Raw genomic sequence first — 57,671 nt, forward strand, 5'->3', positions numbered from 1 at the left:
GGGTGGCTGCGGGAAGTTCTCCGGCGACTATCCAGAGTTCCTGCTGGCGTTGCTTGGTTTGGCGTTGCTCAAACATGCAGGGTTGTTCTCATCACCCAGGAGGAGAGGTTTTTCAACAGGCTGTTAGGATGAGATGGTTTTGCAACTCGCTGAGCCCGGAGCGGTCGTTTGCGCCCCGGTGGTCGGTGAAGACGCCCTCGACGCCCGCTTTGTGCATCAGGCGCATCTGGTTGATATTGCGCCGAAGATTGCCCACCGGCAGCACCTCGCCGCTGCCCCAGGGATTCGGATACAGCCAGGCCCAGAGATGCGAGGTGATGCGGCTCCATGCCTGAAGATCGTGATAGGTCTCCTGCAGGCCCGCATCGGGATGATTCCAGTCGGCAAAGAAACAGTCTTCGATGGGCGCGAAGGCGATGATCAAGTTCTCCGGAAGTCGGCCACCAGTAGGCAACACCGGCGGCTTCTGCGTCTGGCTGCGGCGATAAGCCAGCGTTTTGACAAACTTCCCGGGATGCTGCTTCTGCAAGAGGCCGCAGAGTTCGATCAGGTAGTCGTAGATCGGTCCGCCGGGGCTTTGATACTTCGCCTCCAGCGCCTTGCACTCTGGGCAGTAGCAAAAGGCGTCTGGATTGTCAGCGGCGTCCACGGTGAGGATGTCGTTGCCGGGAGCGATGGTGAGGTGCTTGAGGATGTTTCGCGTGAGTTCCTGGCGCAGTGCGGGATTGCTGAAGCACAATTGCATGGCGGGCGTGCGCTTGCCGTTGGCGTGCATGGAGAAGAACTCGGGATTCGTCGCGAAGTAATCCATCCGCTCCATCCAGGGAAACGACCGCGAGTAAACCGTGTCCGGCGTGGGCGGGATGTAGGCGAAGGCACTGTGCACAAACTTGTCGTTGCGCAGATAAGGCGCAAAGCCGGTCTCCGACCGGATCCCCCATTTCTCCGACGCCATGTTAAGCCCACGCTGATAGCTGAAGTGATGATCGCCCAGCAGCCCGAACTCGCGAGAGCGGAAGGAGAACCCGCGTTTCCTCTCAAAGGGCTTCAGCATCACCGTCGGCGAGGCTTGAAGCACCGGCTTCTCAAACAGCGAATACCAGCGCCAGCCCAGCGAGGTCTCCAGGAACTCCATCACCGCATGGAGATTACCGTGGACGCCCTTGCCATAGAGAAGAAGATCGCCGCCCTGGCTCCGCGAAACATGTTCCTGTTCCTTGAGCACGGCCCGTGGATCGCCGCCCAGCTTCTCCTTCACCGCAGCGCTGATACCGACATAAAGACAGGGACCGCCGCCAGTCACCTTGTCCGCATCCAGCACAGGGAACTCCGCGCCTGTGATTTGTTTCAGGTAGTCCGCGAGCGTGGTCACCGCATAATCATCCACCGCCGAAACCGCCTCCGGCTTCACAATGCGGAACTGGGTCTTGCCCGCCGTGGACAATGCGATGTCGGCGCTCAGCAGCGCATGAGGGAAAAACAGCGCGATGAGAAGCAAACGACAAAAAAGTGGGCGTCGGGTCTTCACTGAGGTTTGCGGGCCTTGTTCACGGCTTCGATGGATTTTTGCATATTCTCCCGCCACACGCCCTGGAGTTTGTCGGGCTGGGCGCGGTGCAGGGTCTTCAGGGCTTCGTCGAACTGGCCTTTGCGGGTCTGGATGCGGGCGATGCCTTGCAGGGCGGTGAACTCGCTGGCACCGCCGATGTGGGTGCGGCCCTCGACGATGGCATTGTAGGCGGCGAGAGCTGTTTCGTCGTTCTTGAGATTGTTTTCGCGGTTGTGGCCGATGGCTTCCCAAATCGCGTCTCGCGTCCGCGGTTCACTGATCCAATCCAGCGCGGCTGTAAGGTCGCCTTCGGCTTTGTCGCCGGTTTTGGTGATGGAATAGGCGCGGCCTCGTGCATAAAGGCCAGCACCGCGTTTCCAGAACGGCCACTTGGAAAAATCCTCCGCGCCGAATCGGGCGATGATCTCGGGTGCCTTGTAGGTGTTGAGAAGGTGATCCATCTCAGCGGCCTTTTTCACAGCCTCGATGGGGATGCGGAGGATGAGTTCTGCGGCGAGGTCCGGCTTGCGCTGGTGAATGGCAAACTGGGCGGCGAGTTCCAGCGCGTGGGACTTTTGCAGGTCGGTGATCTTGCCCTCGGCGGCGGCGGTGTAGGCAGCGAGGGCCTCCTCGCGCTTGCCGGTGCGGGCGAAGTCGGCGGCAATGCGAATCTTTTCCAGGAAGTCGGCGTCCGGCGGGCCGTGGTCGAACTCGAAGCTGTTGCCATCGTAGAAGGTCGCGAACTTCATCACCTCGTGAAAGCCGTCGGTGCCGGTCGGCGAAAAGGCGGAGTATTCCGCGCCATCTTCGCGAATGCGCTGACGACAGATGTTGATGTGCCAGGGCAGGCTCTTGTCGGGCTTTCGGCCGATAACTTGGTGCAGTGGATCGTTTTCATCCGGCGTGATGGGCAGACGGATCTCGATGGTCCAGTGATCGTCGGCGATGTGCGTCGCGACTTCGGCGTTCGAGTCCCAACTGAACCACTTGTCGTGCGAGGCACCACGATCCAGGTCCACCACGGCACCGCTCGGACTGATGGCGATCTGGTAATACGAACGCGATTCGGTTTCGAGCAGCAACTCGACGGCATCGCCATACCAAATAGCGCCGTCGTCTTCCTTCGTGGTGCCGATGTTGGGTTTCTCGCCACGGCGTTCGTCGCAGCGGATGGCAAAGTAGAGGTCATGGCCGAGCCAGGTGGATTTCACCGTGGTGCCAAAGGTGGGCGGGCGTCCCGTTTGCAGCTCGCGCAAAGTGCAGGTGGCAGAGGGAAGAGCGTTCTTCCACGCTTCGTCATCGAGCTTGCCATCGATGACGATCTTGCTGCGCGCCTCGCCGACCAGCCGCAGGACGGGCACCGGGCCGCGAACTTTGCCGAGCTGCTGGCTTTTGTTGCGCAGCCCTTTGAGGAAGTCGTCGATGAGGGCGATGCGTTTGCCATACACGCTCGCGGCATCGGCTTTTGCCTTCGCTTGGTCGAAAAGGGCGAGCGCTTCGTCGGCTTTGAGTTTGTCCTTTTCCATCTCCTGCCAGTTGGCCTCACAGTATTCAAAGAAGGCGCGTATCTCCTGCTCCGCGGGTCCGTAGAAAAGGCGGCAGTATTCGCGGAACATCGCGTCCACATCGGCGTCTTTGCCGCCCCAATACATCCGCGCGGTGAAATAAATCTGGAAGTGATTGAAGCCGATGCCCGCCGTGCTGGGCTCCTGTGGCACGGTGAGCGAGATGTCTTCGCCGTGAGAGATGCCTTTGGTGGCGTTCGTGCTCTCGCCCATCGCGTGCGGGGTGAAAGCGGGCAGATACCAGCCGCGGTCGATGAAGGGATAGTTCTCGAAGTTGATGATCGGGTTGTGCGTCTTCGCCACCCAGCTCTCACGCAATTGGCGAAACGCCGCCTGCTGCTCCGGCTTGTTGTTCCTCGGCACGCGTGCGCCGACGATGGAGACGACGACATTGGGTTCCAGCTTGTCGATCTTCAGCGGTGGCAGCGAATAGATGCCATAAGCGCAATTGAGCACCTTGCCGTGCGGATGCGTCTTGCCTACTTCCTTCGCCACACGGTTCACGAAGCCCCACACGTAGTCCGATGCGAGGCCGCCCTGGTCGCGCTCCGGCGAGTCCTTGCCCTGGCACTTCGCGCACTGGCAGATGGCGGTGTAGCCGTCCGGCGGCATCACAGAGACCATGCTCATCTTGAAGTGATCGAACTGCGCACGGACGTAGCGAACCGCTTCCTGAAACAGTTCCTCATTTGAGTAACAGAGCTGATTGTTCGCCCCCGGCTCAAAGCGCCGCTTGCCACCATACATCGCGAACCACTCCGGATGCGCCGCGAAGACCTCCGCGTGATTCGTCATCGTGTCGAGCCCGTGGGCGTCCTGGATGCCGTAAGGATCGCGCACACCGAGCCGCATGAACCACATGGCATTGTTTGGCCCATGCACGCCGCCGTGGTAGCTGAAGCGCCGCTGCTCGAAGTCGGGCCGCACCGTCTCGTCGAGCTTCGGCAGCGGGATCGTTTTCAAATCCGGCAGCACTTCGCCGAGTTCACCCGGCAGATACCAGCGCACGCCGAGCTTCATGAGGAAGCCGCACACCGCGTTGAATGAGCCGCGCTCGTCTTGATCCCACATCTGCAAAGGCGCGGCCTTTTCCGCAGCCTGTGCCGTGGGCCGGCCGATGTCACCGGGGAGCGTGAAGCGGCTCTTGTAAATCAGCAGATTGGGCAAGCCCCAGGTCGCCCCCGTGATCTGGTTCCACTCGCCCTGGGCCTTGCCATTCACGATCTCCGCATTGTTCTTCGCCCACGGCTCGATGGGCGTGAACTCGGTGTCTTCACCAATCAGCGCCATCCAGTCCGCACCGGTGGCGATGCGATACGCGCCATGCACCAGCCCCTCCGCCTTCACCGGCGAGTGCGCACTGGCTCCGATGAACACCTTCACCGCCTTGCTGGACGGTTGCGTAACGATGGGCAGCCTTGCTCCGCTGATTTTCAGAATGCCATCCTGCAACTCCTGCGCCGCCAGCCGCACCGTGCGCAAGGGTTTGTCACTGATGACAATCTCCGCCCGCGGCTGGCCGTTCTCGACGAGATACGATTCGGCAAGTGCGCTGCGTGTGACGAAAAGCGCGAGGAGGAGCGTGAGCGCGTGTTTCATAGTGGGTTGAGTCAGGGATGACTCATTTAGTCCTTCTTCACCTGGCCCGCCGCATCCACGGGCTCGTGCAGCACCAGCTTGTCGGCGGGCAATAAGGCAACCAAATCCGGCAGGTCGTAGAATCGCATGGCACCGTGGACGGTGTTGATCTGCTGGTTCCGCGTGCGCATCGTGGAGCAGACATCGGCCCAGGTGCGCAGGGTGCGCTCGAGACGTGTGCTGGCGAAAAGTTGCGGCTCCAAGGCGGCGGCGTGAAGTGCGGGGATGCCGGTTTCGCCGATGCCAGTGAGGTGAACCGCTTGGCCTTGATTCCATTTTTCCGAGGCGAATCGTGCGCAGGCAAGGATGTCCTCAGTCCGCATGCCGACCAACGATTGGCCGAGCAAATAGGCGAGCGTGGCGGACTTCCAGTTTGGCTCCTGAAGTGCTGCTAAACCCGCCGCCCGCTTGCTCCGCTGCATTTCACCCAGGCCGCGCAGGTCCACGGCCAGCACGGTTTCACCGGCGAGGGCGAAGGTTTCGAGAGTTCCGCCCGGCCCGGCTGCCGCTCCTTTTCCATCTTCGTGCAGGTAGAGCCTGAACCCGGTGCTGGCACCGGGTGGATGAAACAAGAGCGCGGGAAGCACGGTGCCTTCGGCGTTGCGCAGGGTCAGCTTCTCGATGCGCACCTGCCCGCGCTGGATTGTATCCCCGGTGATCATCGTGAAGGGCGGCAGTTCCGCGAGCGGACGAATCCGCGCCAGGTCGCGCACTTTCGCGAGCGCGACAGGTCGCGTGCTGGACTGCCAGAAGCGCTGGCGTTCCGCAGTGAGTGGCGCGGCCACCGCCGCGATCAGATCGAAAAAGGAACGCGCTCCGGGCTGGCGCAGCACATCGCCCTCCGGCGTGCAGAGGATTTCCTGCTCCGGCAAAATCTCGAACGCGGGCTCCCGCCACGCATCGTCGCGGCCCGCGAGCCAGCGGCGGAACCACCGCGCGGAAGCCTCGCGCATCTCGATGGCGAGATCGTGTTTTGTGTCCGCCTCGACCAGTTCGACGCGCTCCGAAAGCCCAAGCCTGCCGTAAACGCGCTTGCTCTCACGGAAGACATTCCACGCGCCCTGGATGTCGAAAAAATCCTTCGTCGCCGCCATGATGAGCACCGGCCGTGGCGCGCTCATGAGCACATAGTCGGACTGGTCCAGGCCGGCGGTGATCTGACCAAAGTGATTTTGCTCGAAGTCCTGCGGGCCGATGGTTTCCAGCAGCCGCCGGAAGCCGGTGAGGTAACAGGCAGGCGCAGCCGCGACGATGCGCTCGTCCAGCGCCATCAAATAGCTGGTCATGGTCCCGCCGCCGGAGACGCCAGTGCAGCCGAGGCGGTCACCCCGGATGTCTTGCCGACTCTGGAGGTAGTCGAGAGCGCGGATGCCATCCCAAATCATCGTCCGCGCCAGACTGAGGCCCACCGGAGTCCCGGAGATGCCCATCAGTTGATGTTCGCTCGTCGGACTCTCGAACTCCGCTTTGCCATCCGGCTGCCGGTAATGCCGCCTCTCACCCTGGCCGATGGGATCGAAGCAAAAGACCGCGACACCCGCGTGGACGAGGCTGATGGAGGCCTTCTGATAGACTTCGCCCGCCTTGGCGATCGCTGTGTGCCCGCACGGCATGAGCACCGCCGGATGCGGCCCGGCCCCGGGCGGGAGATAGAGCAAGCCGGAGACCAGGAAGCCCGGCTGGCTTTCAAACAGGACCTTCTCCATCCGATAGGTGCCGAAATCTCGCTGCCCCGTCACTTTGGCATTCAAAGGCGTGCGCTCCGGCAGCCCGCCCAGCGCCGCCAGGAAGCTCGCGCGTTGCCTCTGCTGCCACGCGGCGACATCCGCCGGAGTTTTGATTTTCTCGTAGTCCGTGTCGCGGCGGTCCAGCGCGGCAAAGGCGAGTTTCTTCAACTGCGCCTCCAGCAGCCCGACCGGCGCGACTCCGTCCACCAATGGCGGCAGCACTGTCAAATCATCCGCGCCAGCGCCTGTCGTGTGACCGAGCAGCAGTGCGATGAGAAGCAAACGACGAAATGATGAGAGACAGAAAAATGGGAGTCGGGTCTTCATGTTTTTGTCTTCAATGTTTCTGTCGTGGGACTCAGGGATGCGAAAGTGTGTTTCATGCTTGGTCGGTTAAAGTGATTCCACCCTGTTCAATGAGCGATGATCGCCTGCAAATCTGCCACGGCGGTGTTCAACAGCCGCTCGCCAGCGTCCGCCGCGAGGAAGCTGCACTCGGCGGCTCCGTAGCCGCCTTCCTTCACGGCTTGGGCGGTGGGGATATAGACGACGAATGGCGTTCCTTTGCCGTGATAAGCGAGGCCGAGGATGAAAGTGTTCGCGATGGGTGATCTCGCGGTGAGATCAAGCTGATGCTGAATGAAGGGCTCGCCGGGGATGGCGACGAGGGCGAGATCTCGATTGAAGGCTACGGTGAGCAGACCGACCTCCGTGCTGAGATTGCCGTGGCGATTCGGAATGGTGAGCAGGCTCTCTTTCACCGCGATGGCAGTGGCCGGCTGCGGCTTGAGGTCGCGGACGATCTGCAAGGCGCCTTTGGCCAGCGAGATGCCGGCTTGTCTGGCGATGTTAAAGCGGTTTTCGCCTCGCAGATTGTGCAAGTCATACGGATCGAGATCACCGGAGGCGCCTTGGAGAAACAGGGCCATGCAGTCGGGGCCGAGTTGCTGCTCGATATGATCGACCATCGCTCCCGGGTAGTCGCGCGAGACGGCACCAGCGCCCAAGAGAGTCACCGGATGGCAGGCATACTGCACGGCGAAGGCGCGTGGCTTGCCGCTCATGTCGTCAATGCGGATCACGCCGACGGTGGGGTCAACGGGCTTCGTGGGACGTCGATCCGGATTCTCCCACATGGCGCTGACGATGCCTGCGCGGATGAGCCGCCGATTGTGGGCCATGTAAGCGCTCTCGAACGGTCCTTTGCCTGCGACCATGCGTGCCGGAAAAAGATTCTGCATCGCCTGACCAATGGCGGCGACAACCTTCGCTTCCGTGGCCGCATACCAAGGGTCTGCGGAAAGGCGCGGCCAGTCGATGACCTCGGCAGGCGCCTTGGGGCTGCGTGTCCAGTCTGGAGCAGCGGGTGGTTTGATGATCATGCCCTTTGCCGCAGGCGCGGCATGGGTGTGCGTGGCGCAGAGGATGATGTGGTTGACGCCCCACCTGGCCTTGGCTTCGTCGATGACCTTCTTGGAAGCGAAAACGATGAGATCGACGGAGACGATGACCACGGAGGTCCGCGGCGTCTTCAACACCAGCACCCGCGCAAACAAGGGATCGCGGAGTTGCAGTGGCTGACCCGCGAGATTAACCGCTTGCTCGGCTGTCGGCGTGATTTCGACTTTGGCAGTGCCTGCGAGGAGCGGTGCGGAGTCCTGCGCGAACAAGGTGCTGACAAACGAGGCAAACAGGCAGGCGATAAGCCAAGTCCGCGCTGCGGTTTGCAGAGAGTGGTGTCGGAGCATCTTGAGAGAAGTCAGGGTGTTGCTTCGAGTCGCAGAGCCTCGCGGAACTTCGCCAGCGACTCGGCTTCTTTGCCTTGGGCCGCGTAAAAATGCCCGTAGCTGCGCAGGAGCTTGATCCGCCAGATGGACGGGAGTTGGGTGAGGTTGCCGTAGGGTTTGAGCACTTCGAAAGCGGCATCCAACTTCACCTGATCCGTGTAGAGTCTCGCCAGGCTGATCGTGGCGGTGAGGGGCTGCCAGCCCATGGGGTTCGCAGCGCTGAACTCGATCACTTGTCGATATGCCGCGATGGCCTTGGCCTCGTCGTTGAGGTTGTTGATGAAATTGTCACCCAGCAGCACCGCGATGTCTGGATTGCGCGGTGCCAGCTTCATGGCCGCAAGGAGGTCCGCTTCAGCGCGGTGGCCGTCCTTCGTGAAGGAGTAGGTCTGACCACGGACCTGCAATGCATCGACGGCCTGCCGCGAAGACTCCACAGGCCAGGCCGCAAAGTCCACGGCGCCGAACTTCTCCAGCAACTCCTTCCAGTGCCGTTCCTGAAACATGACGCGCATGCGGATGACCGTGGATTCTTTGTCAGACGCATACTCGTCGTATTGGGCGGCGACCTGAGCGCTCAGCGCATCACCGTGATGAAAATAGAACCGGTGCCGCAACGTGATACTCGCGCCTGCCGCCAGGATGAAGTCACCAGAGTGCGAAGCACAGGCCGCGCAGTTCGCCCCTTTGGAGGGAGCGCAAATCACCGTCTTGTGATCGCCGTAGTCGCCCTTGAAATGATCGGTGCCGAAGCGGTTGGCGGTCATCAGGCCATAAGTCCGCGCATGCCAGTGCGTGGGGAAGCGCAGGTTCGATGGATGATCAAAGATCGCGATGCCGACGGTCTTGCCGCTGGCATCCGGGCCAAAATAATCGGCCCATTCTGCTCGCTTTCCCCAGGCCGCCGCATCTTTGTCACCGCGGCTGTTGAGGATGCCTCCGCTGCCTTTTTCTCCCTTCTCCGATTCCACTTTCATGGTGCCAGCGACCCGCACGAGCAAGCCGCCATCGCGTTTGTCGCCGAACACGACGGCAGCATCGTCTGCGTGCAGTTCCGTGTCGTAGTCCATCAACATTTGGCGATCTGGCAAGGGCATGAATGCCAGCCTCACCTTCTCACGGAGCAGCAGTTTGCCATCGCCGAGCCATTGATTCCAGAGCACCACCTCGCCGGTCTTCCCGGAGGTCATTCTCTCGACCTTCTCCAGCTTCACCTCCGCTGTGTGTCCTGTCCTCTCCTTGCCAGGAGCCCACCAGAAGTTGAATCCATTCACATCGCTGTGCGAAAAGCGTATCGAGCGATGCCAGGGATGATCCGGCTCCTCACCCGGCATGCCGTCCTTCATCGGGTAATGCCGCGTCACGTTCTCGCCATTCGGACCGATCACCGGATACAAAAATGGCCCCGCCCATTCCTTATGCCGCCATTCGGTGAAGAGTTGGTCATCGATCTTCACCTCAATGCGGTCCGGCAGTTCAGCAATCGAGACATCGCCGCCGCCCAACGCGGTCAGAGGAGCGAGCAGGAGGGGGAGAAGGAGAAGAAGTCGATTCATTGAGATTTTGGCGCGGCTCGCGGTGGATGGCGCGATTCAATACTCCACTACTCGACACCCGCCGGCTTCTGTGCCGCGCTGGTGGTGATCTCATCCACTGTGAGGGCGCGGCGGTGGATTTTTAAATCGACGAGTTGCCCGTTGAAGGGGCCGTTCATGCCGGTGCCGAGGCGCAACGGTGCCTCGCTGTCGAGATTCCAGGTGCCAGCATCGAAGCCGGTGCTTTCGGCGACTTGTTTGCCATCGACGTGCAGCGTGAGCCGATTCGCGGTCTTGACGGCGGCGATGTGATGCCAGCCACTCGGCAGCGAGTGATCCCACGAGACCTGCCGGCCATGTCGCGCGGCCCAGACTTTGCCGGAGGGCAGCGTGCCGCAGAAGACCTCGCCCGCGTGCTCGGCCATGGTCCAGGCGCGGCGGTATTTCACATCGGGCGTGTGATCGAGGCGCTGCCAGAGCGTCCATTTGCCATCGCCATCGTAGGCATGGACTTCGGCGAGCGGCAGGGTGCCCGCGATGAGTCGTCCGTTGTGGACCATCATGCCCATGACCTCGAGTTCCTGACCAAGACGACCGATGTCCGTCCACCGTGCCACGTCTTCAAACCGATACACACGACCACTCGGCCACATGGCGACATGCAGCCGACCCTCGTAGCTGGTGAAGGCATAAGTTTGCGTATCAGCGCCGATCTGACCGCAATCCGTCCACGATTTGCCATCGAAGCGATACACGCGCCCGCCGTCGTAACTGGTGGCATAGAGCAGACCATCATACACGGTGAGCGACTCGACCCGCTTCGGCCCCAGTTCGCCCGTCTTGAGGTCGGGACCGATGGCGTCGGGCAGCCGCGTCCACTGGGTGCCGCCCTCGTAGCGGAAGAAGCCCGCCGGTTTGTAGAGCGACGAGGCATAGAGCCGTCCCTGAAACACCACCAGGCCTCCCACAGTCTCCGTGTCCGGCAACTGCCCGCAATCCACCCACTTCGTGCCGCCTTCATAACGAAAAACCCGACCACCGAGCGTGGTGTTCGGTGACTCTGGCAGACTCGAACCTGCCACGCGATACTTGCCTGTGCCTGCATACAACGCGCCTTCAAATGCGGCGAGCGCGGTGACGGAGTTACTGCCATCGAGACTGCCACAATCGCTCCATTTCTCACCGCCATCGTAGCGATACACGTGTCCCATTTCCCCCGCATCCGGCTCGCAAGTGCCTGCATAAAGAGCGCCGTCGTGAGTCGCCATCGAAAAGGCAAACAGCGCCTTCCCGGGCCGCCCGCAGTCACGCCAAGTGCTGGGTTTGTCATCGTCGATGCCGAACTGCAAATGCCGCCAGTTCGCCACGTTCGAAGTCACGCCTGGAGTGCTCTTGAGCGTGAGATGAAACCCGCGCCGCTTCTTTGGGTCGTATTGGCTGATCAAATCACCGGTGACGCGATTCGTCGCATCGGCCCTGGCCCATACAGAAATGGAAAAGTCACCCGAGCCGAGCTTCGGCACCTTGTCCGCCGGGATGACGAGCGGTTGATTCACTCGCGTCCATGTCTGCGCGGCAGGCTCAGCGGCGTGGAGGGCTGGGGAGAGTGCGGTGAGGAGGATGAGCCGGAAGTTCATGAAGGTAGCAGGGGATTGAACAAGAGTTAGGAGGGACGGGGCGGTGGTGAGTTTGCTCGGAGGATTCACCCACTCAGGCCAGCACCTTGCGGATCACATTGCCATGGTCGATCTCCAGTCGCTTGCGGCCGGGAATCTCCAGCGCACGCAGATCGAGGCCGAGCAGATGGCAGGTGGTCGCGTGCAGGTCGGTGATGTAGTGGCCTTCGCCTTGGGCGTGGTATCCGAGTTCGTCGGTTTCGCCATGCACGGTGCCGCCTTTCGTGCCGCCACCGGCGAACCAGATGGTGAAACCGTGCGGATGATGATCGCGCCCGTCCTTGTGGCCGCCGCGCGTCTCCATGCCGGGCGTGCGGCCAAACTCGGTGCAGAAGACGACGAGTGTCTCGTCCAACATGCCGCGCTGCTTCAAATCGCGTAGCAGACCGGCGACGGGCTGATCCACGCTCTCGCACAAGCCCGTGTGGTTCTTCTGCAGCTGCGCGTGGGAATCCCACTTGCCGGTGTTTGACGGATACACCTGCACAAAACGCACACCGCGCTCCACCAGCCGACGTGCGGCCAGGAAACGCTCGCCAGCGTCCTTGGTGGCCGGTTTGTCGATGCCGTAGAGTTTGCGTGTGGCTTCCGACTCCTGTTTCAAATCCAGCGTCTCCGGCACAGCCATCTGCATGCGAAACGCCAGCTCATACGCATGGATGCGCGCGCGCAACGAGGCATCCTCGGGATACTCGACTGCGGTGAGTTGGTTGAGGCGGTTGATGAGCTGGTATTCGCGCACCTGTTCGTTCGCGCTTTGCCGCGAGTCGCGTTTGCCAAAGGGCAGCGGATTGTTTGGATCGAGCGTCAGTGGCACGGCAGCGTGATCAGGGCCGAGGTAGAGCGAATCAATCGAGAGCCGCTTCGTGCTGTCCGTGGGACCGCCGAGCACGACGAACTTCGGCAGGTTCTCATTCAGCGTGCCGAGGCCGTAATGCACCCACGAGCCGATGCACGGCTGCTGTTCATCGAGCCGATGGCGTCCGGTATGCAGTTGGTTTTCTGCGAAGTGATCGTTGTCCGTCGTCCACATGTTCCGCACGAAGGCGATGTCATCGACGCACTTTGACAGATGCGGCCACCAGTCGGTGATCTCCACGCCGCACTGGCCATGTTTACTGAAGCCGACCTGCATCGGGTAGATGCTGGGATAGACATCGCGTTTGTTGATCTCTTGAGCAGCGACGGAGCGGAAGCGCTTGTGATGCTTGTCGGAGTTGAGCGGATTTTCGAGCGGCGTCTTGTCAAACGTCATGCCCGCATACTTCGTGAGCGCCGGTTTCGGATCGAAGGTCTCCACATGACTGTAACCGCCAGAGAGGAAAATCCAGATCACCGACTTTGCTCGCGGCACTAGCGGCGTCAGCGCGGGCGATGCTTTAGCAATGCCATCGCTCATCAGCGTGCCGCCCAGAGCCAGGCCGGTGAAACCCATGCCCGCATCGGCAAGGAAGCGTCTGCGGCTGATCTGGCCGCAGGGGAAGGTGGAAGATGAAAGCGAGCGGTTCATCGCACAGTGACGAAGTCGTTGTGGTTCAATAGCACCCGCACCAGGCTTTCCTTGCTGCCTTGCTTCAAAAAATCACGACACGAGACCAGTTCGACCTCGGTCGGTGTGCGGTTCAAAATGTGCTCGAAGGCAGCAGTGATGAAATCTGAGGTGTCCGTTCCAATCTGTCGAGCAAGCGCCGCGCTGTGATCATGCACCAGCTTGCTGTTCGTCATCACCAGCGCTTGCTGCGGCAGCACGCTGCTTGTGCGGCGGTAGCAGTCCGTCGGCTCGGGCGCGTCAAACATCGCCGCCAACGCGCTGCGACCGCCGACCTCGGGATGGCAACTGAAGTAAAGACTGCGCCGCTTGCTCGTCTCCACTTCGGTGTTCTCAATCTCCTGCCCGCCCATCTTCGGATCGAGCGCACCGGCCAGATGCAGCACGCTGTCGCGCACAACCTCCGCCTCCATGCGTGAGGGATTCATGCGCCAGAGGAATTGATTATCGGGATCGCGTTGAAGGTTTGATTCACTCGCCTCCTCCGCATGACTCGCCCGGCGATATACTGCACTCGTGACGATCAACCGGTGGAGATGCTGCATGCTCCAGCCATTCTCCATCAACTCCGCCGCCAGCCAGTCGAGCAGCGCCGGGTTCACCGGCTCCGCGCCATTGCGGCCAAAATCAAACACGCTCGCCACCAGCGGCTCCTGGAAATGCCGCATCCAGATGTGATTCACCGCCACGCGTGCCGTCAGCGGATGATCTCGTTGCGTGAGCCATTCCGAGAGCGCCTTGCGGCGGCCCGTGCTCTGATTCGGAAAGGTCGTCGTCACTGACGTGTAGCTGTCGGTCGACTTCGGTTTGTCGCGCTCGGCTTCGGCTTTGGTCTGCGCGGTTTTTGCCGCTGCCACGGCCTTGATGGCGGCATCGCGGGTTTTGTCATCAGCACGGCTGAGGTCATGCTCCGCATTGGCCAGCGCAGCCTTGGCGGAGGCCGCCGCGGCATCACGTTCCGTCTTCGCCGCTTTTTGAGCGAGCTTCAGAGCATCCGGCGAGCCGCCAAATTTCGCCTGATCCGCCGCGAATCGCGCGATGGCACTCGCCAGTTCAGCGCGCGCGGCTTCGAGGGCCGTGCGCGTTTTCGGAGAGTCCAGAGCTAGCAACTCATCCTGTGCCTTCGTCACCGCATTCAGGCGCAGGCTCAGGTCGGTCTCCTGAATCTCCGGCCGCAAGCCGGGACGCACCGAACCCTCTGGCAGTCTCACGGGTTGAATCGCAAGCGATCCAAGAAAAGCAGGCACACCCGCAGTGAGCGGAGCCTTGCTCTCCACGCGATTGCGCTCATCGCCGCCGGTGTAGAACCATGTTTTGGCGTCGAGTTGTTTGTCAAAGACGCGCACCGCGCCCAGGCGATTCGGTTTGCGCTGTTTTACATACTCATACTCCTGGAACGGCCCCGGATCGGCCTCGCCCGGCCAGCGATCCTGCCGGATGCCGAGCGGCTCAAAGAACGCGCGGAAGCGGAAATAGTCCTCATGCGAGATGGGATCATACTTGTGGTCGTGGCAGTGCGCGCAGTTGAACGTGAGACCAAGAAACGCCTTGCCGGTGTGCTCGATGGTGTCACGCATCCACTGATTCGGATTCAGCGCATACCAGTTTCGGATCAAGAAGCCCGTCGCCACCGCCGCCTCGTCATCCAGCGGCGCGATCTCATCCGCCGCGAGCATTTCCGCAAGCATCCGGTCGTAGCCCTTGTCCGCATTCAGCGAGTTCACAATCCAGTCCCGCCAGCGCCAGATCTGCGGCGCGCTGTTCCAGACATCGTTTGCCGTGCGGCGGCCATACCAGTCGCTGTAGCGCCACACATCCATCCAATGCCGCGCCCAGCGCTCGCCATGTCGCGGATCATTCAGAAGACGGTCCACCAAGCGCTCATAAGCATCCGGGGTTGTGTCTGCGAGAAAGGCGTGAAGCTCCTCGCGCCTGGGCGGCAGACCAATCAGATCGAGGTAAACCCGCCGCAGCAGCGTGGAGCGCGGCGCTTCAGGCAATGGCGTGAGCTGTTTCGCCTCAAGCGCTTCATTGATGAACGCATCAATCGCATTCCTGCCAGCCGCCTCGGGCAATCCTGGCCGCCGCACACTTTGAAATGCCCAATGCTGCGTCGGATCGGCCTCCGGCACTTCATTGGCCAGTCCTGGCGCTCCGATATTGATCCACTCCCGCAGCATCGCGATCTGCTCCGCCGAAAGCGCCGCCGCCTCCTGCGGCATGCGCTTGTGCTCATCTGTCGCGCTCACACGTTCGATGATGAACTTCGTCGCCGAACCCGATTTGCCGCCCTTTAACAAGAGCTGCACCGTGTCGAGCCGCAGTCCCGCCTTTTGCTTCAGCCCGCCGTGGCATGCATAGCACTTCTGTTTCAGCAGCGGCTTGATCTGCGATGAATAATCCACGGCCTCCGCGCACGGAACGAGCGCGAGAAGTCCGAGGATGAAAATGCCTTGTGGGCGCATGAGGGAACTACGCGAGTTCAGGGGTCAAACTCGCGAAGAGCCGGCTTATGGTTTCCAGTTCTCCGGCAGGCTCAGCGACCACACCTCACTCGACAGCGGCCTCGCATGACCGCCCGCGATCCACAGTTTGTCTTTGAAAACGAAGACCGAATGCTCGTGCCGTGCCTTCCAGCAGGTCTTCGTTTCGAGAAGCTGCCAGTTTTTACCATCCGCGCTGTGCCACACATCGCCGAAGTTGTCTTTGTCCTTCGACCAGCCGCCCAGCACCCACATGCGTCCGCGATACACCGTCGCGCTGAACCAAAGGCGTGGCTCCCACGGCGCTTTCTCCGCCTCGCAGGTCCAGTTCACGCCATCGCTCGACGACCACACGTCGTTCTTCGCGTGGTAGGTCGGCACATAGTTCCCGCCACCGAGAATGTAGATTTTGTCGTCCAGCGTGACGGCTTGGTGATAGGCACGCGGCGACCATGCGGCCTTCGCTGTCTCCTGCTTCCATGTCTTTCCGTCAGCGGAGGACCACACATCATTTTTCAAACTTGTGTCATCGCCAAAGTAGTAGTTCTCCGTGCCGCCGAGCATCCAAATCCGTCCGCGATGCTCCACCAGTCCTGCTGCGAGCCGTGGTGACCATTCGGCGTTCGCAGTCGCCTGCTCCCACTTCACGCCATCATTAGAAGACCACACTTGATTGCTCGCCGAATGCCCCGGCAGCCTGCCTTTATACCAGCCGCCCATGATCCACATCTTGTCGGCAAACGTAATGTTCATCGGCAGGTCGCTGTGCAGCCACGGCGCGTTCTTTTCGATGAGCTTCCACTCCTTGCCATCGCCTAAAGACCACACATCACGCGGCGGCTCCGCGAACGACTGGAACCATCCGCCGCCGATCCAGAGCTGGTCTTTGAAAACCCACTCTGCCTGCGAATCGCGGGCCTGCCATGGCGCTGTGCCTTCCAGCAACCAGTCGGGAGCCGTTGTTTCCTGAGCGTATGCGGATGCCAGCGAAAGGGCGGCGAGGAGGAGCAGTTTCATGGAGCGGTGAGGGTTCATTGGATGCCGAGCTTCAGAAGGCGGATCGCGTTGCCGCGATGGATCTTGTATTGCACGTCGTCGGGCAGATTCATGGCGGCGAGAATGTCGAACTGCGGGATTTCCTGGCCGGGTGCGAGGTAGTCGCTGCCGAAAAGCAGGCGGTCGGCGCGGCGCAGGACGAACTCTCTCGCTGCCGCCGGGTCACGTGTGAGTGCGATGGCGCCGCCAGGCTCGGAGAGATCGCCGTAGAGATTCGGGCAGGCGTCCATGAGGCGGTCAAGCGCTCCACCGGGCGTGATGGGGCGCGGGACTTTCGGATAGCGGCCGAAGTCCTCCTTCGTGGCATCGCCGGAGATGGAGGACCAGAATCCGCAGGCGTGGCCGATGAGCGGGAGTTTGGGGAATGCCTTCAATGCGTTCTCAAGGCGCGGCAGACCGACCGTGTCGATGCCGCGCAGATCGTCGAGATGGAAGAGGATCGGCAGTTCCAGCGAATCGCAGGCCTCATAGAGCTGCATCATCTGCGGGTGATCAAACTGCAGGCCGACCTTGTGCTCGCCGAGACCGCGCGCGCCGGCGTCCTTGTAGCGCTTGAGGATGTCGATCAGGCCTTTGACGCCTGCGACATGACCCTGCCGCGTAGGGAAAGTCTTGATCGCTGTCGGATCGACCGTCACTCGCGGATCGAGGCAGCAAAAGGCGATCAAGCGGTCGGGATGTGCCCGCGCAGCGTCGAGCGCCGCATCATTGGTTTGCAGCGGATGCAGCGTGGGTGCGGACTCGGGCGAGACGAGCGGCTGGATCACCGCTCGCTCGACATCATTTGCGTCCATCCATTCGAGCAGGCCCTTCGCTCCGACGAGGCGCGTGAAATAGAGATGCGTGTGGATGTCGATGTATTTGTGCTTGGGCCGCACAGGCGACGCGGCGGAAGCTCCGAGCGCGGCGAATGCGGAGGTGGCGAGGAAATGGCGGCGGTTCATGCGAGGATGTCCTTCACCACTTTGCCAAACACGTCCGTGAGGCGATAATCGCGCCCGGCGTGGCGGTAGGTGAGTTGTTCGTGGTTGATGCCGAGCAGGTGCAGGATGGTGGCTTGGAGATCGTGAACGTGGACGGGATCATGTGCGACGTTGAAGCCGAAGTCGTCCGTCGCGCCATGCACATGCCCGCGCTTCACGCCACCACCGGCCATCCAGAGGCTGAAGGCGCTCGGATGATGGTCGCGGCCTTCCTTGCCTTTGTTGATGCCGCGCCGCACCTCGCCCATCGGCGTGCGGCCGAACTCGCCCACCCAGACGACCAGCGTGTCGTCGAGCAGACCGCGTTGTTTGAGATCCTTGAGCAACGCGGCGGCGCCTTGATCGGTCATGGCACAGTTGTTGGCCAGTCGGCCGTTCAAATCGCTGTGATGATCCCAAGTGCTGTGAACGAGATGCACGAAACGCACGCCGCGCTCGACCATGCGCCGTGCGAGCAGGCAGTTCGTGCCAAAGGCGCGCGTCTTGTCCGCATCCAGCCCATACAACGCACGCGTGGCGGCGGACTCGTCTTTGAAGTCGAGCAGTTCCGGCGCGGCGCTCTGCATGCGAAAGGCCATTTCATAACTGGCGATGCGCGAGGCGATCTCCGCGTCGCCGGTGTGCTGCTGATGCATCTGGTTCAAATCACGCAGCGCATCGAGCCGCGCACGCTGCGTGGCCATGCTGATGCCAGGAGGTCGGCTGAGATGAAGAACCGGGTCGCCGCTGTTGCGGAAGGTCACGCCGCGATACGTCGAAGGCATGAAGCCGCTGCTCCAGAGCGAACTTCCCGCGCCTTCGAGCCCGTGGCCGTCGTCGGAGGTGAGCACCATGTAACCCGGCATGTTCTGGCTCACGCTGCCGAGGCCGTAGTTCACCCACGAGCCCATGCTGGGGTTGCCAAACAGTGGTGTGCCGCAGTGCAGCAGCAGTTGCGCGGGATCGTGATTGCTCTGCTCGCAGTGCATCGAGCGGATCACGCAGAGGTCGTCCGCCATCGTCGCGGTGTGCGGCAAAAAATCCGAGAACTCGATGCCGCTCTGTCCATGGCGCGTGAACTTGCGCGGGCTGGCCAGCACCGTCTCCAGCACGCCGCCGGTCGCGCTCTTTTTGGCCTGAATCAACGACGCCGGCATCGGCTGCCCGTGCAGCGCGGCCATCTTCGGCTTCGGGTCAAAAAGATCGACATGCGACGGCCCTCCCATCATGAACAGGAAGATCACATTCTTTGCCCGAGGAGCAAAATGCGGCTCGGCGGTGGCTCCGTCTCCCGCCAGCAGATGCCACAGCGCCATCGCCCCGAAACCGTGCGAACCGCGCGCGAGAAAGTCGCGGCGGGAGAAAGGAGCGTTGTTCATGATTTCACTCACGGTTGATGAATTCATCGAGGTTCAACAGCACACTGCACAACGCGATCCACGCGGCATCAGAACTCGGCGGGCTGTCTTGAAGCAATTCGCGGGTGGAAGCGGCGTCCTTGGCAAACAGAGCCCGCTGCTGATCAAGGTAGGCGAGAAGCCTCTTCGACTCCTCGGGCTGAGGCGAGCGTGAAAGCACCAGCGCAAAGGCATGGGCGAGCCGTTGCGCATCATCGCAACGCGATTCCCTCAGCACGCGCGACGCGAGCGCCTGCGCGGCTTCGAGGAAGGCGGGATCGTTGAGCAGATTGAGCGCCTGCAGTGGCGTGTTTGAGCGTTCGCGACGTGTGCAGCTTCGACTCGCGTCAGGCAGGTCAAAGGTGACAAACTGCGCGAAGGGCGAGGTGCGCTGAATGAAGGTGTAGAGGCCACGCCGGTAGCGATCCGCGCCCGTGCTCGGCTCCCACGCATTCTTGTAGCCATCCTTCGACACACTGGCCGGCTGCGGCGGCTTCACGCTCGGGCCGCCGACGGTGCGATTGAGCAGGCCGCTCACGGCGAGAGCTGAATCGCGCACCGCTTCGCCGGACAGCCGCAGACGCTGCTGTCGCGCGACCAGGATGTTCAGCGGATCGCGATTCACGAGCTCCGGTCGTGCAGCGGATGATTGCCGGTAGGTTTGTGACAGCACGATCTGCCGCAGCATCGTCCTCACGCTCCAGCCATGCTTCATGAACTCCACCGACAGCCAGTCGAGCAACTCAGGATGCGAGGGACGGTCGCCACGCACACCGAAGTTCTCCGAAGTGCCCACGATGCCGCGTCCGAACAACTCCTGCCAGAGCCGGTTCACGACGACACGTGCCGTCAGCGGATGTTCTGGTGACACAAGCCAGCGCGCGAGTGCCAGTCGATCCGCGCTGCCTTTCAGCGGCGGCAGTGCGGCTGGCGTGCCGGGCTGCACTTCTTCTCCATTGCGTCGAAACTCGCCGCGCACATGCACATGAGTCTGGCGTGGTGTTGGAAAGGTCATCATGCCGGCCGCGCGCGTCACCGGCGGCAGTTCCTTCGCCAGCGCGTCGAGTTTCGACTTCAGCTCGCCGAGTTTGAGTTCCTTCGACTTGTCCGATAAAGCCGACGGCATCGACTTGAGAAAGTAATCCAGCAAGCGGTCACGCTGATCCTGCGTGCGCTGCGCCAGCGGTGTCTTGATGATGTTGAGTCCTTCGAGCTGCCCTTCACCGAGACTTTGTCCCCATTGCAGTCCCAGCAGCTCCAGCGTGCGATCCCAGGCGAAGTCTTCATTCGGATGCGACTCGGCATGCAGCAGTCGCTTTTCCCAATCCGCCTGCAATTCGGCGAGCGGCTTTGCCAGCGGCGCGAGCAGTTCCGCGCGCTTGCGATCATGCTCCATCTTCGCCGCCTCATACGGCTCGCGTTCGCCGGGCAGCGGCGCGTTGATGTTCACTTCGTCGGCGTTGTTGAAGAAGGCGTAGAGTTGGTAGTATTCACGCTGCAAGATCGCATCAAACTTGTGATCGTGGCACTGTGCGCAGCCTGTCGTCAGCGCCAGCCATGTCGTGCCGAACGTCATCGTGCGGTCGATGGTTTGATTGACGCGATACTCCTCCAGATCCGCGCCGCCCTCGCGATTGCTCAGCGTGTTGCGCAGGAAGCCGGTGCCCATGCGCTGCGAGATCGTCGCGTTTGGCAAAAGGTCGCCCGCGAGCTGCTCGATGGTGAATTGATCGAACGGCATGTCGCGATTGAACGCATCCACCACCCACTGCCGGTAGCGCCATGCAACAGGCCGGATGAAGTCCTGCAAATAGCCGTCGCTGTCCCCATAGTGCGCGAGATCAAGCCACCACCGCGCCCAGCGCTCGCCGAAGTGCTCTGACATCAACAAGCGGTCCACCACCCGCTCGAACGCATCGTCGCGCGCATCATTCACAAACGCATCCACCTCCAGCGGCGATGGCGGCAGTCCCGTGAGATCGAGCGTTACACGCCGGATCAAAGTCGCGCGATCCGCTTCCGGCGATGGCTTCACGCCTTCCTTGGCAAGACGCGAGCGAATCAGTTCATCGATCAAGGAGTGGCGGTTTTTAACCGCCATCGGCGCTTGCAAAGCGCCGCTCCTTGCGAGCGATTCGGCGGGCGGAATGTAGGCCCAATGCGGCTCATACTTCGCCCCCTGCTCGATCCATTGCTTCAAAATGTTCTTCTGCGTCGCTGTGAGGTGCTTGCCGGTTTTCTTCGGCGGCATGGCTTCGTCCGCGTCATCCGTGAGGATGCGCTCGATCAACGCACTCTGCTTCACATCACCTGGAATGATCGCCTTCGCGCCGGACTTCAACTCCACCGTCGCGCCATCCGCCAAGTCCAAGCGCAGACCGGCCTTGCGCTGACCTTTGTCGAAGCCGTGACATTGAAAGCAGTTGTCCGCCAGGATCGGCAGCACGTCGCGATTGTAGCCGATCTCACTTTGCGCCCACGCCTTCCAAACCAACACGCATTGCAGGGCCACAATGATTCGGACGTTCCGTGGTCGTCCCGAATGAATGGCCGGATTCTTCATACGCGGTCAGAACAGCTCACGGATCGCTTTCCCGCCATCCGAGAGCGGGATGGCGACACCATTGGGCTTCTCAAGCCGCTGATTCTCTGAGAAGCCGAGCTTGCGGTAGATCGTCTCGGCGTAGTCGTAAGGCGTGTAGAGCGCGTCGGTGACATCGCCGCCCTCGCGATCGGTCTTGCCAATGACCGCGCCGCCGGGACATCCCGCGCCTGCAAAGGCGATGGACATCGCGCGCGCCCAGTGATCGCGTCCGCCGTTCTTGTTCATGCGCGGCGTGCGGCCCATTTCGGTGACGAAACAGACGAGCGTCTCGGCCAGCAGACCGCGCTCGTGCATGTCCTCGATCAGCGCGCTAAACGAGCGGTCCAAACTCGGCATCATCACCGGATGCGGCAGGCCATAGCGCTCTTGGTTGCTGTTACCCTGCGGTCCGCCGCACGGCCCGTTATTGTAGATGCCTTCGTGATGATCCCAGTTCAGGAAGACACCGTTCGGCTGACCGTAGCCGGCGCGCTTCACATGCTCCGGCGGCTGGATGCACGTGACCGTGACAAAACGCACACCGGACTCGATCAAGCGCCGCCCGAGCAGGTAGCAATTGCCACGATGATCGCGCCCGTAGCGGTCACGTGTTTTGTTCGACTCACGCGAAAGGTCGAACGCGTGCTTCGCCTCGTCGCTGGTCAGCAGATCGAGCGCGTGCTGCGTGTTTCCCTTCATCACCTGTCCCGCCGTCGATTCCGCCACCGCGCCGACATCGAGCGATTCGAGAAGCCTATGCCGCTCCAGCAGCCGATCACGCGCCAGGCCCTTTTGCAGTTCCAGGGAGCGCACTTTCCACTGCGGATCACTCAAGTCCTCGCCGAGGTTTTTGGTGCCCAGCTTCCACGGCGCTCGGCTGGCGGGCAGGAATCCCGTGCTGGTGATCGCATTCGGCATGTTGATGCCCGGACAAAAAATGTAGCCCGGCATCTCCGGACGGTCTGTGCCCATCAGCTCCGTCACCACGCAGCCGATGTCGGGAAAGTCGAAGGGGTTCGTGTTGCGGTAGCCTTTAAAAAATTCCTGGCAGCACTCCTTGTGCCCCGCCGTCGGGGCCGATGTCATCGAGCGCACCACCGCGAGCCGATGCGCCTGCTTTGCTGTCAGCGGCATCAGTTCGGAGAAATGCGTGCCCGGCACGCTCGTCGGGATCGGTTTGAAAGGCGACCGATGATCCAGCAGTGCGTCTGGTTTCGGATCAAACGAGTCCATCTGGCTGATGCCGCCTTCTTCATAAATCACCAGCACCCGCTTCGCCTGTCCCACCACCGCCGCCTTCGATGAATTGCTCGCCCGTGCCTGCATCGCCAGCCACTCCGGCGCACTGAAGCCCAGCACGCCCGCTGACAACGACTTCAGCAAGCGCCGCCGCTCAGGGCTTGCCGCTGTCTGGTCACGTTGTTTGAGCCTCAGATTCATCAGCGAGGACTTACACCACGAATCAGCCGCTTGTTTCAAGGAGGGGCGGTTTTGAACCGCCCATCACGCCAGTGCCTTGGTGACCACGCGCCGCTCCTCCACGCCCGTGAGCCGCTGATTCAGCCCCTGATGCGGAAAGCTCAGCCGCGTGTGATCAATGCCCATCAGATGCAGGATCGTCGCGTGCAGATCGCTGACGTGAACGCGATCCTCCACGGCTTTGAAACCGAGTTCATCCGTCGCGCCGATGGCCTGACCGCCTTTCACACCGGCTCCGGCCATCCACATGGAGAAACCGTGCCAGTCGTGATCGCGACCCGGTTTGCCCACGCCTTCACTCGTCGGCGTGCGGCCAAACTCACCGCCCCACACGAGCAGCGTCTCATCCCACAAGCCCGTGCGTTTCAGATCGGCGATCAACGCGGCGATGGGCTTGTCCGTCTCGCCCGCGTGCAGCGTGTGGTTCGTGATGCAGTCGTTGTGACCATCCCACGTGTCCTCGATGTGACCTCCGCCGGAGTAGAGCTGAATGAAGCGCACGCCCTTCTCGATCAGCTTGCGCGTGATGAGGCACTTGCGGCCAAAATCCGCCGTGCGCTTGTCGTTGAGGCCATACATCTCTCGGGTCGCCGCGTCCTCGCTGTCCACATCTACCACGCTCATCGCTTCCGTCTGCATGCGATACGCCAGCTCATACGACTCGATGCGGGCCATCAGTTCCGTCTCATCGGGATGCAGCTTGAGATGCTCCTCGTTCAGCGACTTCAGCAAATCGAGACTGCGCCGCTGCGTGCGATCGCTCGTGCCTTCCGGTGTCGCCAGATCGAGCAAGGGCGATCCACCACTGCGGAACAACGTGCCCTGATACGCCGCCGGCATGTAACCCGCCGTCCAGTTCGACGCGCTGCCGATCGGCCCGCCGCGCGGGTCCGTCATCACCACAAAGCCCGGCAGATTTTGATTCGTCGTGCCCAGCCCATAGCTCAGCCACGAACCCAGGCACGGCTTGCCGATGAAAATGCTGCCCGTGTTCATCTGCAAACACCCCGACGCATGAGCCGCCGTGTCCGCATGCATCGAGCGGATCACGCACAGATCATCCGCATGACGCGCCGTGTGCGGAAACAAGCTGCTGATTGGTAGCCCACTCTGTCCGTGCTGCTTAAATTCAAACGGCGACGCCATCAGATGCCCCACCGCCCGCCCGTTTGACCCCACCTTCGCATCGCCCGTGTAAGGCTGGCCATGATACTTCTTCAGCGCCGGTTTCGGATCAAACGTGTCCACCTGCGACGGCCCACCGTTCATGAACAGAAACACACAATGCTTCGCCTTTGCAGTGTGATGTGCACGTTTCTCCGTCAGCGGTCCCGCCATCAAATCCGCCAGCGCCAGACCAGCGAAACCTCCAGTGGCACGCATCAGATATTCGCGACGTGTGAGAAAGCGGTTCATGGCTATTCGGGATAAACAAACTCGTTTAGATTCAAAACCACGCGACAGGCCTGCTCCAGTGATTCCACTTGTAAGAACGCCTGCATCTTCGCCATCTCGTTCGCCGTCGGTTCTCGGCACAAGGCCAGGCGCCAGGCGAGATTGATCTGCTTCTCGGAATCATCACCGGCTTCGCGCTTCAAGCGGGCAGCGAAGTGTTTGGCTTGCTGGTTCACGAAATCGCCATTGAATAGGCTGAGAGCTTGGGGGGCGACGGTGGTGACTTGGCGTTTGGGGCAACTGCTGACGGTGTCGGCGAGGTCGAGGGTTTCGAGCATGGGGACCACCAGCCCGCGCTTGATGAAGGCGTAGATGCTGCGGCGTGAGGCTTCGCGCTCGTCGGAGGCCTGCCAGACTTTTTCTTTATCGGTGTTGGCTTCGAGCGCGGCTGCGGGAATGCCCGGCTTCATTGCGGGGCCGAAACGCTTCGGATTGAGCTGGCCGCTGACGGTGAGCATGGAGTCCCGGATGGCCTCGACTTCGAGACGGCGGTAGCGCATGAGCGCATCGGATGATTTGACGGATTGCCACGTGCGGCTGGTGAGAATGAGGCGATGCAGCTTCTTCAACGACCACTTCGCATCGTGCATGAACCAGTGCGCGAGCCAGTCGAGCAACTCGGGATGCGATGGCGCGGTTCCCATGAGGCCGAAGTCGTTGGCGGTGGTGACGAGGCCCTGGCCGAAGTGCTGCTGCCAGACGCGGTTCACGATGACGCGGGCGGTGAGCGGGTTGTTCGTGCTCGCAATCCATTGCGCGAGGCCAAGGCGGCGTTGGGTGGTCTTTTCACCCGATTGGAACTGCGGCTGCTGTTTGACGAGGATGGCAGGCACCGCAGGCTCGACGAGATCGCCGAAGCGTGTGGGCGAGCCGCGCACGAGCACATGCGTCTCGGGTGGTTTCGCAGAGGGCTCGCGCCAGGTATAAACCTCCTTGCCATCGACGGGCACGGTCAGCTCGGTGCGGCCTTTGCGGGGGCGTTCGAGCGGATTGAAGACGGCGACGAGGCTGTAGTAGTCGCGTGTGGCCAGCGGCTCGAACTTGTGATCGTGGCAGCGCGCGCAGCCGATGGTGAGGCCGAGAAATGCCTGCCCGGTGGTGCTGACGATGTCATCGAGCTGGTCGTAGCGATCCGCCGCTGGATCGGCAGGTTCGTCATCCCAGTGGCCGAGCCGCAGGAAGCCAGTGGCGATGTGGGTTTCGAGCGTCTTGTCACGCAACTCATCTCCCGCGAGTTGCTCCATGACGAAGCGGTTGAAGGGTTTGTCTTGGTTGAGCGCTTCGATGACGTAGTCGCGGTAGCGCCAGACGAAGGGCTTCTCGGCATCGCGCTCGTAGCCGTTGCTGTCAGCATAACGCACGACATCAAGCCAGTGTCGTGCCCAGCGTTCGCCGTATTCGGGGCGGGTGAGGAGGTCGTCGATGACGGCCTCATAGGACTGATAGGAGGGATGAGGCTGATGGGTGAAGGCGTCCTGTTCTGCTAACGTCGGTGGCAGGCCGGTGAGATCGAGGTGAATGCGGCGTAGCAGCGCCATCGGAGCGGCTTGCGGTGGTGGCTCGTGTTTTCCGAAGACAAAGGCATCAATGGGATGCTTGGAGGCCGATTCAGGCACTTGGGGCCGCTTTACCGGTTGAAACGACCAATGCTCCGACGGCTTTTTCGGGATCACCTCATCGCTCGGAAACGGCGCGCCGGCTGCGAACCAGTGTTTCAGCATCTCGACCTGCGATTGCGTGAGTCTTGCTCCTTCCGGCGGCATGCGCTCGTCTTCATCGTGCGAGGTTACACGCGAGATCAGCTCCGCGTGGATGCTTTTGTCGATCAAAGCGCCCGCATCGAGCCGCAGATCGCCTTTCTGCTTCACCGAGCCATGGCAGGACACGCAGCGCTCTTTGAGCAGCGGCTTGATGTCCTTCAGGTAGTCGGCTGCGGCCTCCGCACGCGTGGAAAACGCGAGCAGTATGGCAAAAAGGACGGCGGGGCGTTTCATTGACAGGTGAGATCAGTTCATCACCTGTCCTTCAATGTCCAGTTCCACTCTTTCGCTCCATGCTCGGATCATCTTCTTGAACCAAGGCCCCGGCGCTCCGCCCCGGATGGGCGTCTGGTTGCTCTTCGTACAGGGGGGCATGCAGTATGGCGTAGTCGTGAGCCAGGCTTCGTCGGCGTTCACCACATCGTCTGCGAGATGATCGTGTTGCCCTTCACGATGACGGTCGTTGAGGAAGACGACAGGCTCGGTCATGGAGCGGGTGAGCCGGAGGCCTCATGGGTATTGATCTGGCTACGCGAGGTGATGACGCGGTCCACCTCAAAAGTGATGTGGTAAAGCCGCTCTGCCGTGCGCCCGAAGAAGGGCGTGTGGGTGATCACCTCCAGGGTGTAGAGCCCGTCCTTCAATGTGTAGTTGGAAAGGTCCTCCACCGAGATGGAAAGGCTCTGCGGGACATTGGTGGATGCTTCGACCTGATCGGGGTTGTAGTGCCTGCCATAGCGAAGTTCGGTGCCGTTGATGATAGTCCCCGTGGTGCCAAGCACCTGGGCGCCTTTGTAGATCTGCGCATAGGTGCGCGAGTCTGGGTATAGGTGCTGGAGCGAGATCACCACGGACGGAATGCGATCGGTGAACGCCTGCCCGGCGGTGATCTGGGCGATGCTGGCGGTGGCCACGGGCCAGACTTCGATCTTGGGCTGCGCCAGGATGGTGTCCGGCACCTCATCCGCCGCATAGCGGACGATGGTGAAAGACTGCTCGCCGTTTCCTGAACTGATGGCGGGCGAGGAAAGCTGGTGATAGGCGGAATCAAAGGTGTAGGTGCCGTTCTCCAGATTGGACTCATCGATCAAATACTGCGGCTGGTTCAGCGAGGAGTAAGTGACCGTGTCGTAGTTTTTACCCTGAACGGCCAGGTAAACAAAGCGTTCTGCCGTGCTGGAGCTTGCCTCGACGAGACCCTGCACCTGGATGTTGATCGAGAATGGCCGGTCTGCGCGTGTGCGTTTCACAAAGGTGGTGCCCTCGGGATTGCCACGCACATACTCATCCTCAGAGGTGATCCTTATAGTGGCCGAAGGGTTGTAGGAACTGATGATCTTGGTGTCGAGGAGGTAAATGTTGGTGTCCCACGCCGTGCCACGCGCAAAGAGCTCGTAAAGAGAGCCGATTTCATTCACCGGCAGGGGAGAGGTGTAGATGCCGCCTGTTCCTGTGATGGGGGTATCATAAACCTGGCCGGTGGAGAGGTCTGTCTGCCGCACCCAGGTTTCGGGAACCTGCGCGAGCAGCCCGGTGGTGATCAGGCCAAAGAAACAGGTCCTCACGATCATGGCGACTTGGAGGTGTGGCCCGTGCTCGCGGGCGCTGGTTCGAGGACGGTGATCGGTCCGCCCTTGTAGGTGGCGACGAGAAGGCGCGGATCTCCGACCAGGCTCTTTTGCAAGGCGTCGGCCTCCCGCACATTGCCTCGTGAAAGGCTCAAGGAGACCTCCTTGGCTCCGAGCCAGCTCTGATTTCGCTTTAGAAAACTGGGCCAAAAGGTGAAGTCACCTTGTGGCTTGGCAACGATGCGCGGCCTCAGTTGGGCAGGCAGATGCAGAATCGAGCCGACCGGAACGAGGGTGAATTTTTCCCCGTCGGAGATGATGATGGAATTTCTCCAAAGGGAACTCTGGATGGCCGGGGCCTGGTTCTTGAGCGGCTTGGCCTTTTTGCTCAGTTGCGCCTTAAAGCTCGGCGTTGCGGCGGCTTGCTTTCGCAAAGTCTGCTCGTCCGTCACATCATGCGCCTGCTGGGGATGCACCAGGCCCGTGGTCACGATGACTCCTGCGAACAGCAGGTCGAAGCAGGTGCCGGGTGCGGAAATGCGTCCTGGCTTCATGTGTGTTTAGGGGGCCGGGGCTTATTCACGAACGATAGACACCGTGCCTTCAGGAGTTGGATTGTCCGCGAGGATCCAACGGCCCACATCAAAACTCAAAGAGCCTGTCGGCGTCGGCGGATCCTTTTGGTACTCACCCACGATACTGAAGATGCCATTGGGCTTGTGGGCATTGCCATTGCCTTTCCATTCCAAGTGAATGTTGATGGGGGTGTTGGTGGCTTTGAAAGTCACGCTGGGGGAGATGAGAACGGTCTGGAGCGGGGAGGTGTTGTAATCCTGGATGTTGCGGAACTCGATCACCCCCACCCGTTCTGAGGTGTGGCAACCGCTGCCGCCAGACACCGTGGCCTGAAGGTGAAACTGCCCGCCGTTGCCATTCGTGCCGGAGGAGCCTGGGGCGCCCAGTGTGTCTCCCTTGGCCTGGATGCCTGCAAAGATGAATTTGTAGCAACTGGTAAGTTGGTATTCGATGGAGAACGGAATCCTTGTCGCGATGCGTGTGCCCGCGATCACTCCAGGGGCGCTAAGCAGGATGTCCGCCTGGGTTTTGACTGGCGCGAAGGCCGTGAGGAACAGAGTGGCGAAGAAGCATTGTGTTTTCATAGGATTCTCAATTTGGTCTTGCCGTAGGCTGTTGAGGATCATGTATTTAAAATATGAAAAACACAGTAAATATAGTTTCAAACATTTAGGTCGCTTCGGGGGAGGTATGCCTGATCACCCTTTTCGGGTGGTGAAGTGGTGCCTCGCCTGGGAAACAGGAAGGAGGTCTCTCATCAGATAACAACCCTGCATCTCGACACACGAGACGGGAGTTGAAACGAGTTCAGCCGCTCACTCAAACCGCAGCACCAGAAAATCGTTCTCTTCCAGCGGCAAAGAAACTTCCACCTCGCCTGTCGAGAGCGTTTTGAACCCGATTTTTCCACGCACGGCCGATTCGGCGCTCGCGATGGCTTGGGGCACATGCACGCGCAGCATGAGCTGGGGAATCGGTTCGAGAGTGTAGTTGGCCAGCGGGATCAGGATGCCTTTCTCATGGGGCATGTGAACGGCATCGACCAGAGCGTGACTGCAAGTGATCGGCTTGGTGACCTTTGCCGCACGAGTTGGAGCGAGGATCAGCTCGCGCAGGCCCGCGGGGAATTGCCAGGGGTTGTAGCTGCGATCAAGCAAGGCTGCCGCGTGCGTTTCTTCAGCACTGAGAGCCGCCTTTTCATCCACTTTCTTTTGCAGGGCGGCGCGCTGATCCAGCGCGGTTTTGATGTAGCTCAGCGCAGGCAGGAAACCGCTGCAGAACACCTTGCCTTGGCCGCTTGAAGCCCGGACCATCGCGGCACTGCCGTCATCAAAAGTCGCCAGCACCTCGGCTTTTTCACGAGGGATCAGCGTTTGCTTCACACAGAGAACCGACGCCTTGTCACCACTCCAATGCACCGTGTCCTTCACTGCGAGTGTGTTCAGGTAGCGACCGGACGCCTGAAAGGGCTGCAATGACTGTGCCTTGCCTCGTGTGGCAGGGAGGATGCCGTCCAGCATATCCATGGGCCGGTTGAACTCATCACGCGAGGCCGCGTTGGCAGCCAGCCATAGCGTGCCGCCCGCTTTCACCCAATCTCTGAGTTTTTCCGCCGCCGCTCGCGTGAGGTTGGGGCCGGAAAGATAGCAAACTTGATAGCCATCAAGCAGGCCGCGCTCCACCTGACGCTCCGCGACAACATCCATCTGCATTTGCGCGTGAGTGAGCGCCATCCAGGTGTGCATGCGGTCAAAGCCGTGCGCAAAGGTCTCGTCCACTGTCCACGCATCGCTCGATGAGCTGTAAAGCAGCGCCACTTTTGCGGCTGAAGGCATGGCTTGGACGAGGAAGTCCTCCATCGCGCCGATTTCGCGGGTGATCGACGCATTGGCGGTCCATGTGTCCGGTTTTCCCTGCCAGACATGACTGCGCCAATACGGCCCGCCCTCGTGTGTGGCCCAGGTGGGGCCGTAGCTGAAGTTGTTGAAGATTTTCACGCCACGCGCTGCTTCGCTCGTGGCTTTGAGTTTGATGTCCCAGCTCTTGCGGCCCGCGTGTGCCACCAGGTGGTGCGCGATCACCTGCCCGCGCTCACGCGCCGCGCCGCGCATGAGATCGACGTTGAATGACGCGCACTGGTAAGATGACGCGCCGTTCGACCAGTCCTCACCCCAGATCGCGTTTTGATCGGGCGAGTCGAGCAATTCGAAGTAATCCACGCCCTGGATGAAGAAGTTCGCGCCATAGACCGCGCCATCACTGAAGTTGGCCAGCACGGGAAACGTGCTGCCGTAGGCTTCCTCGGCCAGCTTCCGCTGCGCGGCCATGAAATCGCCCAGCGCGCGTGTGCGGAAGCGTTGCGAGTAAAGGTAGAGGGCGGGGTGTTCCTTGCGCTGTCCGCTGGTGACGATCCTCACCTCATCCCAGTCCTTCACGAGCAGGTCTGCCGGCGTTTTGCCGAGTTTCCTCAGCCACATGCGAAACGCTTCCGCATACGACGGCTCCTGGGCGGCGAAATCGAGCGGCTGGCCGGTGGGTTCATCTGTCAACTCGCAAAAAACAATGTCTCGGACGTTCCCGCCCTTCTGGCGAAACAGCCCGGCATCACGCTGAAGATTCGCGCGCATCTTTTCGAGGTCGGGGCTGCAATACGACTGGTTTTTCATCAGCCATGCTCCGCCGATGTGCCGCAAGTGACTGCTGGTGAAGCCAAAGTAGTCCAGCGTCTTTTGCTCGCGTGCCCGCACGCGTTCGTCACGCGGCGTGAAATCGTTGTCCACCATCGCGCTGACGAAAAAGGGGAACTTCGCAGGTTTTTTGCCATGCGTGGGCCAGGGGTGGGCATCCGCCAGCCTTCCTGTGGCTTCCGCGATCTCCCGATCGGTTTTGAGCAGCGCCACATTCTCCGGCGTGAGCAGGTTCGGCGGCGCGTAGATGGCGATGGATCCGGGTTTGTTGTCGATCTCAAACCGACGGACAACCGCCTGGTCCTCCGGCGCGGTGGCGAACTCGATGGTGGCGCGCAAACGCTCCGCGTAGTCGGTGTAGCCGTGCCTTGCGGTGATGTTCAGCATCGCGCCGCTGTCTTGGTAGATCGTGGGGGTGAGATTGCACCATGGCGTGCTCTCGCCGGCCGCGAGCATGTCGGTTTTCTTCACCTGGATCGCCTCCACCGCTCCCGCCTTGCCCAGCGACCAGTGGGCATACCAGTCCGCGTGGTAGTGGTCGGCAAAGATGTGAATGTAGGCGGGCTTTTCGTAGCCCTCGCCGAGCTTCACACGCACGAAGGTCTGCGCCCCATAGTTTAGATGATTCGGCACCTGCTTGTCATCCATCGTCAGCAGCAGGCAGTCCACCATCCGGGTGACGGCGGAGCAGTTCTGGTTCTCATGCTTGCCAAGCCGAAGCGTGATCTCTCCCTCGGGCAGGATGGCTTCAAATGACTTCCACGTCTGTTCGTAACGAGTGCCACGCCCTTCGACTTCCGAGTCAAACAATGCCTCTCCGAGCACGCGATCTCCGCTCAGCACGGTGACGTGAAACGGCCCTCTATACTCTGGATGGGTCGAATGCCGCACCCAGATGTGGTGGCGTCCCGCGTCCTTGATGTTCACGGTCGCCGTGGCCACTCCGTCGGCTTTTCCACCCGCGCCGCCAAGAACCGCGAGGCCTGACGCCTGCTTTGCCGCAGGTCCATCGACCTTTGTCCAACCATCGGCTGATATGAAGTTCTCCGCCTCAATGAAAACCTCGCCAGCCATGACGCTGGCGGCGGACAGGCAGAGGATGGCGGTCTTGATGGCACGCATAAGAGCAGTCGCTCTGAATCATTTGGCCATCGGATCCAGGAGGCGGTTGGGTTTGGACCACAGGATGCGGGCCACAAAAGTCGCGCCCTCGGCACCGCGTTTGGCGGAGTCCTTCATGAACATGCCTTCGGAGACCGTCACCCAGGACTCGCTCGCGTTGATGGCGTTCGCGCCAAAGTTGCCCATCTCCGCGCCACGCTCGGGCACGACGATCTTTTCGGTGCTGCGAATGATGTGCAGCTTCTCCGTGTCCAACCGCGCCATGAAGAGCGGCGCACGATGGCGGACGATGTGGTCGTTGTTGGCTCCACGACGGGTGTAAACGAGAAACAAGCCGTCGCTATGCATCAGCCAATGCTGCTGCGTGTTGTAGCTGCCGAGTTCCGCGCTGTCGTCGAAGGTCCAGGGCTTTGGCTCGGCAAATTGCAGTCCGTCGTCACTCACACTGACATAGCCACGAACATCATTGCGCAGCGTGAGGTAGTAGCGTCCGCCAAACGCGGCCAGCGATGGCTCATAAAGCCCGCGGGCGACATCCAGCCGCAGCTCGCTGCCGTTTCTGACAAACGTGAGCTTGTCGCCGTCGAAGCGGCACTCGGCCACGGTGGTGCTGAAGCGATCCTTCGCGCTTTTGCCGATGTAGAGCGGCACGAGCAAGGTGCCGTCGGGCTTGACGAGCCATTGTGCGCAGGCGTTGCGGGCGAAATTGAACTCCTCCTCCGCTGGCAACTCCAGAATCCGCCACGGCGTCCACTTCGAGGTCTTGGGGTCGTAAACCGCATACACCGTCTGGTGCGCGCGCTTCACGTCCTCGAGTTGTTTGCCCTGCGGGCTATAGCGGACGCGTGCGCCGATGGCGATGAGCTTGCCGGTCTTTTCGTGCCAGCCGGGCGTCACATCGGCCACGCTGAGCGTCACGCCATCCGGCTGTTTCTGCCAGTCCAACTCCGGTGTCAGCAGCGGACCGGTCCAGGCTCCGTCCACGCCCTGGCGCGTCATGAAATGCAGGCCGGAGTAGTAGTCGGAGACTTTTAGATGCCTCTGGATCGTCATCATCACGCCGCCGGGCATGGCGGCGGCGCGTGGATGGAACCAGAGGAACTGGCCGTCATCGTGTTTCATCACCGTTTCTAGCTTCACGGTGAACTCGACGGGCTCGGCAGCCTGCAAATGAGGCACCGCAAAAATTAGGAGAACGCAGAGAATAGCCTTCATGAGGTCAGATTTCACTGATCTTCGGCACGACGAACGGCGCACGATACTCGCGGGTGAGCAGCGCATTCGCGGCGGCGTTGTCGAGGAAGGATTCTTTGTCGCCATCGACGCGGAGATGCTGGCCGAGCGTGAGTTGGGTTTTGTCGAGATCGACGCCGGCCTCGGCGAGGTAGTGCTTCGTGCGCTCGAGCGTATCCTGCACGTCTTCGTGGACCTTGATGTCGCCGAGAACTTTCGAGATGGCGTTCACGGAGGTTGTTTGGCCGAGGCGATACGAAATGTTGGCGATGTGACAGAGGGCGGTGCTTTGGTGGCCTTCTTCGATGTCGGCGGTGAGGTCGGTGTGTTTGCGACTGCGCACGGCACGGAGGAAGTTGGCGAAGTGGTTCTCGGATTTGCCCCCTTCGAAGGCGCGGACGAGATTGCCTTTCGGATCGAAGAGGCTCGTGTCGGCGATGATGCCTTCGCTGCCGTAGAAGAACCACATGGATTTGATCGTGGGATGAAACGGCGCGGTTTTGAGGCCGCGGGTTTCGGAGACGATGGTCTTGTCGCCAAAGTCGAAGATGCCGACCTGCGAGTTCGGTGTCTCGGCGACGTCGGTGTAGCCGAGTCGGCCGCCGTAGCTGAGCACGCTGCGGCCCAAACCGGTCACACCGAGGCCCCAGCGGCAGATGTCGAGCGAGTGGACGTTGTTGTTGCCGATCTCGCCGTTGCCGGTGTCCCAGAACCAATGCCAGTCGTAGTGGAACTTCGGACGCGTGAGCTTCGTCATCGGCGCAGGGCCGGCCCAGAGGTCGTAATCGCATCTCGGCGGCATCACGCACTCCGCCGGGCCGCCGATGCTGCCGCGTCCGCTGTAGATGATGCTCTTCGCGAGCTTCACCTCGCCCAGTTTGCCCTCGCGCATGAACTTCACCGCCTCCGCCAAAGCACCGCGCGAGCGATTCTGCGTGCCCGTCTGCGCGATGCGCCCAAGCTTCCGCGCCACCTGCACAATGCGGCGGCCTTCCTCGACATTTTGGCTCACGGGTTTCTCGACATACACGTCCTTGCCCGCCTGCATCGCCCAGATCGCCGCCAGCGCATGCCAGTGGTTCGGCGTGGCGATGAAAACGACATCCACCGCCTTGTCTTCGAGCACCTTCCGCAAGTCCTGCACCTTCTTCGGCATCGGCCGCTTCAACTCGACGAGCAGCGCACCCACCTCATCCGCCCGATCGAGATCCGGATCACAAACATACGCCACATCGCAGTCCGCGAGCCTCGCGAGTTCCCGCGCATGCGCCTTCCCGCGAATTCCGCAGCCAATGATCGCCGCTGTGAGTTTTTCATTGGGGCTAGTCGAAACCGGATCAGCGGAGAAAAGCTGGGAGGGAAGAGCGACGGCGGCAGTGGCCATCAAGGAATCTTCAAAGAAGCGGCGGCGTGTGGATGTGAGCATGGTGGTTAGTGGGAGAGATTCAGTTCGGCCATGTAAATCGCCGTGATCGTTTTGCCTGCCTCGTCCTTCTCGTGGCTCGAATACCAGGAGATGAGGCCCTTGGTGGGCGAAAGCTCGATGAAGCCGGGGTAGGAGTTGTCGCCGCCGCTGGGGAGTTCGGCGAATTCGTGGAGTTGTTCGCCAACCAGCCAGCAGAGGGAGGTTTTGGCACCTTTTTCCTTCGTGGTGTGGCGGCCACCGACGAGGACATGCTTGCCCCACTTCGCGACAAGCGGGCCACCGACGGCACGGTCGAGCGACTTGCGATCCCATTCGATAAAAGGTGGCTTGGAGCGAATGAGAAACGCTTCCTTGCCACCACCATGGCGACCGATGGCGAGGAGGCTGCCGTCGTTTTCGAATAGGAAGGCGGTTTCATCGCCTGCGGTCTCGGTGAAGTAGGCACGCTTCTTCCAGACTAGGCCGTCATCGCTTTCGAGCATGAGGGACTGCACTTTTTCGCCCTCGCCTTTTGCAGTGATGTCGAAACCGGGCTTCCGCCGGCCGCAGAGGTAGGCCTTGCCGCCAAGAGTGGCCGCGCGCCAGATGTAGTGGCCGAAGGTGCCCTCCAGCATGGCGGGCTCGCTCCAGGTGGTGCCATCGGCTGATGACACTGCGAAGCCGAGCATCTTGTTCATGTCATACTCTTTCGGCTCGATCTTGCCGGGGCCGCTCCACCAGGTGCCGGTATAGACGAAGAGCTGCTCGTTGAAGACGAGGAAGTGCGGATCACGCGTGTCGCGGTCCTTCACGCTGAAGCGATGCACCTGCTGCCACGTCGCGCCTTCATCGGCGCTGCGCAGGATGATTGTCGAGGCTGTGTTGAAGACCATGTGGCCGTCCGGACAACTGCGGAAGCATAGATAAAGCTGGCCCTTGAAGCGAACGAGGTCGGTGAAGGCATTGTGCTCGCCGTTGTGGAAAACGCGTCGGATGTTCGTGACCGTCACGGCAGGCGGCAGCGCTGCCAATGAGGGCTGGAGGCTGAGGATGGACGAAACAAAGGCAAGAAGAACGAGGCGATACATGGTGGTCATGGATACGGCAGGCCAGCTCGTCGCTTGCGGACTATCTCCAGACAGCATTGGGCGTGGAAGGCCGTTATCACGCCACGCATGTTCTTATCCCGCCTCCTGTTATGTTTCGTTGTCTTCCAAGTCTCCGCTGTCATGGCGCAGGAGATGATCTTGGAGTCCAAGCGGCTTCATCTGGGCAGGCCCGGTCAGTTTGAGTGGGATTTCTTCAAGGAGCGTCCGGTAGATGCGGAAAGGCTGGAGATGCGCTTTCAGGCGAAAGCCAACACAGGCGAGCACACGCTGCGAATCTGGCAGCGTGATGTGAAGCTGGGCTGGCCGGTGCTGCTCAATGGCCGCAAACTCGGTACGCTCACGGCTTCGGAAACGGCGCTGGAGTGTGTGCTGGCGGTTCCCGCCGGCGCGTTGCGCGAGGGTGAGAACGTGCTGCTGATCGAAGCGCCCGCGCAGCTCGATGACATTGAAGTCGGGCCAGTGATTCTCACCGCGTTGCCCGTGTCGGCGGTGATCGGCGGCGCCAGCATCGAGGTGACGGTGACGGATGCGGCGAATGACGGGCCTCTGCCCTCGCGCATCACGCTGACGCGGCCAGATGGCACGCTGCAACCGCTGATTGCAGCGCCGGTGGGCGAGGTGGCCGCGCGTGTGGGTGTGGTTTACACGAAGCATGGCCGCGCCACGCTGTCTGTGCCGCCGGGAGATTATCTGCTGCATGCGGGACGTGGTTTTGAGTGGGGAGTTGAAAAGCTGGCGGTCTCGTTGAGAGCGGGTGAGACGAAGCCGGTGGCGCTGAAGCTTGGGCGCGAGGTGGACACGGGCGGCTGGATTGCGGCGGACAGCCACATCCACACGCTGACGCACAGCGGTCATGGCGATGCCAGGATTGAAGAGCGCATGCTGACCATTGCGGGCGAGGGGATCGAACTGGCGGTGGCCACGGATCACAACCATCACACCGATTACGCGCCCGTGGCCGCCAGCATGGGCGTGGCGGAGCGTTTCACGCCGGTCATCGGCAACGAGGTGACGACCAAGCACGGCCACTTCAATGCCTTTCCGATTCAGCCTGGAGTGAAGCTCGTGGATCACAACGAGCAGGACTGGTCCAAGCTGCTGCCCGCCATCCGCGCCACGCCAGGGGTGCGGGTGATCACGCTGAATCATCCGCGTGATCTGCACAGCGGCTTCGTGCCGCTCGGCGGGGTGCAGTTCAATCCGAAGACCGGTCGGCATCGACACGCGGAAGCGCTGGACATTACCGCGATGGAGGTCATCACCTCGGCGGCGATGCAGTCGGACATTCATCTGCTGTATCGGGATTGGTTCGCGCTGCTGAACCGGGGGCATCGCATCGCGGCGGTGGGTTCGAGCGACACGCATGATGTGAACCGCTTCATCCTGGGTCAGGGGAGAACCTATGTGGCCGCGAAGGACGCCGATCCCGCGCGGCTCGATCTCGACGAGGTCTGGCGCAGCTACCAGGAAGGCCGCCTGCTCGTCAGCCTCGGCCTGATGACGACGCTCAAAGTCGATGACCGCTTCACCGTGGGCGACCTTGCCACCGGCCTGGGAGAGCAGGTCAAAGTCGAGGCCGTGATCAGCGGCCCCGCCTGGGTGAAGGCGGACCGCATTGAGCTTTTCGCCAATGGCAGGCTCATTCGTGAACAGGCGTTGAAGGATGATCATCGTGCCGGTGAAAAGGCGCGCGTCACATGGGAACTGCCTAAACCCGCGCATGATGTGCATCTGGTCGCCATCGCCACGGGTCCGGGTGTCACCGAGCCGTTCTGGGAAATTCCGCGTCCTTATCAAGCCACCAGCAAGACTTTAACATCTCGCGTCATTGGCTCCACGAATCCCATCTGGATCGATGCCGATGACGACGGGAAATTCCAGTCTGCTTTCGCCATTGCCCAGGCGCTGGTGGAAAAGCTAGGTGGCGATCAGGCCAGACTGCGCGAGGCCTTGAAGAAGCACGATGAAGCCGTCGTTATCCAAGTGGAGTCACTGCTTCCCAACTCAACCGCCCAACCATGAAAATCCTCCTCATCAGCCTCGCTTTCGCTTCTCTGTCACTCGCGGCGGAACAAGCACCGCTCCGTGCCGGAGCCGCAGCGGTGGACATCACGCCGACGCAGTTTCCGATGAACATGCCGGGCGGATTCAGCGCCAACATGGCCGAGAAGGCGCATGATCCGTTTCATTCACGGGCGCTGGTGCTCGACGATGGCCATACGACGCTGGCGATGGTCGTGGTGGACAATCTCGGAGCTGGTCCCGATGTGCTGAACGAGGCCAAGGCGCTCGTCGCCGCGAAGACGGGCATGTCGGTGGACAAGATGCTCATTTCATCGACCCACACGCACAGCGGCCCGTCGCTGAACACACGCAGCGAGGCTGCGGCGAAGTATTACAAGCAGTTCGTCGAAGGAGTGGCCGGGTCCATCATTCAAGCCCATGCGGCGCTCAAACCGGCCGCAGTTGGCGCGGCGGCACATCCGCTGCCAGACGAGGTCTTCAACCGCCGCTGGTATCTGAAGCCGGGCAAGATGCCGCTGAATCCGTTTGGCCGCATGGACACGGTGAAGATGAATCCCGGCACCAGCCCGGATGTGCTCGACCGTCCGGCGGGTCCGACCGATCCTGACATCACGATTCTATCCGTGCAGGATGCGAAGCGGAAACAGATCGCGGTCTTTGCCAACTACTCGCTGCATTACGTCGGCGGTGCTCCGGGAGGGCAGATGTCCGCCGATTACTTCGGCGAGTTCGCCCGCCTCATGCCCTCACGCGTGCGTGGCGATGAGAACTTCGTCGCCATGATGTCGAACGGCACTTCGGGCGACATCAACAACATCCCCTTTGGCAGCACGCGGCCACCACGCGAGCCGTTTGAGCAGATTCGCCTCGTGGCGGCGAAGGCGGCAGACACGGCGTGGCTGGCGCATCGGAAGATCGACAAGCATCGCGGTGATGCGCGGCTCGGCATGATCCAGCGCGAGATCACGCTGAAGTATCGTCGTCCTTCGGCGCAAGATCTCGCAGAAGCGAAGGCGGTGCTCGCCGTGAAGGACAAAGACGCCATCGAGAAGCTGCCACGTCTCGCGCAAAACTACGCGCACAGCGTCGTAAGCGCGGCAGAGCGGCCTGAGGAGACGCTCACGGTAAAGATCCAGGCCATTCGCGTGGGCGACTTCGCGGTGTGCGGCATTCCGTTTGAGACTTTTGTCGAGATCGGCCTCGATCTGAAAAAGCGCAGCCCGTTTCCGCAGACGATGGTCATCGGCCTCGCCAATGGCCGCCACGGCTACCTGCCGACGCTGGAGCAGCACAAGCTCGGCGGTTATGAGACTTGGCTTGGCACGAACTCGGTGCAGGAGGACACGAGTGTGATTCTGACGAACAACCTGCTGGAGATGCTGGCGGAGCTGAAGAAGGCCGAATGATGTGCGTCACTCCTTTGCCCGCGAGTCGATGCAGATCGTCACCGGGCCGTCGTTGACGAGGGCCACCTTCATGTCCGCGCCGAAGATGCCACGGGCCACGGGTTTGCCCATCTCGGCTTCCAGCAGGGCGAGAAACTGCTCGTAGAGCGGGATGGCCGTCTCGGGCCGTGCGGCGCGGATGAAGCTGGGCCGATTGCCCTTTTTGGTGCTCGCATGCAGCGTGAACTGGCTCACCACGAGCAGATCGCCGCCGCTGTCCTTCACCGAGAGGTTCATCTTGCCCTCGGCATCGGCAAAGATACGCATCTGCGTCACCTTGGACACCAGCCAGGCGAGGTCATCGGCGGTGTCGTCATGCTCAATGCCCGCGAGAATGAGCAGCCCGGCGCCGATCTGGCCGGTGATGGCGTCATCGACAGTGACAGAGGCGGAAGAGACGCGTTGAAGCACGAGGCGCATGAAAACTGGGAGGTTGAAGAGTTACCGCAGCAGCATCGCGCCTTTTTCCGCATCGAATCCCTTCTCCCACTTCGCTACGACAAGCGTGGCGACGGTATTGCCGACGAGATTGGTTAGAGCGCGCGCTTCGGACATGAAGCGGTCGATGCCGATGAGCATTGCCAGTCCGGCGACGGGGATGCCGGTGTCGATGGTGCTCAAGGTGGCCACCAGCGTGATGAAGCCCGCGCCCGTGACGCCCGCCGCGCCTTTGGAGGTCAGCAGCAGCACACCGAGCAGCATGAGCTGCTGCCCGAGCGTCAGCGGCGTGTTCGTGGCCTGCGCGACGAACAAAGCGGCGAGCGTGAGGTAAATGCAGGTGCCGTCGAGATTGAAGGAGTAGCCGGAGGGAATGACCACGCCGACCACGGACTTGTCACAACCGGCGTTTTCGAGTTTTTTCATGAGCTGCGGCAGCGCCGTCTCGGAGGAGGAGGTTCCGAGCACCAACAGCAGCTCGTCTTTGATGAACACGAGCACATTCCACAGGCTGAAGCCGCAAAAACGGCAGATCAGGCCCAGCACCACGAACACAAACAGCCCGCAGGTCACATAGACACAGCCGAGCACCTTCGCCAGCTTCACCAACGTGCCCGGTCCCTCCGAGCCGACCGTGTAGGCCATGGCACCGAAAGCCGCGATGGGCGCCACTTTGGTGATCATTGCCACCAGCTTGAAAAACACCTCTCCGACTGCGTGCAGCAGCTCCAGCACGATCTGGCCGCGCTCCTGCATCTGGCACATCGCCACGGCGACGAGAATCGCAAGAAACAGGGTCGGCAGCACCGATTCGTCCGTGAACGCGCCCACGAAGGTCTTGGGCACGATGTTCATCACAAACGTGACGGTGCTCGTGTCATGCGCCTTGTCGGCGAATTCGCTGATCTTCGCGGTTTCTTTGGCCGAAGCCTCGACGGGCATGCCCGCGCCTGGTTGGGCGATATTGGCCACCAGCAGGCCGATGATGAGCGCCAGCGTGGTCAGCACCTCAAAATAGACCAGCGCCTTCCAGCCGACGCGGCCCACGCGCTTCAGGTCGCCCATGCTGGCGATGCCCGCGACCACGGTGCAGAAAATGATCGGCGCGATGAGCATCTTGATCGCCTTGATGAAGATCGCCGCCAGCGGCTGCATCTTCGTGCCCGTTTCGGGATAAAACAGCCCCAGCAGCACCCCCAAAACGATCCCGATCAGCACCTGCACATAAAGAATTTTCAGCCACTTCATGGGCGCGGATGCTGGCAGGTCTGCGGCAAAAGCCAAGAGGCTTTCTTGCACCCTCCGCCGGGCGTGCTAGGCTCGCGGCCCTCCAAACCACCAATCCGCACGCATCATGGGCAAAACTCTCTTCGAAAAAGTCTGGGAATCGCACGTCGTCGGCACCCTTGCCAACGGCCAGACGCAGCTCCTCATCGACACGCATCTCGTCCATGAGGTCACCAGCCCGCAGGCATTCGGCATGCTGCGTGATTTGAACCTGAAAGTGGCCTACCCGCACCGCACCTTCGCCACGGTCGATCACATCGTGCCGACTGACAGCCAGGTCTCGCCATTTTCCGATCCGCTCGCCGAGGCGATGATCCAGGAACTCAACAAGAACGCCAAGGAGTTCGGCATCACCTATTTCAGCCTCGCCAGCGGCAAGCAGGGCATCGTTCACGTCGTCGGTCCTGAGCAGGGCATCACCCAGCCCGGCACCACCATCGCCTGCGGCGATTCGCACACCGCCACGCATGGCGCTTTCGGGGCCATCGCCCTCGGCATCGGCACCACGCAGGTGCGCGACATCCTCGCCACGCAGACGATGGCACTCGGCAAGATGAAGGTCCGCCGCATCAACGTGGACGGCCAGCTTCGTCCTGGTGTTTATGCCAAGGATGTGATCCTCCACATCATCCGCCTGCTCGGCGCGAACGGCGGCATCGGCTACGCCTACGAATACGGCGGCAGCCTCTTCGACGCCATGTCGATGGAAGAGCGCATGACTGTCTGCAACATGAGCATCGAAGGCGGTGCACGCTGCGGTTACGTCAATCCCGACGAAAAGACCTTCGAATACCTCAAAGGCCGCCCGTATTCGCCGCAGGGAGACCAATGGCTCGACACCGTCGAAAAATGGCGCGGCGTCGCCTCCGACGCGGACTGCGTTTATGACGACGTGGTGAACATCAAGGCCGAAGACGTGCCGCCCACCGTCACTTGGGGCACCAGCCCGGACCAGGCCATCGCCGTCACCGAAAACGTGCCCACGCCTGAAAGCGCCACCACCGAGCCTGCGCGTATCTCCATCCAGGACGCGCTCGATTACATGAAGCTGCCCGCCGGTCAGCCGATCAAGGGCACCAAGATCGACGTGGCCTTCATCGGCTCCTGCACCAACGGCCGCCTCAGCGACTTCCGCGAAGTGGCGAAGTACATCAAGGGCCGCAAAGTCGCCGCCGGTGTCAAAGCCATCGCCGTTCCCGGCTCGCAAATCGTCGATGTCCTCGCCCGTCAGGAAGGTCTCGACAAGGTCTTCAGCGAAGCCGGCTTCGAATGGCGCGGTGCAGGCTGTTCCATGTGCCTCGCGATGAATCCCGACAAGCTCATCGGCGATCAGCTCTGCGCTTCCTCCTCGAACCGCAACTTCAAAGGCCGCCAAGGCAGCCCCACGGGCCGTACCGTCCTCATGAGCCCCATCATGGTCGCCGCCGCCGCCCTCACCGGCAGCATCGCCGACGCCCGCGAGGTGTTTACGATTGCGGGTTAACGAAAGCCCATGTCTGCCTTTGGCAAAGCTCTGCGTCGTCTATTGTCCGGCTCAGCGGATGCCAATATTGATTTTGATGATCTCTGCCGGGTGCTCACTCACCTGGGCTTTGCATCGCGCATCAAAGGCAGCCATCACATCTTTCACCGCGACGGCATCCCGGAGATCATCAATCTTCAGCCACGCGGCAGCCTTGCCAAACCGTATCAGGTGAAGCAAGTTCGCGACATCCTCACCCGACATCACCTGGTTCCCGAAGATGAAGAGTAAATACGAAATCATTCTCTATTGGAGCGAAGCCGACGAGGCGTTCGTGGCTGAGGTGCCCGAACTGCCCGGCTGCATGGCCGATGGCAGCACCTACGAGGAGGCGCTGACCAACGCACGTGTTGTGATCGACGAATGGATCGAAACCGCCCGTTCACTCGGACGTGAGGTGCCGGAGCCGAAAGGCCGCCTCATGTTTGCCTGAGCGATGAGAATGCGATGAATCCAAAGCCACAGATGAGGCGGATAACATCCGTTCCGTGAAAACCGTGGCTCTCCTTCTGGCACTAGTCATCCTCTCGCTGCTGGCGTTCAACGCCTGGATGATGTCGCCCACGAAGCTGCAATGGCAGTTGCAGCTCGTCACGACGGAGTTCGGCCACTGGCTTGCGCTGTTGGCGCTCGTTTTGATTTATCCGGCGGCGCAGACCTCACGTTGGTTCGCGTTGCCATTCCTGCTGCTCGCCTGCGTCTTCCTCATTCCGGCCCTCCAGGCATCCCGCATCGCCAAGACGCAAGGTTTGCCCTTCTCTTGGCTGCGTCTGTGGCTGCCGATTCACACCCGCAAGTTTGAAGTCCACAACGAACGCCGCACCTACTGGCAGCAAGGCGAGGAATCGCTCGACATCGTGATCTATCGCCCGGTCGGAGCGGACAAGACGCTGCCTTGTCTGCTCATCGCGCACACCGGTGGTTGGGACAGCGGCGATCCCGGCGAATTCATCGGCGCGAACACCGAACTCGCTTCTCACGGCTACATTCTCTGCTCCTACGGCTATCGTCTCGCGCCCAAACATCCGTGGCCAGCTCAAGCTGACGACACGCGACGTGCTTTTGCGTGGATTCGCGAATACGCCGCCGAACTCGGCATCGACACGAGTCGAATCGTCCTCATGGGACGTTCCGCTGGTGCGCAAATCGCTGCCGCTTGCGCTTATGGCCTGCCTGAACTCGGCGCTTGTGGCTGTATTTCGGTGTATGGCACGCCCAACATGCATCTCGCCCGCGAATGGTCCGTGCCGGACGATCTGCTCAAGTCACTCACGCTGGTCCGCCAATACATGGGCGGCGATCCGCATGAAGTCCCTGAGGCTTACCGCAGCGCTTCCGCCACGACGTTTCTCGATCAGCACAGCCTCCCCACGCTGCTCATCCACGGCACGCTCGATTCTCTTGTCGGTATCGGTCACAGCCGCCGCTTCACCGAATTGCGTTCGGGACGTGAGGATCATCACTTCCTCGAACTTCCCTGGGGCACACACGGCACGGATTACTTCCCCTCCACGCCCGGTGGCCAGCTTTCCATGGCGGCCATTCTGCGCTTCCTGGAACGATTCGTTCGTGGCACTCCGTAATCGGAGACCATGAATCGACTTCTCAGCCTCGTCTTCCTCGCCTTCACGGCTTTCGTTTCTGCTGGTGACCTCCAGCTCACGCTCCCGCCTGTCGTCTATGCCACGCCGGATGTGCAGATGAGCATCTACCACGACAACATCGTGCTCACCGAGAAGCCGCAGGACTATCGCTTCGAGTTCGAGTGCAAGCTCGGCGCCAACGAAGCGCGCCGCTGGACCGTGAAGCCCACGGATAGCGATGTCGGCGATCACCCGCTCGCCATCACCGTCAAAGACGCCAGCGGCAAGGTGTTGGAGCAGGGCAAGACAACGCTGCACATCTCCCCTCGCAAAGCGGGTGCCGACAAAACCCTGCGCCTCCTCATCGTTGGCGACAGCCTCACGCACGCCACCGTTTACTCCAACGAGATCGCCAATCTGCTCTCACGTCCCGGCAATCCGAAGTGGACCATGCTTGGCACGCACAAACCGGCCAGTGCTTTGCCCACCGTCGCGCATGAAGGCTACGGCGGCTGGGCCTGGGCCACCTTCCTCACCAAGTTCACCCCCGAAACTCCCGGCGTCACTGCCGGACCGCTCGCCCGCAAAGCCACCAGCCCCTTCATCTTTCCTGCCGCCGATGGCAAAACCGGTGTCTTCGATTTGAACCGCTATTTTGCAGAGCATTGCGACAACCAGCCGCCCGATGTCGTCACCTTCCTCCTCGGCATCAACGACTGCTTCGGTGCTGATCCCACCAAGCCCGACGCCATCATCAACAGTGTCCTCGACAACGCCGACAAACTCCTCGCCGCCTTCCACAAAGCCGCGCCCAAGGCCATCCTCGCCGTCGGCCTCACCACACCGCCCAACGCCCGCCAGGAAGGTTTCACTGCCAACTACAAGGACAAATACCCGCGCTGGGGCTGGAAGCGCATCCAGCACCGCCTCGTCCAGCTCATGCTCAAGCGCCTCTCCAACCGCGAGCAAGAGGGCATCCACCTCGTCCCCACCGAACTCAACCTCGACCCCGTCGATGGCTACCCCAACAACAACGGCGTCCATCCCAACCCCGTCGGCTACGCCCAGATCGGCGCGGGCTTTTACTCGTGGATGAAGGCAAGGTTTTGATGCGGCCCTGTCTGCATTCGTGCATCGGTGCCTTCAAAATGGGGCCGTTTTGGTAATCGCCTGATGTGGCCGAAGCGGCTATGCCTCGGGCCATGGACTTGCTCTGGGACATTCATCAACAGGGGCAGATTTCTTCTGCCAATCAAACCGCCGACAGGGCGGAGAACAAGGCGGACGCCACCGTCGCCGAGATCGCGCGTTTGCAGCGCCGCATCGAGCGGCTGGCGCTGTGCTGCCAGGGGCTTTGGGAGCTGCTGCGGGAGAAGCACGGCCTCACCGAGGACGAGCTGCAATCACGCATCCTCGAAATCGACCTGCGCGATGGCACCACCGACGGGAAAATCCGCACGCAGATCGTGGATTGTCCGAGCTGTGGCTCGAAGACGAATACCAAACGCGCGCTTTGCGTGATCTGCGGTGCGCCGCTTCCACTGAAGCACACGTTTGAAGTGTGAGAGTTCCTTAACGCTCCTCCACCCAGCCCGGCGCGGGATAGCTGCCGAGCGTTTTGACCTGCGCGGCGTGCTGTTCCAGGGCGGTGACGGCCTGCTGGATGGCGGGATCGGAGTGGTGGCCGCTGATTTCGAGGAAGAAGCGGGCTTGGGTGCCGCAGGGCGTGGGGCGGTTCTCGATCTGGCGGACGTTGATGTTCCGCATGGCGAAAATTTGCAGCACCTCCATCAACGCGCCGACGCGATCCTTGGAATGGATCATGAGCATCGTGTTGTCGTTGCCAGAAGGCGGGCCGGAGCGGCGTCCGAGGATGATGAAGCGCGTTTGAGTGGCGTATTCACGCGGCGAGGTGGCGATGACGCGCAGCCCATGCAACTCGGCGCTCAACGGCGTGCCCAGGGCGGCGATGGCGGGATTCTGGGCGGCGAGCGTGGCGGCGGCGCTGGAACTGGCCGCCTCGACGATTTTTGCGCCGGGAAAACTCTGCATGAGCCAGGGACGGCAGTGAGCGAGCATCTGCGCACGGCCATGGATCTCGGTGATGGTGCCGTTCGGCCCCTGCGCCATGACGGCGGCGTCGGCCTTCCACAAAATCTCGGCGTAGATCTGCAAGGTGCTGTCCGCGAGATGATCGAGCGTGTGATGCACCGCGCCTTCGGTGGAGTGCTCGATGGGCAGCACGCCGTAGTCGGCGGTTTGCGCGGCCACACGGCCAAACACGCCCTCGGTGGTGACTTCGGCGAGGTATTCGACGCAGTGGCCGAACTTGTTCACCGCCGCCTGATGCGTCCATGAACCGGTGGGGCCGAGGTAGGCAATTTTGAGGCTGTCTTCCAAGGCAAGAGCGGCGCTCATGATCTCACGATAGATGGCGCGGATGGCGCGCTCGGTGAGGCGGCCGTTTTGAGCTCGATTGATCTCAGCCAGCTTGCGCAGCAGCTTGTCCTCGCGGCCCGGCACATAGATGTCGAGGTCGTCCTTGCGCTTGATCTCGCCGACGGCATGCACCAGCTCGGCGCGCTCGTTCAGCAGGCGAAGAAGCTGTTGATCGATGCTGTCGATCTTTTGGCGGACTTCATCGAGGGACATGGGCCGCAGGAGGGAAGGGGGTTAGGATTCCTCGGCAGCCGGTTCTTCAGCCGCAGCCACCGGGGCCAGGGAAAGCTGATGTTCCTGCGGTTGGTCGGCAGCGGTCGGGCCTTCTTCCGCCGTGGGCAGCTTCACGCGGCGCAGTTCGGAGGCGTTCGGCATGTCGTCAAGGCTGCGCACGCCGAAGTGATCGAGGAAGGCCTCGGTGGTGCCGTAGAGCAGCGGGCGGCCGGGAAGATCGGCGCGGCCTTCGATTTTCATCAAACCGCGGTCGATGAGCTGCTGCACCATCGCATCCACCGAAACACCGCGCACGGCTTCAATGCCTGCTTTCGTGATCGGCTGGCGATAAGCGACGATGGCGAGTGTTTCGAGCGCGGGCTGGCTGAGGCGCTGCACCTTCTTGCCAGGGTAAAGCGCGCGGCACCATTCGGCATACTGGCCACGGGCGGCGATGCGCCAGCCGTTGGCACGCTCGACGAGGGTGAAGGAGTGCTTCTCGGCCTCGTAGCGGGCGATCAACTCGTCCAGGATCGCGCGCACTTGCTCCTCGGTCGTGGCCGCCAGCGGTGCCACCCACTCAGGAACCGGAACGTCCTCGCTCGCCGACTCCACGATGTCCTTGGCGGTGTCTTTGACGGCGGCGCACATCTGCGGCACGCCCAGGGGCTCCTGGGTGGCAAAAAGAAGGGCTTCAACAATCGAGATCAGTTCCATGACGCGGGCGGGCAACCTCAAGCGAGCCAGAAGGGCGAGTCAAGCCGGGGAACGCACTTCACCGGCCCGGCGGCGTCGCATTCCCCCGCCGCTGTTCTTGACACCCCCGCACCGTCCACGCTCTGATGGAGCGCATGGCCCTGCGTCTGGACACCGCCGTCATCCGTGGCGAAATCGACAACACCACCCATGGAAACGTGCGGGGGAAAATCTGGCTCGTCGGCCGGGATGAACCGGTCCTTCTCGACCTGCGGGGTGATGCCTGGCGCGATGTCGCTGGCAGCCGGATCACCTTCACCAATCCCATGCCGGAACCGCAGGCTGCTGCCGCCGCGTTGCACCCGAAGCAGAAAGGCCACGTCGGGGACATCACCGCCTCGCAGAAGGTGAAGGTGTTCACGGAGGGTGACGCTCTGGAGGGCCTGCTCGATGAGGACGACGAAACAGAGGCCGCGTCAGAGTGGCGGAACTCGCTGTACCTGGAGTGGTTCTCCGAGGAAAACGGGCGCGTGTTCATCGAGAGCACCGACTTTGAGATCAGCGTCGCCGAATGGCTTTGGGAGATGGACGCGGCCACCGAGGAGGCGCAGAAGATGACCAACCTGCACACCATGCGCGGCTGGCTGGCGGGCATCATTCAGCGCCCCGAGCCGGAAGAGGAGGAAGGGGACGACTTTGATGACAGCGAGGAGTCCTGGGAGGCATCCCTCAAGCAGTCCGACCGCCTGAGCGACGCGCACATGGAGGCGCTGGAAAAATACGGCATGGACGGTCTGGATGATGACCGTGTGTCCTTCGTGATGGGCTGGGATCACATGCTCGGCGGCGGCGATGGTGAAAGCGTTGCTGCGGACGATGGCGAGGCGTGGAAAGGCGAACCTGCCGCGAGCGATCCCCAAGTGTTTGACGAGGAGGTCTTCGACCAGTGGCTTGAAGAAGAGGAGTCCAAGGCGCAACATCCGCTGCAAAAGCGGGCGCATGATCTCGTCATCCGCGTGATGACCGAGATCGACGAAGAGCGGGGAGAAAACGCCGAGGCCAGCGATGGGGACACGGCGTTGGATCGCTTCATCCGTAACACGATGAACATCAGCGGCAAGCTGGCCGGGGCGCTCGTCATGCGCGGCTTTGCCGGTTCCAGCAACAAAGGCTACACGCTCGCCATCCTGCGCCGCTGCCTGAACTGGGCCAACGAGGCTCTTTCCGCCCTCAATGAGCTGGCGGAATCGCCTGCTTGGCAGGACCGGCAGGATTTGCTCGCCGAATTCCGCGCTGAGTTGTTTGCCCTGCGCGATGGGATGACGGATCTGCGCAGGGAGCTGCGGGGGAAGTAGCCCGGTTGCGGCGCAACAGGACTACTTTCTCAGCGACTTCCACGGCTCTTCCTCGCTGTGATCCACGAGGCCGGGCTCATCCGCCTTCGCGGGCGAAAGGATCGCCAGGAAGACGAGCATTTCATCGCCCACGTTCCAGGTGCCGTGGATTTCGCCCATCGGGATGAAGGCCATGTCGCCCGGGCCGAGGATTTTCTTCTGCTGGCCGACCCACTGCTCCGCCTTGCCGGAGATGATGTAGATCATCTCCTCCCGTGTCGGGTGCGAGTGAAAGGGATGGCTGCGGCCCGGCTCCATGTTGGCGCGCACCATCATGAGGTGCTCGTTGTTCACGATGTCGTTGCGGCACAGCCACTCTTCGAGCGTCCACGGGGACTGGTAATCGACTTTTTCAGCAGCGGTGACGAAACGGCGGTTGGAGATGGCGTCAGACATGGTGTGCGATGCTAGCGTGATGAAATCGGGACGGCAAGCCGGGGGATGCACCTGTGGCTATCCGATTTGCCACCAAAGTGGTCCGCACAGTCCTCTGTGCGGGCGTGGTAGTCTTCTGGAAGACTTTGCGGGTAAACCTCCGCATGGGAAGATGTTTTCTGGAAGATCGGAACTTTGAACTGATCGCGGAGCGCCGCACAGGGGACTGTGCGGACCACTTTAATAGTTAAACAAATCCTTCACCACCCACGGGCGCTCAATCTCCTTGCCCTGCTGCTTCATGAGCAGGGTCAGGGCGTCGGCCATGCGCTGTTTCATGTGCTTGGTCAGGCGGCGGCCTTTGCGGGCGCGTTGCACGGCCTTGTGGGTCATCGGTTCGGTGCTGGCGGTCACCAAGGCATGATTGGTCACCTCATGCTCGGTCATGATCCCGTCCAGAGGCTGCACGCCCATGTTGCGCTCGATTTCGTCTTGTCCCATGATCACCCTCTCATTCCGCAAACCGTCATCCGCAATCTGAATTCGAGCCATGTGCGCCACGCTCCATCTCGTGAGTTATTCAAAGGCGAACAAGCGGTGAGGTAATGTTTCCATATGGCTTATCCGGGTCCATCAGTTCCTTCCGTGATGCGCCGGGCGATGGCCCCGGCCCTGGAGGCGTTCGTGGACCTGATCTACCCGCGATTGTGCTGTGGGTGCCATGTGCCGCTGGGGCAGGGGGCCCCGCGCGACGGTGAGAGAGCGTGGTTTTGCCAAGTTTGCGCGGAGGAACTGCCGCTGGTGGCACCGCCTTACTGCCGGGTGTGTGGGGAGATGTATGACGGGGCGTTCACACATGAGTTCCGCTGCATGAACTGCAGCGGGCGCAAGCTGGAGTTCGAGTTTGCCGTGGCGGCCTGCCGAGCAGAGGGCGCGGTGCGGGAGCTGGTGCATCAGTTCAAGTATGACCGCCGCCTGCAACTGCGCGGCGCTTTGGCCGCGCTGATGCTGCGGACGCTGGAGGAGCCGCGTCTGGCAGGGGAAAATCTCGCCGAATGGCTGCTGGTGCCGGTGCCGCTGCATCGCAGCCGGGAGCTGGACCGGGAGTTCAACCAAAGCTGGGAGCTCTGCCAGCGGCTGGCGCAGTGGACGGGCATCCCGGCGGCGAACGCCCTGGCCCGCATCCGCGAGACGGACACGCAGGCCAGCCTGGACCGCGATGAGCGGCTGCGAAACCTGCGTGGGGCGTTTGCACTTCGGAAACCACGGCCCTGGCAGGCCCAAATCTCGCTCCAGGGCCGCCGCATCCTGCTGGTGGACGATGTTTTCACCACGGGCGCGACGACGAGCGAGTGCGCCCGGGTGCTGCGGCGGGAGGGTGGGGCAGAAAAAGTGGTGGTCATCACCGCAGCACGCGGCTAGGATCGGCCCCGCGTCCGGCTCTGGCCGGGCCTGACAGTGCGAATGCCGGGCGGATTCGATCCGCCGCGACACCTCCTGCGACATGCCACTCGGGGAGACGCTCCATCAGGTCCGCCTTCGCAGGACGTCCACACCGACTGACCTACCATGGGATTTTTCAAAAAACGCACCGTTGACGCACTGGGTGAAAAGAAACGCGACATGCCGGAAGGCCTCTGGACGAAGTGCCCCTCATGCAATGAGAGCCTGTTCGAGGACGCGCTGAGCAAGAACCTCCGCGTCTGCACCAGTTGCGGCTACCACTTCACCATCGCCTCCGGCGAGCGCATCGCCAGCATGGTCGATGAGGGCAGCTTCGTCGAGATGGACCAGGGACTCGACTCCGTGAACGCCCTCGGCTTCAAAGGCTATCTAGACAAGGTGAAGGCCTACCAGCAGAAAACCGGCCTGACCGAGGCGGTGCTCACCGGGCGGGCCACCATCGAAGGCGTCCCGGTGCTGCTCGCCATCATGGATTTCCGCTTCCTTGGTGCCAGCATGGGCAGCGTGGTGGGTGAAAAAATCACCCGCGCCATCGAGGCCGCCACCGCCGAGCGCAAGCCGGTCCTCGTGTTCTCCGCCTCCGGCGGCGCCCGCATGCACGAGGGCATTTTGAGTCTGATGCAGATGGCCAAGACGAGCGGAGCGCTCGCCCGGCACGCCGAGGCGCGCCTGCCTTACATCTCCATCCTCACACATCCGACCACCGGCGGTGTTACCGCCAGCTTCGCCACGCTGGGGGACATCATCATCGCCGAGCCGAAGTGTATGATCGGCTTCGCCGGCCCGCGTGTGGTGAAGGAAACCACCCATGCCGACCTCCCTCCGGGTTTCCAGACCGCCGAGTTCATGATGCAGCACGGTTTGGTGGACATGATCGTGGACCGCAAGGACATGCGCACCACGCTTGCCCGGCTGCTGCGTTACATGACGGCGGCCAAGGCGGCCTAGCCTCGGCGGTGGATGTGATTTCCCCCTGAAAATGGCTGCAAAAGCCGCCTTTCCGCGTTTGCACTCGTAACGAAAGGGCGCATTCTCTGCGCCCCCCATCATGAGTGCCACATTGCCTTACCGCGCCAACGCGGATTTCCTCGAGTCCAAGTACGTGGACTGGAAAAAAGACCCTGGTTCTGTCGAACCGCTTTGGTCGTCGTTTTTTGAAGGTTTTGAGCTGGGCATGGCCCGCCTCGCCACCAAGGCGGAGGCCGCCGGTGCGCCGCTTTCCGAGAAGACGCTGAACTTCCGCATGCGCGTCACCAACGCTCTGCACAACTTCCGCGCCATCGGCCACACCGCCGCGCACCTCGATCCGCTGGACCCGGAAGGCCCGGAAATCCCGGCGCTCACCCCGGCGGGCCTCGGCTTCACGGCGGATGAGTTGGAGGAGGAGGTGCAGACGCACATGTTCCGCAACGGGCAGCCGATGAAGCTCAAGACGATGCTCGCTGAGCTGCGCCGCATCTACTGCGGGAAGGCGGGTTTTGAGTTCATGCACATCCACCACCCGGAAGTGCGCGCCTGGTTGCTGGACCGCGTGGAGGGCCGTGATCTTGAGGCCAAGTCTTCGGCGAAGGATCAGATCGACGCACTGCGCTGGCTGCTGGAGGCGGAGTCCTTTGAGCGCTTCCTGCACCGCCGCTTCGTCGGCCAGAAGCGTTTCTCGGTGGAAGGCGGCGAGTCGATGCTCGTGGCGCTGGAAACGATCCTGGAAGGCATGCCTGCGCAGGGCGGCAAGGAAATCGTGCTGGGCATGGCGCATCGCGGCCGTCTGAGCGTGCTGGCGAATTTCCTGCGCAAGCCGCTGGAATTCCTGTTTTACGAATTCAGCGAGAATTATGTGCCGAACATGGTTTCCGGTGACGGCGACGTGAAGTACCACCTCGGTTTTGAAACTGTGCGGCAGACCAGCGCTGGCGACTCCGTCGGTGTGATGCTCGCGCCGAATCCGAGCCATCTGGAGGCCGTCGATCCCGTCGTCGAAGGCATGGCGCGTGCCCGACAGCGCGCCCTGGGCGACACGAAGGACCGCAAAAAAGTCATTCCAGTGCTCATTCACGGTGACGCGGCCTTTGCCGGCCAGGGCCTCGTGGCCGAGGTGCTAAATCTCTCCCAGCTTCCCGGTTACCAAACCGGCGGCACGATTCACATCATCGTGAACAACCAGATCGGCTTCACCACGATGCCGGAGGACGCGCGCAGTTCCGATTACTGCACGGACGTGGCGAAAATGATCGAGGCACCGGTGTTCCATGTGAACGGCGACTGCCCGATGGAGGTGATGGCCGCCACGAAGCTGGCGCTCGATTTTCGACAGACCTTTGCCCGCGATGTCATCATCGACATCGTGTGCTACCGCCGCCATGGCCACAACGAAACGGACGAACCGGGCTTCACGCAACCGAACATGGCCCGTGCCATCGCCTCGCATCCCTCCACCGCGACGCTGTTCCGCCTGGACCTCGCCAGCCAAGGTGTGCTCGACGAGGCAGGGGCCGCTGCTTTGCAGCGCGAGCTCGAAGACGAGCTTGAGCAGGGCATCACCACCCTCGCTGAGAAAGACAAGACCGCTGATGGCGGCAATCCTTTCGAAGGCAGCATGGCGATGCCACAGCCGGCTTATGATTACAACCCGGTGAAGACCGGAGTGGAGATGAAGAACCTGAAGAAGGTGGGTGAGCGCCTCCTCGAAGTGCCGGAGGGTTTCAATCTGCACCCCACGATCTCGAAACGCTTCCTCGCGGCCCGCAAGAAGGCCCTGGAGGCTGGCGAAGGCATCGACTGGGCCTACGCTGAGTCGCTGGCGTTTGGAACACTCCTCACGGAAGGCCATGGTGTGCGTCTCAGCGGCCAGGACGTGCGTCGCGGCACCTTCAGCCAGCGCCACAGCGTGTTTTATGATTCACAAACACGCGAGCGTCACATTCCACTGAACAACCTGCAAGCCGAGCAGGGTCGCTACTGTGTTTACAACAGCCTACTTTCCGAAGCCGCCGTGCTGGGCTTCGACTACGGCTACTCGCTGCTTGCCAGCAACCTGCTCGTCTGCTGGGAGGCGCAGTTTGGCGACTTTGTGAACGGTGCGCAGGTCATCATCGACCAATTCATCGCCAGCGCGGAGAGCAAGTGGCAGCGTCCGAGTCATGTGACGCTGCTTTTGCCGCACGGTTATGAAGGACAGGGCCCTGAGCACTCCAGCGCCCGGTTGGAACGTTTCCTGCAGCTCTGCGCCGGAGGCAACATGCAGGTCTGCAACTTCTCCACCCCCGCGCAGTATTTCCACGCGCTGCGCCGCCAGCTCAAGCGCAGCACGCGCAAGCCGCTCATCGTCATGACGCCGAAGAGCCTGCTGCGTCATCCGAAGTGCGTCTCCAAGCTCAGCGAGATGGCCGAGGGCACCACCTTCAGGGAAGTGCTCGATGACGACCAGCTCACCGTCTCGCCCGATCGCATCACGCGTCTCATTTTGTGCAGCGGCAAGGTGTACTACGACTTGCTGGAGTTCCGTGCCGAGAACAAGATCAAGAACGCCGCCATCATCCGCATCGAGCAGTTGTACCCGCTGAACTACGACATGCTGAAGGAGATCGTGGCGAAGTACCCGCGCGCGCAGAAGAAGTGGATCTGGTGCCAGGAGGAGCCGCGCAACATGGGTGCATTCTATTACATCCGCCCGCGCCTGGAGGAGCTGTCCAACCACAAGCTCCGCTACGCCGGTCGTGAGCGCAGCTCCAGCCCCGCCGCCGGATCCAAGGCCATCCACACGCTGGAGCAGGAGCATCTGGTCGAGAGCGCCTTCAATTCCTGATCCCACCTACCGCAAGCTTTCCCCAAAACACCCCGTCATGCCCGCAGACATCAAAATCCCCGCACTCGGCGAATCCGTCGCCGGAGGTCAGATCGCCAAATGGCACTTCAATGAAGGCGACTTCGTGAAGGTCGGCGACATCCTGCTCACCCTCGAAACTGACAAGGTCGCCGCAGAAGTGACCGCCGAGGTTAGTGGTGCCCTGCACATCGGCAAGCAACCGGGTGATGACGTGGAAGTTGGAGCCGTTGTGGGCCAGATTGACGAAAGCGCCGCCGCCCCTGCTGCCAAGGCACCCGAACAGCCGAAGCCCGCTCCTGCGGCCGCTCCGGCTCCAGAGCCGAAGCCGAGCAATATCACGGAATTCAAAGTCGTGCCGAAGCCTGAGCCGGCTCCTGCGCCCGTCACGAAAGCTCCTGCCGCACCTGAAGGCCGCGTGACGCGCAAAAAGATGAGCCCGCTGCGCAAAAAGATCGCCGACCAGCTCGTCAGCGCCCAGCGCACCGCCGCCATCCTGACCACCTTCAATGAGTGTGACATGAGCAACGTCATGGCGCTGCGTTCCAAGCTCCAGGATGCTTTTGTGGCCAAAAACGGCGTGAAGCTCGGCTTCATGAGCTTCTTCATCAAAGCCGTCGTCGAGGCGCTCAAGGCCGTGCCGCAGATCAATGTGCGCGTCGAGGGCGAGGAGATCGTGCAGCAGCACTATTATGACATCGGTGTCGCTGTGGGCACGGAGCGTGGCTTGATCGTGCCCGTGCTGCGTGACGCGGACCAGAAGTCCTTCGCCGAACTCGAAAAAGACCTCCTCGGTTATGCCGCGAAGGCGAAGGAAGGCAAAATCCAAGTCAGCGACCTCACCGGCGGTGTTTTCACCATTTCCAACGGCGGTGTGTATGGCTCGCTGCTCAGCACCCCAATCATCAATCCGCCGCAGAGCGCGATTCTCGGCATGCACAGCATCCAGCAGCGCCCGGTGGCCGTGGACAAGCAGGTTGTCATCCGTCCGATGATGAATCTCGCCCTCAGCTATGATCATCGTGTGGTGGATGGCAAGGAAGCGGTGACGTTCCTCATTCGCGTGAAGGACTGCATCGAAAATCCGGCCAGAATGCTCGTGGGAGCATGATCTGATGATTTGAATCAGAATTTGGCTGAACAAAGCGATTGTGGTGCGTTCTCATTCACGCACTGAAACACATTGTCATGACACAGGAACTTCCCGGCACGACTCTTCCACCCGACGCACCCGCGCCGAAAGGCTGGGGCGTGTGGATGCGGAACAAGTTCCTGGCAGGGCTGGCACTGGCGCTGCCGCTGATCATCACCTTTTGGATTCTTTACTCGATCTACGACATCCTGCACGGCTGGAGCAAGCCGGTGCTGGCTCAGATCGTGAACTTGGTGAACGAACTGTCCGAGCAGCCGCTGCTGGACATCAACGACCCGAAGCTGGAGAGCCTCACCAACTTCATTGGCTTCCTGTTTTCGCTGCTGATCATCCTGGGGCTCGGTTTCATGGCCACGAATGTGATCGGCGTGCATGTAGTCACCGCCATCGACAAGCTGCTGCTGCGTATTCCGCTGGTGGCGGTGATCTACCGGCCGCTCAAGCAGGTGATCGACGCCTTCCGCAGCCTGGGTGGCACGAAGCAGAACTTCAAACGGGTCGTTTACGTTGATTACCCGGTGACGGGCATGCGTATGATCGGCTTTGCCACCGGGCAGTACTGCGATCAAAAAAGCGGCAAGGCGATGACCTGCGTGCTGCTGCCCACCGCGCCCAGCCCGATGACCGGCTTTCTGCTCGTCGTTGATTCTGAAAAAGTCTGCGATGCGCCGATCAGCATTGAGGATGCCATGAAAATGATCATCTCCGGCGGACTGGTCGTGCCCTCCGGTGCCGTGCCGTTGAATCAAAAACCCGTTGCCCCGCCGCTGCCGGAATCTCTTCCCATTCCCGAACCGGAGTTCGAGCTGCCCGCCGGACTGCCGCGTGCCGAGGATTTCGACGCGGGGGACACCGAGATCCTGGCGGAGTCGCTGAACATCAAGAGCAGCAAACGCTGGTTGCGCGGCCTGCCGTGGAAAAAACGCTGAACTCACAGTGAACATCGACTGGCACACCTGGCAGCCTGACATCCGGGCGACGCTGATGTTCATCATCGACGAGGCGAAGCGCGAGGTGCTGCTCATCCGCAAAAAGCGCGGCCTCGGCGCGGGTAAAATCAACGGTCCCGGCGGCAAGATGGACCCTGGTGAAACCTCCGTGCAGTGCGCGGTGCGCGAGACGCAGGAGGAACTGGGCGTCACCGCCCTGAATCCGGTGCATCATGGCGAGCTGTGGTTTCAGTTTGTCGATGGTCTGCGCATGCATGTGGATGTGTTTGTCGCCACGCTGCATGAGGGCGAGGCCGTGGAGACGCCCGAGGCCGTGCCGCTGTGGACCTCGCTAGACTCGCTGCCTTTTCATGAGATGTGGGCTGACGACATCCACTGGCTCGCGCAAACCTTGATTGAGCGTCGTCATTTTACCGGGCGCTTCGTTTTTGATAACGACACGATGCTCTCCCAATCTGTTGAGTGGAAAGGACTTTAATTTAGTTCTTGAGCGATCGTAAGGCGGTGGATGTCTGAATAAAGATTCATTTATGTGAATTGTAGGCAAACTGGCCTATCTGTAGGAAGACAAGGCGGCTATTTAACCTCACTGATGCCATGATTAAATTCTTTATCACCCTAGTCTTGGCATTTTGGGTTCCTGTGGCATTTAGCCATGACGTGGCGAGGTCAAGCCTTATCACGCTGAACGCGCCCGTGGGGACGTTGGAATTCGCCTCCATTCATGAGGCGGGGCATGTGGTCTGCGCCAAAAGTGTGGGGATGATCGTGACGCGCGCATTGGTCTTCCAGCGCTCCAAGTCCGGAGTCGGCGTCTATTGGAAGGGGACCACCTCTCTGCGGGGTGGTGACAGGGGCAGGGGCATGGCCATTGCCAAGCTGGGCGGCAATTTTGCAGAACTCTTTCTGGCGGATAAAACCAACGCGGTCGTGGTTCCCACTTTTCTGGATGTCGTGGGCAACAG

The 57,671-nt window shown here is 61.4% G+C and carries 45 protein-coding genes (1 of these 45 running past the window's edge); 16 read left to right on the forward strand and 29 right to left on the reverse strand.

The features are described 5' to 3' along the window. Positions 1 to 112: 112 nt before the first annotated feature. From ACILSI_RS14930 to ACILSI_RS15040, 23 genes are all read right to left on the reverse strand, one after another. A complete protein-coding gene (locus ACILSI_RS14930) occupies positions 113 to 1,498 on the reverse strand; it encodes a DUF4838 domain-containing protein (RefSeq protein WP_395722690.1) in 1,386 nt (461 codons plus the stop codon). 26 nt (positions 1,499 to 1,524) lie between these two features. Next, positions 1,525 to 4,713 carry a DUF4838 domain-containing protein gene (locus ACILSI_RS14935; RefSeq protein ID WP_395722691.1) on the reverse strand — a complete coding sequence of 1,063 codons (3,189 nt, stop codon included), beginning with the start codon at positions 4,711 to 4,713 and terminating at the stop codon, positions 1,525 to 1,527. A 26-nt stretch (positions 4,714 to 4,739) separates the two neighbouring features. Then, positions 4,740 to 6,806 carry an alpha/beta hydrolase family protein gene (locus tag ACILSI_RS14940; protein ID WP_395722692.1) on the reverse strand — a complete coding sequence of 689 codons (2,067 nt, stop codon included), beginning with the start codon at positions 6,804 to 6,806 and terminating at the stop codon, positions 4,740 to 4,742. A gap of 86 nt (positions 6,807 to 6,892) precedes the next feature. After that, a complete protein-coding gene (locus tag ACILSI_RS14945) occupies positions 6,893 to 8,227 on the reverse strand; it encodes a hypothetical protein (RefSeq protein ID WP_395722693.1) in 1,335 nt (444 codons plus the stop codon). 11 nt (positions 8,228 to 8,238) lie between these two features. Continuing rightward, entirely contained in the window at positions 8,239 to 9,822 is a 1,584-nt protein-coding gene (locus ACILSI_RS14950; RefSeq protein WP_395722694.1) for a DUF6807 family protein, read from the reverse strand. A gap of 47 nt (positions 9,823 to 9,869) precedes the next feature. Then, complete coding sequence (locus tag ACILSI_RS14955) at positions 9,870 to 11,438, reverse strand: LamG-like jellyroll fold domain-containing protein (protein WP_395722695.1); 1,569 nt, start codon at positions 11,436 to 11,438, stop codon at positions 9,870 to 9,872. 73 nt (positions 11,439 to 11,511) lie between these two features. Continuing rightward, a complete protein-coding gene (locus tag ACILSI_RS14960; protein WP_395722696.1) occupies positions 11,512 to 12,987 on the reverse strand; it encodes a DUF1501 domain-containing protein in 1,476 nt (491 codons plus the stop codon). Beyond that, entirely contained in the window at positions 12,984 to 15,491 is a 2,508-nt protein-coding gene (locus ACILSI_RS14965) for a PSD1 and planctomycete cytochrome C domain-containing protein (protein WP_395722697.1), read from the reverse strand. Before ACILSI_RS14965 ends, ACILSI_RS14960 begins: the two co-directional genes overlap by 4 nt. Before the next feature lie 45 nt (positions 15,492 to 15,536). Continuing rightward, entirely contained in the window at positions 15,537 to 16,526 is a 990-nt protein-coding gene (locus ACILSI_RS14970; RefSeq protein WP_395722698.1) for a galactose oxidase, read from the reverse strand. A gap of 14 nt (positions 16,527 to 16,540) precedes the next feature. Then, a complete protein-coding gene (locus ACILSI_RS14975) occupies positions 16,541 to 17,509 on the reverse strand; it encodes an amidohydrolase family protein (RefSeq protein WP_395722699.1) in 969 nt (322 codons plus the stop codon). Continuing rightward, a complete protein-coding gene (locus ACILSI_RS14980; RefSeq protein WP_395722700.1) occupies positions 17,506 to 18,906 on the reverse strand; it encodes a DUF1501 domain-containing protein in 1,401 nt (466 codons plus the stop codon). The genes ACILSI_RS14975 and ACILSI_RS14980 overlap by 4 nt, the downstream gene beginning before the upstream one ends. Before the next feature lie 4 nt (positions 18,907 to 18,910). Then, the gene (locus ACILSI_RS14985) at positions 18,911 to 21,487 is read right to left on the reverse strand and encodes a PSD1 and planctomycete cytochrome C domain-containing protein (RefSeq protein ID WP_395722701.1); all 2,577 of its coding nucleotides are present in this window, start codon (positions 21,485 to 21,487) and stop codon (positions 18,911 to 18,913) included. A gap of 6 nt (positions 21,488 to 21,493) precedes the next feature. Further along, positions 21,494 to 22,948, reverse strand: coding sequence for a DUF1501 domain-containing protein (locus ACILSI_RS14990; protein ID WP_395722702.1), 1,455 nt, complete (start codon positions 22,946 to 22,948; stop codon positions 21,494 to 21,496). 63 nt (positions 22,949 to 23,011) lie between these two features. Continuing rightward, entirely contained in the window at positions 23,012 to 24,403 is a 1,392-nt protein-coding gene (locus ACILSI_RS14995; RefSeq protein WP_395722703.1) for a DUF1501 domain-containing protein, read from the reverse strand. 2 nt (positions 24,404 to 24,405) lie between these two features. Beyond that, positions 24,406 to 26,436: a PSD1 and planctomycete cytochrome C domain-containing protein gene (locus tag ACILSI_RS15000; protein ID WP_395722704.1), complete on the reverse strand. Its 2,031-nt coding sequence runs from the start codon at positions 26,434 to 26,436 to the stop codon at positions 24,406 to 24,408. 12 nt (positions 26,437 to 26,448) lie between these two features. Next, positions 26,449 to 26,691 (reverse strand): hypothetical protein, encoded by a 243-nt coding sequence (locus ACILSI_RS15005; RefSeq protein WP_395722705.1) that lies wholly within the window; start codon positions 26,689 to 26,691, stop codon positions 26,449 to 26,451. Beyond that, positions 26,688 to 27,767 (reverse strand): hypothetical protein, encoded by a 1,080-nt coding sequence (locus ACILSI_RS15010; RefSeq protein ID WP_395722706.1) that lies wholly within the window; start codon positions 27,765 to 27,767, stop codon positions 26,688 to 26,690. The genes ACILSI_RS15005 and ACILSI_RS15010 overlap by 4 nt, the downstream gene beginning before the upstream one ends. 2 nt (positions 27,768 to 27,769) lie before the next feature. After that, positions 27,770 to 28,324, reverse strand: coding sequence for a hypothetical protein (locus tag ACILSI_RS15015; RefSeq protein ID WP_395722707.1), 555 nt, complete (start codon positions 28,322 to 28,324; stop codon positions 27,770 to 27,772). A 21-nt stretch (positions 28,325 to 28,345) separates the two neighbouring features. Beyond that, on the reverse strand, positions 28,346 to 28,930 hold the full coding sequence (locus ACILSI_RS15020; RefSeq protein ID WP_395722708.1) for a hypothetical protein: 585 nt from the start codon (positions 28,928 to 28,930) through the stop codon (positions 28,346 to 28,348). A 231-nt stretch (positions 28,931 to 29,161) separates the two neighbouring features. Then, entirely contained in the window at positions 29,162 to 32,155 is a 2,994-nt protein-coding gene (locus ACILSI_RS15025; protein WP_395722709.1) for a beta-galactosidase trimerization domain-containing protein, read from the reverse strand. 18 nt (positions 32,156 to 32,173) lie between these two features. Next, positions 32,174 to 33,370 carry a sialidase family protein gene (locus tag ACILSI_RS15030; RefSeq protein WP_395722710.1) on the reverse strand — a complete coding sequence of 399 codons (1,197 nt, stop codon included), beginning with the start codon at positions 33,368 to 33,370 and terminating at the stop codon, positions 32,174 to 32,176. Positions 33,371 to 33,374: 4 nt separating this feature from the next. Next, positions 33,375 to 34,814 carry a Gfo/Idh/MocA family protein gene (locus ACILSI_RS15035; RefSeq protein WP_395722711.1) on the reverse strand — a complete coding sequence of 480 codons (1,440 nt, stop codon included), beginning with the start codon at positions 34,812 to 34,814 and terminating at the stop codon, positions 33,375 to 33,377. Positions 34,815 to 34,819: 5 nt separating this feature from the next. Further along, positions 34,820 to 35,881 carry a sialidase family protein gene (locus tag ACILSI_RS15040; RefSeq protein WP_395722712.1) on the reverse strand — a complete coding sequence of 354 codons (1,062 nt, stop codon included), beginning with the start codon at positions 35,879 to 35,881 and terminating at the stop codon, positions 34,820 to 34,822. Positions 35,882 to 35,968: 87 nt separating this feature from the next. Here ACILSI_RS15040 and ACILSI_RS15045 point away from each other — a divergent pair, with 87 nt between their 5' ends. Beyond that, positions 35,969 to 37,924 carry a CehA/McbA family metallohydrolase gene (locus ACILSI_RS15045; protein WP_395722713.1) on the forward strand — a complete coding sequence of 652 codons (1,956 nt, stop codon included), beginning with the start codon at positions 35,969 to 35,971 and terminating at the stop codon, positions 37,922 to 37,924. Then, on the forward strand, positions 37,921 to 39,333 hold the full coding sequence (locus ACILSI_RS15050) for a neutral/alkaline non-lysosomal ceramidase N-terminal domain-containing protein (RefSeq protein WP_395722714.1): 1,413 nt from the start codon (positions 37,921 to 37,923) through the stop codon (positions 39,331 to 39,333). Before ACILSI_RS15045 ends, ACILSI_RS15050 begins: the two co-directional genes overlap by 4 nt. A 6-nt stretch (positions 39,334 to 39,339) precedes the next feature. On the opposite strand, the gene dtd is transcribed toward ACILSI_RS15050, so the two are convergent. Next, complete coding sequence (gene dtd / locus ACILSI_RS15055) at positions 39,340 to 39,792, reverse strand: D-aminoacyl-tRNA deacylase (RefSeq protein ID WP_395722715.1); 453 nt, start codon at positions 39,790 to 39,792, stop codon at positions 39,340 to 39,342. Positions 39,793 to 39,813: 21 nt separating this feature from the next. Further along, positions 39,814 to 41,058, reverse strand: a complete 1,245-nt coding sequence (gene dctA, locus ACILSI_RS15060) for a C4-dicarboxylate transporter DctA (RefSeq protein ID WP_395722716.1) — start codon at positions 41,056 to 41,058, stop codon at positions 39,814 to 39,816. A gap of 106 nt (positions 41,059 to 41,164) precedes the next feature. Between dctA and leuC the strand changes: the two genes are divergently transcribed. The 6 genes from leuC to ACILSI_RS15090 all read left to right on the forward strand — a co-directional run bounded on the left by leuC (position 41,165) and on the right by ACILSI_RS15090 (position 45,767). After that, the gene (leuC, locus tag ACILSI_RS15065) at positions 41,165 to 42,580 is read left to right on the forward strand and encodes a 3-isopropylmalate dehydratase large subunit (protein ID WP_395722717.1); all 1,416 of its coding nucleotides are present in this window, start codon (positions 41,165 to 41,167) and stop codon (positions 42,578 to 42,580) included. 9 nt (positions 42,581 to 42,589) lie between these two features. Next, positions 42,590 to 42,850, forward strand: coding sequence for a type II toxin-antitoxin system HicA family toxin (locus ACILSI_RS15070; RefSeq protein WP_395722718.1), 261 nt, complete (start codon positions 42,590 to 42,592; stop codon positions 42,848 to 42,850). Continuing rightward, positions 42,840 to 43,052, forward strand: coding sequence for a type II toxin-antitoxin system HicB family antitoxin (locus tag ACILSI_RS15075; protein ID WP_395722719.1), 213 nt, complete (start codon positions 42,840 to 42,842; stop codon positions 43,050 to 43,052). The genes ACILSI_RS15070 and ACILSI_RS15075 overlap by 11 nt, the downstream gene beginning before the upstream one ends. A gap of 64 nt (positions 43,053 to 43,116) precedes the next feature. After that, a complete protein-coding gene (locus ACILSI_RS15080; RefSeq protein ID WP_395722720.1) occupies positions 43,117 to 44,202 on the forward strand; it encodes an alpha/beta hydrolase in 1,086 nt (361 codons plus the stop codon). Positions 44,203 to 44,211: 9 nt separating this feature from the next. Beyond that, positions 44,212 to 45,312, forward strand: a complete 1,101-nt coding sequence (locus ACILSI_RS15085) for an SGNH/GDSL hydrolase family protein (RefSeq protein WP_395722721.1) — start codon at positions 44,212 to 44,214, stop codon at positions 45,310 to 45,312. A 92-nt stretch (positions 45,313 to 45,404) separates the two neighbouring features. Continuing rightward, complete coding sequence (locus ACILSI_RS15090; RefSeq protein ID WP_395722722.1) at positions 45,405 to 45,767, forward strand: hypothetical protein; 363 nt, start codon at positions 45,405 to 45,407, stop codon at positions 45,765 to 45,767. A 7-nt stretch (positions 45,768 to 45,774) separates the two neighbouring features. Here ACILSI_RS15090 and ACILSI_RS15095 read toward each other — a convergent pair whose 3' ends face one another. Together ACILSI_RS15095 and scpB are read right to left on the reverse strand one after the other, a co-directional pair. Further along, positions 45,775 to 46,854, reverse strand: a complete 1,080-nt coding sequence (locus tag ACILSI_RS15095) for a bifunctional chorismate mutase/prephenate dehydratase (protein WP_395722723.1) — start codon at positions 46,852 to 46,854, stop codon at positions 45,775 to 45,777. Positions 46,855 to 46,875: 21 nt separating this feature from the next. Beyond that, the gene (gene scpB / locus ACILSI_RS15100; protein ID WP_395722724.1) at positions 46,876 to 47,571 is read right to left on the reverse strand and encodes an SMC-Scp complex subunit ScpB; all 696 of its coding nucleotides are present in this window, start codon (positions 47,569 to 47,571) and stop codon (positions 46,876 to 46,878) included. A gap of 134 nt (positions 47,572 to 47,705) precedes the next feature. On the opposite strand from scpB, the gene ACILSI_RS15105 reads away from it, so the two are divergent. Then, on the forward strand, positions 47,706 to 48,905 hold the full coding sequence (locus ACILSI_RS15105; RefSeq protein WP_395722725.1) for a hypothetical protein: 1,200 nt from the start codon (positions 47,706 to 47,708) through the stop codon (positions 48,903 to 48,905). Between the two features lie 21 nt (positions 48,906 to 48,926). Here the strand turns inward: ACILSI_RS15105 and ACILSI_RS15110 are convergent, their stop codons facing one another. Next, a complete protein-coding gene (locus ACILSI_RS15110) occupies positions 48,927 to 49,340 on the reverse strand; it encodes a cupin domain-containing protein (protein ID WP_395722726.1) in 414 nt (137 codons plus the stop codon). 219 nt (positions 49,341 to 49,559) lie between these two features. Further along, positions 49,560 to 49,820, reverse strand: coding sequence for a hypothetical protein (locus tag ACILSI_RS15115; RefSeq protein ID WP_395722727.1), 261 nt, complete (start codon positions 49,818 to 49,820; stop codon positions 49,560 to 49,562). Positions 49,821 to 49,979: 159 nt separating this feature from the next. Between ACILSI_RS15115 and ACILSI_RS15120 the strand changes: the two genes are divergently transcribed. The 7 genes from ACILSI_RS15120 to ACILSI_RS15150 form a co-directional block, all read left to right on the forward strand. Then, positions 49,980 to 50,741, forward strand: a complete 762-nt coding sequence (locus ACILSI_RS15120; protein WP_395722728.1) for a ComF family protein — start codon at positions 49,980 to 49,982, stop codon at positions 50,739 to 50,741. Positions 50,742 to 50,888: 147 nt separating this feature from the next. After that, positions 50,889 to 51,731 carry an acetyl-CoA carboxylase, carboxyltransferase subunit beta gene (accD, locus tag ACILSI_RS15125; RefSeq protein ID WP_395722729.1) on the forward strand — a complete coding sequence of 281 codons (843 nt, stop codon included), beginning with the start codon at positions 50,889 to 50,891 and terminating at the stop codon, positions 51,729 to 51,731. 100 nt (positions 51,732 to 51,831) lie between these two features. Continuing rightward, positions 51,832 to 54,585: a 2-oxoglutarate dehydrogenase E1 component gene (locus tag ACILSI_RS15130; protein ID WP_395722730.1), complete on the forward strand. Its 2,754-nt coding sequence runs from the start codon at positions 51,832 to 51,834 to the stop codon at positions 54,583 to 54,585. Positions 54,586 to 54,622: 37 nt separating this feature from the next. Further along, a complete protein-coding gene (sucB, locus tag ACILSI_RS15135) occupies positions 54,623 to 55,714 on the forward strand; it encodes a dihydrolipoyllysine-residue succinyltransferase (protein ID WP_395722731.1) in 1,092 nt (363 codons plus the stop codon). 77 nt (positions 55,715 to 55,791) lie between these two features. Further along, the gene (locus ACILSI_RS15140; RefSeq protein ID WP_395722732.1) at positions 55,792 to 56,685 is read left to right on the forward strand and encodes a DUF502 domain-containing protein; all 894 of its coding nucleotides are present in this window, start codon (positions 55,792 to 55,794) and stop codon (positions 56,683 to 56,685) included. Positions 56,686 to 56,692: 7 nt separating this feature from the next. Beyond that, positions 56,693 to 57,184, forward strand: a complete 492-nt coding sequence (locus ACILSI_RS15145) for an 8-oxo-dGTP diphosphatase (RefSeq protein WP_395722733.1) — start codon at positions 56,693 to 56,695, stop codon at positions 57,182 to 57,184. 119 nt (positions 57,185 to 57,303) lie between these two features. Next, positions 57,304 to 57,671, forward strand: the 5' portion of a protein-coding gene (locus ACILSI_RS15150; protein WP_395722734.1) for a hypothetical protein. Its footprint extends 157 nt past the window's final position; the window shows 368 of its 525 coding nt (coding positions 1–368); its start codon is at positions 57,304 to 57,306; the stop codon falls past the right edge of the window.

The sequence above is a fragment of the Prosthecobacter sp. genome (assembly GCF_044232965.1).
Taxonomy (GTDB): Bacteria; Verrucomicrobiota; Verrucomicrobiia; order Verrucomicrobiales; family Verrucomicrobiaceae; genus Prosthecobacter.

What these genes read in the sequence shown, in the direction of transcription:
- ACILSI_RS14935 (WP_395722691.1), bottom strand. Translation starts at nt 4,713, where the DNA reads ATGAAACACGCGCTCACGCTCCTCCTCGCGCTTTTCGTCACACGCAGC.
- ACILSI_RS14940 (WP_395722692.1), bottom strand. Translation starts at nt 6,806, where the DNA reads ATGAAGACCCGACTCCCATTTTTCTGTCTCTCATCATTTCGTCGTTTG.
- ACILSI_RS14945 (WP_395722693.1), bottom strand. Translation starts at nt 8,227, where the DNA reads ATGCTCCGACACCACTCTCTGCAAACCGCAGCGCGGACTTGGCTTATC.
- ACILSI_RS14950 (WP_395722694.1), bottom strand. Translation starts at nt 9,822, where the DNA reads ATGAATCGACTTCTTCTCCTTCTCCCCCTCCTGCTCGCTCCTCTGACC.
- ACILSI_RS14955 (WP_395722695.1), bottom strand. Translation starts at nt 11,438, where the DNA reads ATGAACTTCCGGCTCATCCTCCTCACCGCACTCTCCCCAGCCCTCCAC.
- ACILSI_RS14960 (WP_395722696.1), bottom strand. Translation starts at nt 12,987, where the DNA reads ATGAACCGCTCGCTTTCATCTTCCACCTTCCCCTGCGGCCAGATCAGC.
- ACILSI_RS14965 (WP_395722697.1), bottom strand. Translation starts at nt 15,491, where the DNA reads ATGCGCCCACAAGGCATTTTCATCCTCGGACTTCTCGCGCTCGTTCCG.
- ACILSI_RS14970 (WP_395722698.1), bottom strand. Translation starts at nt 16,526, where the DNA reads ATGAAACTGCTCCTCCTCGCCGCCCTTTCGCTGGCATCCGCATACGCT.
- ACILSI_RS14975 (WP_395722699.1), bottom strand. Translation starts at nt 17,509, where the DNA reads ATGAACCGCCGCCATTTCCTCGCCACCTCCGCATTCGCCGCGCTCGGA.
- ACILSI_RS14980 (WP_395722700.1), bottom strand. Translation starts at nt 18,906, where the DNA reads ATGAACAACGCTCCTTTCTCCCGCCGCGACTTTCTCGCGCGCGGTTCG.
- ACILSI_RS14985 (WP_395722701.1), bottom strand. Translation starts at nt 21,487, where the DNA reads ATGAAGAATCCGGCCATTCATTCGGGACGACCACGGAACGTCCGAATC.
- ACILSI_RS14990 (WP_395722702.1), bottom strand. Translation starts at nt 22,948, where the DNA reads ATGAATCTGAGGCTCAAACAACGTGACCAGACAGCGGCAAGCCCTGAG.
- ACILSI_RS14995 (WP_395722703.1), bottom strand. Translation starts at nt 24,403, where the DNA reads ATGAACCGCTTTCTCACACGTCGCGAATATCTGATGCGTGCCACTGGA.
- ACILSI_RS15000 (WP_395722704.1), bottom strand. Translation starts at nt 26,436, where the DNA reads ATGAAACGCCCCGCCGTCCTTTTTGCCATACTGCTCGCGTTTTCCACG.
- ACILSI_RS15005 (WP_395722705.1), bottom strand. Translation starts at nt 26,691, where the DNA reads ATGACCGAGCCTGTCGTCTTCCTCAACGACCGTCATCGTGAAGGGCAA.
- ACILSI_RS15015 (WP_395722707.1), bottom strand. Translation starts at nt 28,324, where the DNA reads ATGAAGCCAGGACGCATTTCCGCACCCGGCACCTGCTTCGACCTGCTG.
- ACILSI_RS15020 (WP_395722708.1), bottom strand. Translation starts at nt 28,930, where the DNA reads ATGAAAACACAATGCTTCTTCGCCACTCTGTTCCTCACGGCCTTCGCG.
- ACILSI_RS15025 (WP_395722709.1), bottom strand. Translation starts at nt 32,155, where the DNA reads ATGCGTGCCATCAAGACCGCCATCCTCTGCCTGTCCGCCGCCAGCGTC.
- ACILSI_RS15030 (WP_395722710.1), bottom strand. Translation starts at nt 33,370, where the DNA reads ATGAAGGCTATTCTCTGCGTTCTCCTAATTTTTGCGGTGCCTCATTTG.
- ACILSI_RS15035 (WP_395722711.1), bottom strand. Translation starts at nt 34,814, where the DNA reads ATGCTCACATCCACACGCCGCCGCTTCTTTGAAGATTCCTTGATGGCC.
- ACILSI_RS15040 (WP_395722712.1), bottom strand. Translation starts at nt 35,881, where the DNA reads ATGTATCGCCTCGTTCTTCTTGCCTTTGTTTCGTCCATCCTCAGCCTC.
- ACILSI_RS15045 (WP_395722713.1), top strand. Translation starts at nt 35,969, where the DNA reads ATGTTCTTATCCCGCCTCCTGTTATGTTTCGTTGTCTTCCAAGTCTCC.
- ACILSI_RS15050 (WP_395722714.1), top strand. Translation starts at nt 37,921, where the DNA reads ATGAAAATCCTCCTCATCAGCCTCGCTTTCGCTTCTCTGTCACTCGCG.
- dtd (WP_395722715.1), bottom strand. Translation starts at nt 39,792, where the DNA reads ATGCGCCTCGTGCTTCAACGCGTCTCTTCCGCCTCTGTCACTGTCGAT.
- dctA (WP_395722716.1), bottom strand. Translation starts at nt 41,058, where the DNA reads ATGAAGTGGCTGAAAATTCTTTATGTGCAGGTGCTGATCGGGATCGTT.
- leuC (WP_395722717.1), top strand. Translation starts at nt 41,165, where the DNA reads ATGGGCAAAACTCTCTTCGAAAAAGTCTGGGAATCGCACGTCGTCGGC.
- ACILSI_RS15070 (WP_395722718.1), top strand. Translation starts at nt 42,590, where the DNA reads ATGTCTGCCTTTGGCAAAGCTCTGCGTCGTCTATTGTCCGGCTCAGCG.
- ACILSI_RS15075 (WP_395722719.1), top strand. Translation starts at nt 42,840, where the DNA reads ATGAAGAGTAAATACGAAATCATTCTCTATTGGAGCGAAGCCGACGAG.
- ACILSI_RS15085 (WP_395722721.1), top strand. Translation starts at nt 44,212, where the DNA reads ATGAATCGACTTCTCAGCCTCGTCTTCCTCGCCTTCACGGCTTTCGTT.
- ACILSI_RS15090 (WP_395722722.1), top strand. Translation starts at nt 45,405, where the DNA reads ATGGACTTGCTCTGGGACATTCATCAACAGGGGCAGATTTCTTCTGCC.
- ACILSI_RS15095 (WP_395722723.1), bottom strand. Translation starts at nt 46,854, where the DNA reads ATGTCCCTCGATGAAGTCCGCCAAAAGATCGACAGCATCGATCAACAG.
- scpB (WP_395722724.1), bottom strand. Translation starts at nt 47,571, where the DNA reads ATGGAACTGATCTCGATTGTTGAAGCCCTTCTTTTTGCCACCCAGGAG.
- ACILSI_RS15105 (WP_395722725.1), top strand. Translation starts at nt 47,706, where the DNA reads ATGGCCCTGCGTCTGGACACCGCCGTCATCCGTGGCGAAATCGACAAC.
- ACILSI_RS15110 (WP_395722726.1), bottom strand. Translation starts at nt 49,340, where the DNA reads ATGTCTGACGCCATCTCCAACCGCCGTTTCGTCACCGCTGCTGAAAAA.
- ACILSI_RS15115 (WP_395722727.1), bottom strand. Translation starts at nt 49,820, where the DNA reads ATGGGACAAGACGAAATCGAGCGCAACATGGGCGTGCAGCCTCTGGAC.
- ACILSI_RS15120 (WP_395722728.1), top strand. Translation starts at nt 49,980, where the DNA reads ATGGCCCCGGCCCTGGAGGCGTTCGTGGACCTGATCTACCCGCGATTG.
- accD (WP_395722729.1), top strand. Translation starts at nt 50,889, where the DNA reads ATGGGATTTTTCAAAAAACGCACCGTTGACGCACTGGGTGAAAAGAAA.
- ACILSI_RS15130 (WP_395722730.1), top strand. Translation starts at nt 51,832, where the DNA reads ATGAGTGCCACATTGCCTTACCGCGCCAACGCGGATTTCCTCGAGTCC.
- sucB (WP_395722731.1), top strand. Translation starts at nt 54,623, where the DNA reads ATGCCCGCAGACATCAAAATCCCCGCACTCGGCGAATCCGTCGCCGGA.
- ACILSI_RS15140 (WP_395722732.1), top strand. Translation starts at nt 55,792, where the DNA reads ATGACACAGGAACTTCCCGGCACGACTCTTCCACCCGACGCACCCGCG.